Below are 54,543 nucleotides of genomic sequence, written 5' to 3' on the forward strand. Positions count from 1 at the left end.
CGCCCCCCGGCGCTGCGCTCCACCACAAAACTAAACACCTCGCCCCGGGCGCCGGCCGTTGGCTTCACTCCACTACACTCAATGCGCGCCGGGCGCGCGCTTCGCCCGGCCCCCCCCCCACGCCGGCTGATCACGGCATCGAGTGGAACGGTGCGGTGAGCTGTGCGGACAGCGGTCCCGGTTCGTCCCGAGTGGCCGGCCGGCGAGGCTCAACACCTGCCATACAGCGAGGAGAAACCCGCTGTTCGCTTACGGCCCTCAGCGGCGTCCGCTCACCTGGTCTCCGGGAGACCGAGCAGGGCGCTCAGCGCGGCGGCGCCTTCCAACAGGGCAGCGGAACGCGAGTCGATCCGGGCATCGCGCGCCGTCAGCACCGCCGCGAGATCGTCCCAGTGGCGCCGCCCGCGGAGCTCGGGGACCAGTTTCCGCAGAGGTTCGATTCCGTAGCCGGCCAGGCGGAGCTGGTGCACCAGCCGCGCGGCCCGTACGTCGTCGGGTGTGTAGACGCGGGCTTCCCGGGTGCCGGAGCGGCGCGGCACCACCAAACCAGCGGCGTCCCAGTGCCGCAGCGTCGAAGGGCGCACCCCCAGCGCACGGGCGAGTTCGGAAATACTCATGGCGTCGGCGGGGCGGATATCGGTGAGCGGTTCGTCCGCGATGGCCCGGGCCGCCGTACGCGCAGCGTCCAGGTCCCGGCGTTCGCGGTCGAGCCGGGCGTGCGCGGTATCGAGCAGCGCGAACACCCGCGGGCGATCTCGGTTGTGCACCGCGCGCAGGATCGTTTTCGCCGTCGCAGGATCGGTGCCGGCGGCCAGGGCGCGATACGCGTGGGCCGACCGGACATGGACATCGCTGTACACCCGGTACCCGGTGGCCGTCCGGGTCGCCGGGGGCAGCGCACCGTCACGCTCCAGGTTGCGCACCTGTTGAACGGAGTACCCGGTGCGGCGTGCGACCTCCGCGGTCCGCAAACCTACCGAGTTGCGAGTTTGCACGTCACCACCTGTCGATATTCAGAGAAAGTCTCCACAAGCACTTCAATGTAACGCTTGAGCTCATGACCATCGATGAAATCACCGGATACCTCACCGCGCTCGGCGGCGTCCTGACGCTACGGCCGGCCCCCGGTGACGGCTCCCCCGAACTCGCCTGGGGCGATACGTTCTTCTACTACGCACCGGACGGCGAGGTCCCGGCCCGGACTCAGCCGTTCGCCACCATCGTGACCAAGAACTATCCGGACGACGACCGATCGCGGCTCGACCGCCCGGGCAGCTTTCGCCTGAATATCGCCGCCGGCCCGGAAGCCTTTCGCGAGTGGACAGGCCACCACCCCCGGGACGCGAAATCCGTCGACGACGACCCGAGTGCGCGCGACACTGTGATCGCCCACCCCGTGTACGGGAGTGCGGGCTGGCTGGCGATCGTCGAACCCGGCCCGCGCACCACACAGGCGGCCCGGGACCTGCTCCGGATCGCGTACGACCGTGCTCGCTCGCGCGCGGAGAAGAGCCGGTAGGAACCCGCGGCGGGCCACTGGTCTCCGCGCCGGAATACCTTCGACCGGCGGCACATCCGGCCGCAGGGCAAACCCGTACCGCGGCCGGACGAGATGTTTCCCGGACCGAGGGCGGCCGGCGCATTCGCACCGGCCGCCGTCCGGGGCCGGCCGTGGCGCGGCAAACGACCGGAGCCGGGGCTGCCCCAAACCGTCGAAATCGCAGAGCCTGCACCGGAAATCCCACGAATCTCAGCCTGCGGCGGCCATGGGAAGGCCGCGAAACCGCCGACCCCCCAGGCGGAACCCGGCCGGTTCACGCATTCACTCCACCGTCCACCGTGACGAAGGAACCGGTGATGCTGCGCCCGGCCGGACCGGCCAGGAACGCGACCGTGGCGGCGATATCTTCCGCGGCTCCGTACCGCCCGAGCGCGATGCGCCCGATTTGGTCCGCCGCATGCGCGCCGGTCGCCGGGTTCATATCGGTGTCGGTGGGGCCGGGTTGTACGAGGTTGACCGTGATACCGCGGGGGCCGAGTTCTCGGGCGAGGGCCTTCGTATAACCGTTCAGCGCCGACTTGCTCATGTTGTAGAGGCTCAACCCACCGAAAGGAGCGTGGTCGGTGAGATTGCTGCCGATGCTGATGATCCGCCCGTCCTCGCCCATATGGTCCAGTGCGGCCTGGCCGGCTACGAATGCGGCGCGTGCGTGCACGTTCAGGGCCCGGTCCACCTCCTCGAGCGTGAACTCGCGGTAGGGCTTGCTGGGGAAGATACCCGCGTTGTTGACGAGGATGTCCAGTCCACCCAGTTCGGCGGCGGCCCGATGGACCGCGGCGACCACGGCGGCGGCATCGGCGCTGTCGGCGGGAACTGCGATCGCACGCCGCCCCAGCGATTCGATCTCCGCGACCACGGCCCCGGCCCGGTCCCGCGTATGCCGATAGGTAACCGCCACGTCCGCGCCCTCGGCCGCCAAGCGCCGCGCGATGGCGGCACCGATTCCACGGCTACCTCCGGTCACCAGCGCTACCGAGCCAGTCAGATCCGGCATTTCGTCTCCTATTTTTGTGTTGATCGATACATAAATAGGAAAGCCGACGGTGACACCCTTCGTCAAGAGGTATATTTAACGACCGATACAGAAAGGACGGACATGGCCGACCGCGGACGCCCACGGGCCTTCGACCGCGACCTCGCGTTGCGCCGCGCCATGGAGGTCTTCTGGGAGCACGGATACGAAGGCACGTCCATCACCGATCTCACCGCCGCCATGGGGATAAACTCCCCCAGCCTGTACGCGGCATTCGGCGGCAAAGAAGCGCTCTTCCGGGAGGCGGTCGAACTCTACGGACGCCTCGAGGGCAGCTACACCGGCCGCGCGCTGAGCGACCAACCCACGGCCCGCACCGCGATCGAAACGATGCTGCGCGACAACATCCGCGCGTACACCGCCGCGGACCAGCCACACGGTTGCATGGTCGTCCTCGCCGGGTCGACGTACACAATGCGCACGGAGAGCGTCCGCGACCTCCTCGCGGACAAACGCCGCGAAACCCACACCCGGGTGCACGCCCGGCTCGACCGCGGCGTCGCCGAGGGTGACCTGCCGGCCGACACCGATACCGCGGAACTCGCCGAGTTCTACACGACGATCCTCTACGGACTGTCCATCCGCGCCCGCGACGGCGCCGGCCACGACGAACTCACCCGGGCCGTCGACCGCGCCATGACCGCGTGGCCGACCCACTGACCGGCGGGATACGGCACCAGCGGGTCACATACGACGTAGGGCGGAAATACGTTCGCTCAATTGGTCCGCTGTAGCGAGGGCCGTGGGCGGGCCGCCGCACTGGCGGCGCAGTTCGCCGTGGATGACCCCGTGTGGTTTACCCGTGCGGTGGTGGTGCATGGCGACCAGGCTGTTCAGCTCGCGGCGGAGTTCCCCCAGTTTGTCGGCGGTCGCCACTCGCTCGGCGGCGTTGCCGGCGGGGACGGAGGACGGTGCGGTGGGCGCCGGTTCGGGCTTGGAGCGTTCGGCGACCTGGCGCGCCTGGCGTTCCCGCAGGAGAGCTCGCATCTGCTCGGCATCGAGCAGGCCCGGAATGCCCAGATAATCCGCTTCCTCGGCGCTACCGGAGAACGTTGCGGTACCGAACGAGGACCCGTCGTAGATCACCTGGTCGAGTTCGGCGTCGGCAGCCAGCGGTACGAACCGTTTCTCTTCCTCACCCGGTTCGTCCCGCTGTTTGTTCGCCTCGGTCAGCAGCTCGTCGTCGAGACCGTCCTTCTCGCGGTGCGGTTTACCGATCACATGGTCGCGCTGCAGTTCGAGCTGCGCGGCCAGGTCGAGCAGAACAGGGACCGAGGGCAGGAACACACTGGCCGTCTCGCCCCGCCGCCGGGCACGCACGAAGCGGCCGATGGCCTGTGCGAAGTACAGCGGGGTGGAGGCGCTGGTGGCATAAACCCCGACCGCCAGCCGCGGAACGTCCACACCTTCGGACACCATGCGCACCGCGACCATCCACGGCTGGTTGCCGGCGGCGAATTCACCGATCCGGGCCGAGGACGTCGGATCGTCGGACAGCACCAGCACGGGCTTGTTTCCCGTGAGATGTTCCAGGAGTTCGGCATACAACCGGGCGCGTTCCTGGTCGGAGGCGATCACCAGCCCGCCGGCGTCGGACATACCGCCTTCGCGAAGCTGCGCGAGCCGCATATCCGCGGCGCGCAGTACGGCGTAGATCCAGTCGCCCGCGGGGTCGAGCGCGGTACGCCAGGCCCGGGCGGTCTGCTCGGCGTTCAGTGGTTCACCGAGCCGGGCCGTGTACTCCTCACCCGCACTGTCCCGCCAGTGCGCCTCACCCGAATACGCGAGGAAGACGACCGGGCGCACGACACCGTCGGCCAGCGCCTCGGCATAGCCGTAGGAATGATCCGCCCGCGACCGCGGCAGCCCGGCCTCGTCGGGTTCGTAGGTGACGAACGGGATCTGGCTGTCGTCGCTGCGGAACGGGGTACCGGTGAGTGCCAGCCGCCGAGTGGCGTCGCCGAATGCCTCGGCCACCGCGTCACCCCAGCTCTTGGCGTCACCGGCGTGATGGATCTCGTCCAGGATCACCAGAGTGCGACGGTTCTCCGTCCGCACCCGATGCTTGAACGGATGCGCCGCCACCTGGGCGTAGGTGACGACCACGCCGTGATAGTCACCCGAAGTGCCACCGGTCGTATTGGAGAAGTTCGAATCCAGCGCGATGCCCGACCGCGCCGCCGAGGCAGCCCACTGGTGTTTCAGATGCTCGGTGGGCGCGACCACGGTGATCTGATCCACCGTTCGATCGGCCAGCAGTTCGGCGGCCACCCGCAGCGCGAACGTGGTCTTACCGGCGCCCGGGGTGGCGACGGCAAGGAAATCACGGGGTTTGGTGGCCAGATAACGGGTCAGGGCGCGCCGCTGCCAGGCGCGCAGGGATGCGCCCGGAACTTCCGTCGCCGTGGCGCCGCTCGCATCGGTCACGGAGACAAACACTAGCGGCCGCCGCCACGATGGTGCCAAACCGGCGCGGCCGCCGCGACCGGTGTCACATACGTCGGTGACGCCGCGCCGGGTAACCGGTGATTCACCTGCCGACCGCCGACACGTCCGCCGTGCGCCACACCACGGGGTGTACGGGTAGGAGATGCTGGACTGATCATGCACAGCTACGGAAACGAACCCGGGAGCCCGCGCCGGGATACCTCGTGGCTGCGGCATGCCCTGGTCCAGACCCGGCGGCTGGTCGTCCGGGTCGCGGTGAAGTCCTGGAACGATTCGATCTTCGCCAAATCCGCCGCCGCGGCGTTCTGGCAGACGTTGTCGCTGGTACCGCTGCTGTTCGGATTATTGGGCGGTCTGGGGTACGTCAGTGGCCTGTTCGGGCCCGACACCGTCGAGATCGTCGAATCGAAAATTCTGACCTTCAGCCGTGATCTCTTCAACCCCAGCGTTGTCACCGATCTCATCGAACCGACCGTCCGCGATGTCCTCGGCCAGGGCCGCGCGGCCTTCGTTTCGGTGGGCTTCGTGCTTTCGCTCTGGGCGGGCTCGTCGGCCATGGCGACCTTTGTCGACGCAATCGTCGAAGCACACGGCCAGCAGGACGCGCGCCACCCGGTCTGGCAGCGGATCTTCGCTCTGCTGCTGTACGTGCAGTTCCTGGTCGCGGCGGTGTTCATCCTGCCGCTCATCGCGCTGGGACCGGTACTGATCGGCCGGATCCTGCCCGATGCGTGGCGCGAACCCGGGCTGCGGCTGATCGATTCCTTCTACTACCCCGCGGTGGGATTACTGCTCATCGTCGGCCTGGCCACGCTCTACAAATTCGCCCTGCACAGTTCACTGCCGTACCACCGGCTGTTCTGGGGCGCGCTGCTCGCGGGAGTGTTCTTCATGGCGGCCAGCGATGTGCTGCGCCGATACCTGGCGCTGGTCACCCGCACCGGAGTCACCTACGGCGCACTGGCCACCCCGATCGCGTTCCTGCTGTTCACGTTCTTCCTCGGTTTCGCGGTGATCCTCGGCGCCGAGTTCAATGCCGCCGTACAAGAGTTCTGGCCGGCGCGGGCAACCCGGATCGAACAGTTCAGGGCCTGGCTGGCCAAACGCCGCGATACACCACCGGGCGAGGACCGGGAGCCGCCCGAACCGGGTGCGCACCGGATCCCGCCGCATCGCCGCGGGCACGCCGGCGCACGGGACAGCGGCACCGGTGGCACACCGGCGTCGTCGACCCTGCGCTGAAAGAGCGCTCAGTCGCCCTTACGCAGCTGCTCGTAGACCTTCTTGCACTCCGGGCACACGGGCGAGCCGGGCTTCGGCGAGCGCGTCACCGGGAACACTTCACCGCACAGCGCCACCACCATCGTGCCCATCACGGCACTCTCGGCGATCCGGTCCTTCTTCACATAGTGGAAGAACTTCGGGGTGTCGTCACCGGTGGTTTCGTCGGTGGTCGTATCGGGGCGAACCAGAGTATCGGTACTCACGCACTCCATGATGCCGTACCGCACCGCCGTCCTCACGCACCGCCGGGTACCCACCGGGGTTACGCCCACGCCGCGGTAGTGCAAGACTCGAAGGTATGCAGCAGCACGGCGAAGACTCCGGGCGCGGCCCGGAGCACATCGACGCCGGTGCGAGCGGTCTCGGTGAAGACATCGGCGCACCGCGGCCGGCCCGTCCCCCCCGTTCGTCCGGATACTTTCCCGGTGACGACGCGAAACACGCGGCACTGATCACCGAGGCGGCACCTTCCTTCCAGGACCAGCATCGCGCCCGGGTACGCCGCTACACGATCATCATGGCGTTCCGGATTCCCGCGCTGATCCTGGCCGGTATCTCCTACTCCGTCTTCGGGAACGCCCTGATCGCGATTCTGATCATGGCGGCATCTGTACCTCTGCCATGGGTCGCGGTACTCATCGCCAACGATCGCCCACCCCGGGACAAGAACGAACCCAGCCGCTGGGACCGCCCGCGCACCGCGCTCGAAGAACGCCGCCACGACGCGATCGACGGATAACAGCTATCGGCGCCGGGCGCCGGTGGCACCGCACGCGAGTGGCAGAGTACGCCTGTGCCCATACACGGATCGACCGCCGCCTCGCCCCTCACCGCACTGTGCCCGGACCTGCGCGCGGCCCTGACTCGCGTGGGCTACGAGGCCGACACGCTCCTGGAGGTTCTGGGCCCCGAGGTGCACAGCGCCCTGGGACGTGGTGAACCGGTCCCCGTGCGGCGCGCCGCCCGTACCGCGGGCGAATTGGGCACGCTGGTGCGGCTGCTGCTCCTCGGCGATGCGGTCCCCGAGGGGGAGGTTGCGGCGGCACTGGCACCGGTCGCGGTGGCCGACGCCGTCGCGGCCGGACTCCTGTCCACCGAGGGCGACCTCGTGCGCGCGGCCCTCGACCTGCGCCCGATCGATACCGGCGCGGGTAATCGCTGGGTGCTGTCCGATCTCGACGATTCGATGCACCGCCGGACACTGACCGAGGACCATGTACTCGGTGTCGGCCATGCATCGCTGTCGTTGTTGCGGGCGACCCCGGCGGCCCCTGTCGGTTCGGTGCTGGATCTCGGCACCGGCTGCGGTGTCCAGGCAGTGCATGCCGCCGGCTACGCCCGTTCCGTGACCGCCACCGATATCAATACGCGCGCCCTGCGGCTGGCCGAGGCCACCGCCGCACTGAACGAGCTCGATATCGAACTGCTCCCCGGATCGTGGTTCGAGCCGGTCGCCGGACGCCGATTCGATCAGGTGGTCGCCAATCCACCGTTCGTCGTCGGTCCCGCCCGGGTCGAGCACACCTACCGGGATTCCGGGCTCGCCCTCGACGGGGCGAGCGAACTGGTGATCTCCCGCCTTCCGGATCTGCTCGCGCCCGGCGGGACGGCGGCTGTACTGGCTGCCTGGGTCCACACCGAGGACGAGGACTGGCGGCAGCGCGTTTCGGGTTGGTTGCCCGCATACGGCATCGACGCATGGGTCGTACAGCGCGATATCGCCGATCCGGCGCTGTACGTCGGCACCTGGCTGCGCGACGCCGGTCTGGACCCGCGCAGCCCGGCGGCCCAGGAGCGGGCCGAGGAGTGGCTGGCCGCCCTGGAGAGAGCGGAGGTCACCGGAATCGGCTTCGGGTTCGTCTACCTGCGTGCCTTCGACGGCCCCACCGAGGTCCTGGCCGAGGACCTGACCCACGGCTTCGAGGACCCGCTCGGCGCGGAGGCGCTCGCCCATTTCGAACGGTCGGCCTGGTTGCGGGCGGTGGCCGCCGACCCGGCGACCGCCTGGAACTGCCGCTACCGGGTCGATCCGGCCACCGCGCTGGAACGGGTCTACCTGCCCGGCGAGGACGGCTGGAATCAGCGGGTGGCACGCCTGCACCGCGGAGACGGGCCCCGCTGGCAGCACGAGGTCGACGAGACCACCGTCTCCCTGCTGGCGGGAATGCGATCCGACGGCCTGCCGTTGTATGAACTGATCGAACTGCTGGCACTGTCCCAGGGATCCGACGAGGTGGACCCGGAATTCGCCACGGCGGCGCTGGGGGTGGTCACCGGCTTGGTGCGGCACGGACTGGTGCACCCGGTCTAGACGTTCACCTCCGCGGTGGCTGTTCTTCGCGTCCCGGCCCGTTCCGTTCTCAGGAACTTCTCAGAACGTAACCCTGAAAACCGCAGTTCAGAGCGGTTTATCCGCGCCCGGCGAGGGAACTTTCCCTATGTCGGGTCCGTTGTTCGGAGTGAGACACCACCGACAGGAGGCAAGTCATGACAAGCCCCGCCACCACTCGTGTGCGCCCCAGTGATACGGACCTCGACGCCCAGAGCCCTGCCGCCGACCTGGTACGCGTGTACCTGAACGGGATCGGACGGACCGCGCTGCTCACCGCCGCCGACGAAGTGGAACTGGCCAAGCGCATCGAGGCGGGTCTCTATGCCCAGCACCTGCTGGAGACCGGCAAGCGTTTGTCGGCGACCCGCAAGCGTGATCTGGCGATCGTCGTCCGGGAGGGCCAAGCCGCACGGTCGCACCTGCTGGAAGCCAATCTGAGGCTGGTCGTCTCGCTCGCGAAGCGGTACACGGGTCGCGGGATGCCCCTACTGGACCTGATCCAGGAGGGCAACCTCGGCCTGATCCGCGCGATGGAGAAATTCGACTACGCCAAAGGCTTCAAGTTCTCCACCTACGCCACCTGGTGGATCCGCCAGGCCATCACCCGCGGTATGGCCGATCAGAGCCGCACCATCCGGCTTCCGGTCCATCTCGTGGAGCAGGTCAACAAGCTCGCCCGGATCAAGCGTGAACTGCATCAACAGCTCGGCCGGGAAGCCACCGATGCGGAACTGGCTGCCGAATCGGGTATCGCGGTGGAGAAGATCGCCGATCTTCTCGACCACAGCCGCGACCCGGTGAGCCTGGATATGCCGGTCGGTAACGACGAAGAAGCCCCGCTGGGCGATTTCATCGAGGATTCCGAGGCGACATCGGCCGAAAGCGCCGTGATCGCCGGCCTGCTGCACCACGATGTCCGCAGCGTGCTGAACACCCTCGACGAACGCGAACAGCAGGTTATCCGGTTGCGTTTCGGCCTGGACGACGGGCAGCCGCGCACCCTCGATCAGATCGGCAAACTGTTCGGTCTGTCCCGGGAGCGGGTCCGCCAGATCGAGCGCGAGGTCATGTCGAAGCTCCGCAAGGGCGAACGAGCCGACCGGCTGCGTGCCTACGCCAGCTGACCGTCGACAACCCCACACGAATCCACGATGACCGGCCTCCTCGGCCGGTCATCGGCGACTTCTGGGACGATCGGTCGCCTCCGGATCGGGTCGTGGGGAACACATGCCACGCCCGCGCTGCACACCAGCTTCTCGCCAACCGGGCCCGCCCGCTCTCGCACAACCCCGCGGCGCTGAGCAGCCGCGCAGGACCGGCCGCTCAGCGAGGTATCCGCGGATTTCGCGCCGGCCGCCGACTTCGAGCCGGAGCGACCGAGGCACCGGTTGTCACCGTGCGACCCGACCACGCGGAAATCCGGGATGTGAATCTGCTTCAGCCGAGGCGTCGCGGGCCGGTATCGAAACGACTCGGCTGCGGTCCGATCCGGGCACGGGCATACAGGATCGCGGCCGATTCCGGGCTGGCAAGTACCGGCTCGCAGGACAGTTCCCGCATTTCGGGGAGGTCGTCGAACAGGGCCGATATCCGCCGGGTCAGGTCGATCAAGGCGGCCTTGTCGACCCGCGGGCTGGCCGGTGTGCCGTTCAGCAGCGGCGCGGCCCGCGGGGCGTCGATCAAGGCGGCGGCCTCGTCCGCGGAGAGTGGTAGCGCGCGATAGGCCCGGTCACCCAGCAACTCGATAATCGGTCCCGACAGACCGAATTCGATAACCGAACCGAACGCTGGATCGTCCTGCACCCGCAGCACGCAACCGACGCCCTTGGGCGCCATCCGCTGAATATGCAGGAGCGGATCGCCGCACAAGTCCACGAGATCACGGTAGGCCTGGCGTACCGCTTCGGGCCGCCACAGGTCCAAGCGCACCCAGCTCATATCGGGCCGCCGCCGCCAGCTCTCGTTGGTCGCCTTCGCAGCCACCGGATAGCCGAGTTCTTCGGCTGCGGCCACCGCCGATTCGACATCACGGACCGCACGGAAATCGACGACCGAAATTCCATAGCAGGCAAGTAGCGCAACCGTCTCGTCGTCGGCCAGCCTGCGGCCGCCACCCGAATCACGCATCCATCCGGCCATCAATGCGACCGCGCGTTCGCTGTCGATCCCGGCCGGACGGGCCGAATCGGTATCGGGCCGGGTGGTGGTCGCCGGGTCCGGCCCGACGGGTCGATCGCGCCAACGGGCGTAGCGCTGTACCCGCGCCAGTGCCCGCACGGCACGCGCCGGGTCCGGGAAGGACGGGATGGAACCGCGGATCGCTGCGGCTCCCGCCCCACGCACCGCAAGTAGATCCGGGATACCGTCCCCGCTGGCGAAGGTGGTGAGTACCGGCTTGTCGCCGGATACGGTGGCCACGGCGGTACGGATCGCTTCCGCATACCCGTTCTGCGGCAACGGGATCGGCGGCGCGAAAATGACGATCACCGCGTCGGTATCGTCCGCGCGCAGGGCCGCGGTCACGGCGGTGAGGTAATCGTCGGGCGTTGCCTGCGGTCCGAGATCCACCGGTTCCGCGGCGCTGAGCCCCTCGCTGCGGGCGGCGTCGGCGGTGAGCCAGTTGAGAGCCGTACTGTTTCCCACGATCGCCGGACGAGGACCGCGAGGTAGCGGCTGGTAACCCAGCAGCGCCGCGCAGTCGAACATCTCCGAGATCGATTCCGCCTGAACGACACCGGACTGGGCGAACAGATCGCGGACGATAGCGCGATCCAGTTCCCCGCCCGAATCCCCGCGCGCCGCCAGCCGGCTCGGGCTCACCGCCACGATCGGTTTGTTCCGTGCGACCCGGCGCGCGATCCGGGAGAACTTCCGCGGGTTACCGAAACTCTCCAGGTACAGCAGGATCACATCGGTGTCGGCATCGGTATCCCAGTACTGCAGTAGGTCGTTACCGGAGACATCGGCGCGGTTACCAGCGGATACGAAGGTGGACAAGCCCAGATTCCGGGTGGCCGCCTCGGCCAGGATCGCCACGCCCAAAGGCCCCGACTGACAGAAGAACCCGATTCGCCCGCGGCCGGGCAGCACCGTGGCCAGGGTCGCATTGAGCCCGACGGCCGGATCGGTATTGGCGATACCGAGGGCGCTCGGCCCCACGACTCGCATGCCGTGGCCGCGGGCGGCCGCGACCAGTTCCGCTTCGGCAGCGCGACCCTGTTCCCCGGTTTCACTGAAGCCCGCCGACAACACCAGCAGACCCTTGACCCCCTTGGCCATACAGTCGTCGAGTACCGAACCGATCTCGGCGGCCGGCACCGCCACCACCGCCAGATCGACCTCTTCGGGGATATCACGCACCGTGGGATAGGCGTGCACTCCCCGGACCGAACGGCGCCCGGGATTCACCGGATACACCGCACCGTGGTACGAGCCGTCGAGCAGATTCGCCAAGACCACCCCACCGACCCGTCCGGTACTGGGGGTGGCACCGATGATCGCCACCGAGCGCGGCGCGAGCAGATTGCCGACGCTGCGGGCCTCCGAGGCCCGCTCGCGCGCATCCCGGACCGAACGTAACGCCTCGGTGGGATCGATGGCGAACTCGAGGTGCAGCACCGACCCGTCGCGGCTGCGTTCGACCTGGTAACCCGCCTCCCGGAATACCGTGACCATCACCGTGTTCTCCGCCAGTACCTCCGCGACGAAGGTTTCGATCCCGTTCTCCGCCGCCGCGCCCGCCAGATGCTCGAGCAGGATCGAACCGAGGCCGCGGCCCTGGTGACCGTCCGCCACGACGAAAGCGACCTCCGCGGAGCGCTTGCCCGATCGGTCGAGCAGTTCGTACCGGCCCACGGCGATGATCGAATCCCCGAGCACGACGACCAGACCGACCCGATCGCGATAGTCGACATGCGTGGTGCGGTACAGATCCTTCGGTGAGATCCGCGGGTAGGGCCCGAAGTAGCGCAGATACCGGGTGCGTTCGGAGAGCGCGGTGTGGAATCGCTGTAGTTCGTCGGCGTCCGCGGGGGTGATCGGGCGCAACCGCACCACACCTCCGTCGGAGGCCAGGACATCGGCGTGCCAGTGCTGCGGTGCCGGGGCCGGGTCGTCGGGTACAGTTTCGGCCGGTTCAGTCACGCGGGTCCTCCGGGTCCAGGCCGAGCGGGCCGAAGCACGCACGGCGGGTGGCGAGGACGGCGGTATCGACCGCGCGCTGCGCGCGGTCGATCCGGGCGTCCCCGGTTTCCGCGGTCCCCCCCGGGCCGTCCCAGCGCTGGAACGCGATATCCACACCGTCGCCCATCGTGCGGGGCGGCGATATCCGCGGCCTTTCGGTTTGCACGAGATCGATCCAATCCTGCGGTATTGCGGTCGCCGGGTCCACCGGGCGGTCCAGGGCGAGGGCGAGAAGATGGGTCCAGGCGCGCGGCACCACCCGGACCAGGCCGTACCCGCCACCCCCGACCGCCAGCCATCGCCCCTCGGCGTACCGGTCGGCCAGATCACGCATGGCGGCGAAGGCGGCCGTCTGGCCCTCGACACCGAGTTCGAGATCGGCCAGCGGATCCTCCCGGTGGGTGTCGACACCGCATTGACTGATGATCAGCTGCGGCCGGAACGCCGCGACCGCGCCGGGTACGACCGCATGGAACGCGCGCAACCATTGCGGGTCCCGGGTACCCGGTAGCAGCGGCAGGTTGATCGCGGTGCCGTCACCCGAACCGCTACCCGTCTCCTCCGGCCAGCCCGTGTTCGGCCACAACGTCGCGGGGTGCTGGTGGATCGAGAGTGTGAGTACGCGCGGATCCCGGTAGAACGCGTGCTGTACGCCGTCCCCGTGGTGGACGTCCACGTCGATGTAGGCGATCCGGTCGAAACCGTGGTCGAGCAGCCACGAGATGGCCACCGCGACGTCGTTGTACACACAGAAGCCGGCCGCACGCCCCGGCATGGCATGGTGCATCCCGCCGCCGATGCTCACCGCCCGCCGGGTGGATCCCGCCGCGATCTCCCGAGCCGCGGCCAGTGTGCCGCCCACGATCACCGACGAGGCCTCGTGCATCCGGGGGAAGACCGGGTTGTCGGACGAGCCGAGGCCGTAGGGCGGGTCCACCTGTTCCTCGCCGGGCACCGCCCGGCGTACCGCCTCGATGTAGTCCCCGGTGTGTACGCGAAGCAACTCACCGGTATCGGCCGCGGCCGGCTCCAGCGTTTCGATACCGTCCAGCACGCCGAGCGCGCGCGCCAGTGCCATGGTGTACCGCAGCCGGGCCGGTTTCATCGGGTGGTCGGGGGTCCACGAGTACTCGAGAAACCGGTCGCTCCACACGACTGTCGCCGCATGCGGGTCGCCGCATTCTGCCTGCGGTGCTGAAGTGGCCATGATCGCAACCGTATCGGGAAGGGCGGAACCCCATCCGACGTTGTCATGCAGTAGAAATACATGTATGTGCGACAGCGGCGCCGAACCGCGCGCCGCCGGTATTCCCATCGCGTCACGCGACCCGCTCCGTCCGACCGGGGTCGCTGGTGCGCAGGTAGAATTCGTGCCGACGAAGGGGCAACAGTGAAGGATCTGGTCGACACCACGGAGATGTATCTCCGTACCATCTACGACCTCGAGGAGGAGGGCGTAGTACCCCTGCGCGCCCGGATCGCGGAGCGCCTCGAGCAGAGCGGGCCGACGGTGAGTCAGACCGTGGCACGGATGGAACGCGACGGGCTGCTCTTGGTCGCGGGTGACCGGCATCTCGAGCTGACCGACAAGGGGCGCAGCATGGCGGTGGCCGTGATGCGCAAACACCGGCTGGCGGAGCGGCTGCTCGTCGATATCATCGGCCTGGACTGGCAGAACGTCCACGCCGAGGCCTGTCGCTGGGAACATGTGATGAGCGAGGACGTCGAGCGGCGGCTGGTCGAGGTGCTCAACCACCCCACCACCTCGCCCTACGGCAACCCCATCCCCGGCTTGGACGAACTCGGTATCAATGCCGCCGATCTGCACGAGGAGCCGCTGAAACGGCTTTCCGAGCTGCCGCAGGGCCGGACGCACGCCGTGGTGGTGCGGCGGCTGGCCGAACATATCCAGACCGATCCGGAGGTGATCGGCCGGTTGCGGGAGGCCGGCGTGGTGCCCGATGCCCGCGTGACGGTCGAGAGCAAACCGGGAGCCGTGGTGATCACCGTTCCGGGGCACGGGGGTTTCGAGCTTCCCGACGAAATGGCCCACGCCGTCCAGGTAAAGCTGGTCTGACCCATGGAACTCCTGGTCACCGGCGGTGCCGGTTATGTGGGTGGGGTATGCGCGCTCGTCCTGCGGGAGCAGGGACACGATGTGGTCGTCGTGGACGATCTGTCGACCGGTAATGCAGACGGAGTGCCGGCGGGTGTCGAATTCGTCGAAGGCGATGTGGCCGAGGTCGCGCCGGATCTGCTGCGCGCCCGTCGGTTCGACGGTGTTCTGCATTTCGCGGCGCAGTCGTTGGTCGGTGAATCGGTACAGCAGCCGGGAAAGTACTGGCACGGCAACGTGGTGAAAACGCTTGCGCTGCTCGAGGCCATCCGGGAGACCGGAACTCCGCGGCTGGTGTTCTCCTCGACCGCGGCGGTGTACGGCGAACCGGAGCAGGTTCCGATCACCGAGGATGCGCCCGCCCGGCCCACCAATCCCTACGGTGCGTCCAAACTGGCCATCGATCATGCGATCACGTCCTATTCGGTGGCGCACGGATTGGCCGCCACCAGTCTGCGCTATTTCAACGTGGCAGGCGCCTACGGCGGCCTGGGCGAGAACCGGGTGGTGGAAACCCATCTGATCCCGCTGGTGTTGCAGGTCGCGGCGGGCCATCGGGATTCCATCGCAGTGTTCGGTACCGATTGGCCGACACCGGACGGGACCGCGGTGCGCGACTACATCCACATCCTGGATCTGGCGCAGGCGCATCTGCTGGCCCTGGAATCCGCTACCGAAGGCACCCATCGGGTGTTCAATCTCGGTAGCGGCACCGGGTTCTCGGTGCGCGAGGTGATTTCGGCGTGCCGGCGGGTCACCGGCCATCCGATCACCGCGGTCGACGCGCCCCGACGCGCGGGCGATCCGGCGGTGCTCATCGCCTCCAGCCGCCGGGCAGTCGACGAACTCGGCTGGAAGCCCGAGCACAACGATCTCGACGAGATCGTTTCCACCGCATGGGCCTATCTGCAGAGTCTCGGCCCCCGCGCGCACAGCGCCCGCTGACTCAGGTGGATCGTTCACCACTGCGTGGCGTCCATATCCACGCCGAGGGTGGCGGCACAGTCCCTGCCGCACCGCGCCAGGTCGCGGAGGCGCTCCGGGCGCATCCCGGCCTCGAGTGCGGTGTGCAGCAGGGTGGCCATCGAATGATGCGGGTCCGCATCGAGGGCGGCGTCCAGGGCGATCCCGGCGAACGGGCCGTCGCCGCGGACGTAGGCGAAATAGCCCAGCAGCATGGCCGTTTCGGCCCGGTCGGCACCCTCCAGCGCACGCGCCAGTCGTGACCACACCTGCTCGGCCGCCTCGGCATGCATGGTCGCGGCCAGCGCGAACATGCAGTCCCGCAATTCCCGGTCGCGCAGTGCCACGGCGATATCGGCGAGTTCACGGGCGTCGAGGTCGGCACCGGATTCGGTGTTCGAGATCAACCAGAGCATGGTGACGAGTTCCCCGCGCAGGAAACCGATCGGGTCCTCGCGCCGGGCCGCGGCGGCGTACCGGTCCTTGGCGCGGGCCTGCGCCGCGCCCAGCTCGGCCGAAACCTGAGCACACAATGCGGGATCCGGCGCGATCAGCGCGGTCAGTTCGTCTCGGCAGCGGCGGATCGGCCGGCCGTCCAGGACTCGATTCAGCGTCACCCGAGAGGCGACCGGGTCGGCGATGAGACCGCGCCGGCCCGGATCGGTGACACTCCACCAGGGGTGGCCCTCGCAGATCGAGTGGGCCGCCCAAACGGCGCGGACCGGCACAGCGGCGGCCGCCAACCGGTGCTCCAGTGCGGCGAGGACCGGAATCGGTTGCAATGACGGCCCTTCCGGATCCGGCAATCCCTCGTCGACGAGTACGACGAGCACCCCCACCACGCCCGGCCGGGCGCAGACTCGCGATGCCGCCGCGGCGACGGTCCCGTCGTCGAACGGCCGCCCGTCGGCGGGCGGCCGCAGATCGAACCGGACGACGAGATCGATGACCGCGCTGTCCGGGGCGTCGGGCGCGGCACAGAGCACGGCCAGCACCAACGAACGTTCGGGACGGAATCCGAGCATGGCGGGAATCGCTGCGATCAGGTCCCCCGGATCGTCGAGCCGCGCCGGACCGGGCCGGGTGAGCCGGTCGTATTCGCCCGTCGCTCCCTCGGCGCAGCGGAGCAGTGCCGAGCCGGCCGGTTTGTCGCCGGCCTGGGCGGGTAGCACGCCGGAGCGGGCAGTGGTCGCCCCGGGTGTCCGGGTGCCGAGTGCCCGGGCGGTCGGGCATCGGCCGCCGGCGCCGGCGGCAGCTCGGCCACCGGGGGCGGGCGCCGGATGATCGGGTGCGCGGAGCGGGCCGGCAAGAGAATGTGGGACGGAGGTCGCTGCGGGTGTCATGGACCGATCATGGGGCGCGGGTTCTCGCAGCTCGCCGTCGTGAGCTGCGAGGATGCCGGAAACAGGCAAGTCTGTGGATAACTTCGGGTTGTGTACGGATTCGCCGCCCGGAGGCCGGGTGCACGGCCTCGGGGAAGCATCGGAGCCGAAAGCGATACATCCGCGCGAGGGCTGTGCCACACTCCCTTCGTTCGGCGGCCGCGCACCACCCCCGATTCGGCATCGAGGCCGGTCGGCGCCGGGAATTCACCGGCGGCAGCCGCTGTTGTCACCGCAGAGAGCCGATGTACGGCCCCGTGTGGCCGTTCATCGTCATGGGGGACAATGAAGTGTGATTCGCGGCTCGCGGCGCGGCAGCGAACACCAGCAGTTGCTCTACCGGCCCCGCCGACGGATCGCGCAGGAAGGAGTACGCGATGGACTACGAGTCGCGAATGTACGAACTGGAGTTCCCCGCTCCGCAGCTGTCGTCCGACGACGGCTCGGGGCCGGTTCTGGTGCACGGCCTCGAGGGTTACTCCGACGCCGGCCACGCCGTCCGGCTTGCCACGACCCACCTGCGGGAAAGCCTGGAAAGTGAGCTGGTCGCGTCGTTCGATGTCGACGAGCTGCTGGACTACCGGTCGCGGCGGCCGTTGATGACCTTCAAAACGGATCATTTCGCCGACTACGCCGAACCCGAACTGAATCTGTGGGCGGTACGTGATACCGCGGGCACGCCGTTCCTCCTCCTTGCCGGGATGGAACCCGACCTGCGCTGGGAGAAGTTCACCACCGCGGTGCGGCTGCTCGCCGAACAGCTCGGAGTTCGCCGCACCATCGGCCTCAGCGCCATCCCGATGGCGATTCCACATACCCGCCCGCTGGGCGTGACGGCGCATTCCTCGAACCGCGATCTGATCCCGGACAACCAGCGCTGGCCCGGTGAACTGCAGGTTCCGGCCAGCGCCTCCACCCTCCTGGAATATCGGATGGCCCAGCACGGCCACGAATCGCTGGGTTTCTCGGTGCACGTTCCGCACTACCTGGCGCAGACGTCCTACCCGGAGGCCGCGCAGACGCTGCTCGAACATCTCGGCGAGAACTCCGGCCTGCAATTCCCGCTGGGGGCTCTCGGTGAGGCCGCGGCGCGGGTCCGCGAGCAGGTCAACGAGCATATCGCCGGAAATGCCGAGGTGGAGACAGTGGTGCAGGCGCTGGAGCGCCAGTACGACACGTTCGTCACCGCCCAGGAGCGCCAGTCCAGTCTGCTGGTCGGCGAGGGTGAGCTGCCGAGCGGCGAGGAGCTGGGTGCCGAGTTCGAACGCTTCCTGGCCGAACAGGGTGGCTACTCCGACGACGAACAGAACTGAGCGAGGTGATCACCGGCACACGGACACCGTGCCGGTGATCGGCACCGGGCACGACGTAGGGTGTCCCGGGTGGATCTGACCGAACTGCTGGAGATACCGGGAACCGACGCCGACGCGTTGTACGAGTCGTTCGCGATATGGGCAGCCGATCAGGGGACACCGCTGTATCCAGCGCAGGACGAGGCGCTGATGGAACTGGCCTCCGGATCCCATGTCATCCTCTCCACCCCGACCGGCTCGGGGAAATCTCTGGTCGCGGTCGGCGCGCATCTGTTCGCCTTGACGGCAGGCCGGCGTACGTATTACACCGCCCCCATCAAGGCGCTGGTGAGCGAGAAGTTCTTCGCGCTGTGCGAGGTGTTCGGTGCCGAACGGGTCGGTATGGTGACCGGCGACGCTGCCGTCAACCCGACCGCGCCGATCATCTGCGCCACCGCCGAAATCCTGGCCAACCTCGCGCTGCGCGAGGGCGCGAACGCCGATATCGGCCAGGTGGTGATGGACGAATTCCACTTCTACGCCGACCCCGATCGGGGCTGGGCCTGGCAGGTTCCGCTGCTGGAACTGCCGAACGCCCAGTTCTTGCTGATGTCCGCGACACTCGGCGAGGTCGATTTCTTCGCCGCCGACCTCGAGCGGCGCACCGGCCGCAGTGCCGCGGTGGTGGCCGGCACCGAACGCCCGGTCCCGCTGAACTTCTCCTACGCCCGGACACCGATCACCGAAACCCTCACCGAGTTGGTGACGACCCACCAGGCACCGGTCTATGTCGTCCATTTCACCCAGGCCGCAGCGCTGGAGCGCGCACAGGCGCTGACCAGCGCGAACTTCGCCAGCCGGGCCGAGAAGGACGCGATCGCCGAGGCACTGGGCGAGTTCCGGTTCTCTTCCGGTTTCGGCCGGACGCTGTCGCGGCTGATCCGGCACGGAATCGGTGTGCATCATGCGGGAATGCTGCCCAAGTACCGGCGGCTGGTCGAACGCCTCGCCCAGGACGGCCTGCTGAAAGTCGTCTGCGGTACCGACACTCTCGGTGTGGGCATCAACGTGCCCATCCGCACGGTATTGCTGACCGGGCTCACCAAGTTCGACGGGGTCCGTACCCGGCGGCTCAAGGCTCGCGAATTCCATCAGATCGCCGGCCGCGCCGGGCGGGCGGGTTTCGACACGATGGGCACTGTGGTGGTGCAGGCACCCGAGCACGAGGTCGAGAACGCCCGGATGCTGGCGAAGGCGGGCAACGACCCGAAGAAGATGCGCAAGGTGCAGCGCCGCAAACCGCCCGAAGGTTTTGTGTCGTGGAGCGAGGAAACCTTCCAGCGTCTGGTTGCCGCCGCGCCCGAGCCGATGGTGTCGCGGTTCGCGGTGACCAACGCCATGCTGCTGAACGTGATCGCGCGCCCGGGCAACTGTTTCGAGGCCATGCGCCATCTGCTGGAGGACAATCACGAGCCGCGGCCGGCGCAGCGGCGGCATATTCTGCGGGCCGTGCGGTTGTATCGGGCCCTACGTGATGCCGGGGTCGTGCAACAGCTACCGGAACCCGACGCGCAGGGCCGTTACGCCCGTCTCACCGTGGACCTGCAGCGCGACTTCGCCTTGGACCAGCCCCTGTCGCCGTTCGCCCTGGCGGCATTCGAACTACTGGACCGGGATTCGCCCGATTACGCGCTGGACATGGTGTCGCTGGTCGAGGCCACACTGGAGGATCCGCGCCAGCTGCTGATGGCTCAACAGCACAAGGCCCGCGGCGAGGCGGTGGCCGAGATGAAGGCCGAGGGGATCGAATACGACGAGCGGATGGAACTGCTCGAGGAGATCACCTGGCCGAAACCGCTGGCCGAACTGATCGAGGCAGCCTACGAGACCTATCGGGCCGGACACCCGTGGCTGTCGGAGTTCGCACCGTCGCCGAAATCGGTGGTCCGCGATATGGTCGAGCGGGCGATGACCTTCACCGAGCTGATCTCGTATTACGAGTTGGCCCGTTCGGAAGGCGTTGTCCTGCGGTATCTCGCCGATGCCTACCGGGCGCTACGGCGCACCGTGCCGGAGGCTGCCCGGACCGAGGAGTTGGACGATCTCACCGAGTGGCTGGGTGAGCTGGTGCGCCAGGTGGATTCGAGCCTGCTCGACGAATGGGAGCAGCTGACGGGGGCGGGCGCCGAAACCGATGCCGAACAGCTCGCGTTCGGTGCCGAAACCGTCCGTCCTGTCACTGCCAATGAGCGCGCCTTCAAGGTGATGGTGCGCAATGCGATGTTCCGCCGGGTCGAACTGGCATCCCGCCGCCGGTGGGCCGAGCTGACGGATCTGTCCCCGGGTCCGGACTGGGCGGCCGATCTCGAACCCTATTTCGCCGAGTACGACGGTATCGGCACCGGCCCGGACGCCCGGGGCCCACAGCTTTTCCGGATCGAGACACGCCCCGGCTTCTGGCAGGTCCGGCAGGTCATCGACGACCCGGCCGGCGATCACGGCTGGGCGATTCTCGCCACCGTGGATCTGGCCGAATCCGATGCCGCGGGCGATGTGGTGTTCGACGAGGTCACGGTGGTATCCGGGTGACCGCCGACGGCGAATGAGTGAGGTCGAGGGGTCGTGACGGCGGAGTTCACCGGCCGGCATGTGCTGGCCGAGTTCGGTGGGGTCGACAGTGCGCTGTGCGACGACCGGGATCGGCTCACGGCCGCCCTGCACGCTGCGCTGACCACCGCGGGGGTCACCATCTGCGAAATGGTGAGCAAGCAGTTCGAGCCGTACGGGGTCACCGTGCTGGCGCTGCTCGCCGAGTCACACGCTTCCCTGCACACGTACCCGGAGACCGGTGACATCTTCGTCGATGTCTTCACCTGTGGCGCCTCCGCCGAGAGCGCCGAGGCCGTCGCCGACCACCTGCGCGCCGCATTGGCACCGCGCCGGGTGCGGATCTCGACGGTGCGGCGCGGCCGGGCACCGGCGCCCGGCAGGGACGGAGCCGAGGTCGGCGGCGGATGACTCGCCGGCCGCTCCAGCTGTCCCGCCCACATGCACCATCGCTCCCGCTGGACCGGCGGCCCGGGCGGGGCCGGGAGGTGTCGGCTCAGCCGAAGGCGGCGGTGGCCAGCATATAGGCCATTCCGAGGTCCATGATCACGTGCGGTAGCACCCCGAGCGGGATACCACGGCCCGGTGTGGCCGGATGCGCCGCCCACCACAGCCGGCCCCCGCGCAGCGCGGTCACCGCTACCGCGACCGCATCGGCCAGGAACAACAGCGCGAGGACGGTCACCGGCACCGCCCCCGGCCCACCACCGTGTCCGTCGGCGGAGTGTCCCGACATGGTCGCCAGCATCACACCGGCCGCGATGAGGTGATAACCGAGCGCCCCGGCGCGCCCCGCACCGGCCGACCGGTTCCGCACGAGCCGGGCAGCCGACAGCAGACCGAAGACCAGCGTCATCGCGAGCAGCACACCGTGCAACGCGTGGGCGTGCACCTGAGTGGGAAACAGCACCATGACCGACATCACGGCGCACATCAACAAATGCGCCGCGTCCGATTCGTGGTCGCCGGCCACATTTCCACAGCCCGCACCGGCCAGGCCCTGTTGCCCCGCCCGCACCGGGCGCGGCGTCACCCGGGCCAGCACAATCGCCGCCGCGACGGCGAAGGCGAGCGCGGCGCAAACCCGTACCGCCGTCTGATCGATCCCGAATTCGCCCATGCCGCATTGCCTTTCGATGAGGGAAGCGCCATCGAACATGGTCGCACGGCAACCCCGACGAGGGCACGGCTTCGACCGGAACGGACCCGGTCCGCGTATCGGAGTTCGCTCGGCCACCGCGGTATCCGGTGTGCCCCGGTTCCCGCGTTTTCGCGGTGGCGCACCCCGCCCGGCCGCCGATCCTGCGTGACCGCCGCCGGTGGCCACCCGAGGTTTCGTTACGCTGGTTGTCGCAATGACCAGGACTGCAGTCACTCACCGGGAGCTTCGTACCCGGTTGACCTCCCTCACCCTCCGCGACGAACACCGGCTGCGCAAACAGCTCGACCGGGTACGCGGCGGCGATCTCGCCCGGATCGAATCCGAGATCGGTGCCGCCGAACAACGCGTCGCGGCGCGGCGCGCGGCGCTGCCCACGATCACGTACCCGGAGCAACTACCGGTGACGGCGCGGCGCGACGATATCGCCGCCGCCATCGCCGCGAACCAGGTGGTGGTCGTCGCCGGGGAGACCGGGTCCGGTAAGACCACGCAGATCCCCAAGATCTGTCTCGAGCTGGGTCGGGGTATCCGGGGCGCGATCGGGCACACCCAGCCGCGCCGGCTGGCCGCCCGGACGGTCGCGGAGCGGATCGCCACGGAGCTGGATACCGAACTGGGTGACGCGGTCGGCTACACGGTGCGTTTCACCGATCAGGCGGCCGAGCACACACTGGTCAAACTGATGACCGACGGAATCCTGCTCGCGGAGATACAACGCGACCGTATGTTGCGGGCCTACGACACGATCATCATCGACGAGGCCCACGAACGCAGTCTCAATATCGACTTCCTGCTCGGTTACCTGAAGCAGCTGCTGCCGCGGCGGCCGGACCTGAAGATCATCATCACCTCGGCCACCATCGACCCGGAGTTGTTCGCCCGGCATTTCGCGGACGAGGCGGGTGAGCCGGCTCCGATCGTCGAGGTATCGGGCCGCTCGTATCCCGTCGAGGTCCGCTACCGCCCGCTGGCACTGCCCGTCGTGGCGGATACCGAGGACGACGAGAACGGCGCGGTGGATCGCGACCCGGTCGACGCCATCTGCGATGCCGTGGTCGAACTGTTCGCCGAGGGCGACGGCGATGTGCTGGTCTTCCTGTCCGGCGAACGGGAGATCCGCGATACCGCCGACGCGCTCACCGATCTGAAACTCGCCCGGACCGAGATCCTGCCGCTGTACGCGCGACTGTCGGCGGCCGAACAGCATCGTGTCTTCGCACCGCACACCGGGCGCCGTGTGGTCCTGTCCACCAATGTCGCCGAGACCTCGCTGACGGTTCCCGGGATCCGCTACGTCGTCGACCCCGGAACCGCGCGGATCTCCCGGTATTCGATGCGGACCAAGGTACAGCGGCTACCGATCGAACCGATATCCCAGGCCTCGGCGCGGCAGCGGTCGGGTCGCTGCGGCCGGGTGGCCGACGGTATCTGCATCCGCCTGTACTCCGAGGAGGATTTCGACGCGCGACCGGCGTTCACGGACCCGGAGATCCTGCGGACCAATCTCGCCGCGGTCATCCTGCAGATGACCTCGCTCGGACTGGGCGGTATCGAACGATTCCCGTTCGTCGAGGCACCGGACAGCAGGGCCGTCCGCGATGGTGTCGCGCTGCTCGAGGAACTCGGTGCCCTGGTCCGCCGGGCCACGGAACCGGGAGCCGCCGGACCGGCCGGACTTGCGGACTCTCCTATCGGAGACGGGTCGGGCTCCACGGAAACGCAGACTCGGAACTCCGCCGACAACGCGGACACCGATTCCCAGCCCGTCGCGTCACAGGAGAAACCGGCCGGAGCCCCGGAGGCGGATTCCGCAGGATCCCGTCCGGGCCGGCGCCCCGCACGCCCGGGTGCGGCATCGGGACATACGCTCACCGCGACCGGACGGGAGATGGCCCGGTTGCCGGTGGATCCCCGGATGGGCCGCATGCTCGTCGAGGCGCACCGCACCGGCTGCTTGGCCGATGTGCTGGTGATCGTGGCCGCGCTGTCGATCCAGGACGTACGTGAACGGCCCGCCTCTCAGCAGCAGGCCGCCGATACCGCACACGCCCGGTTCAGTGTGCCGAACTCGGATTTCCTGTCGTACCTGCGGCTCTGGGAGTACCTCAACGGTCAGCGGCGCGCCCTGTCGGCCAACCGGTTCCGCCGGATGTGCCGGGAGGAGTTCCTGCACTATCTGCGGATCCGGGAATGGCAGGATCTCTACGGCCAGTTGCGCACCATCACCAAGGGCATGGGCTGGTCGCTGCACGACGGCTCGGCCGAATCCGGCCCATCGCAGCGCAGCGCCGCCGGAGAAACCTCCGACGCGGGCCCGGTGTCCCGGCAGCGTGGCCGCAACACCCGTAAACCGGAGCGCAGGGCAGGCGGCCGCGACACCGGGGCCGCCTCTCCTCATCCGTCCGGTCCGCGCCCGCTCGACGAGATGACACCCGATACCGACCCGTGGGATTCCACGGCGATCCATCAGGCGCTGCTGTCGGGCATGCTGTCGCATATCGGTGTCCGCGAGGCCGAGTCCCGGGAGTTCCTGGGTGCGCGCAATGCCAAATTCATGATCTTCCCGGGCTCCGGGCTGGCCAAGAAACCGCCGCGCTGGGTGATGGCCGCGGAACTGGTGGAGACGTCGCGGTTGTGGGGCCGGATGGCGGCCCGGATCGAACCCGAGTGGGCCGAGCGGCTCGCCGGGGACCTCGTGAAACGCAACTACTCCGAACCGCACTGGTCGTCTCGGCGTGGTACCGCCCGTGCCTACGAACGAGTAACGCTCTACGGGGTTCCGCTGGTCACCGGCCGGCTCGTCGACTACGGCCGCATCGATCCCCGAACCACCCGGGAACTGTTCCTGCGCCACGCCCTCGTCCAGGGCGAATGGCAGACCCGGCACGAGTTCTTCCACCGCAACCGCGCCCTGCTCGACGATATCGCCGATCTGGAGCACCGGGCCCGGCGCCGCGACATCCTGGTCGACGACGAGGTGCTGTTCGACTTCTACGATCAGCGGATACCGGCCGATATCGTCTCGGTGCGGCATTTCGACACCTGGTGGAAAACCGCCCGGCGCAGCGATCCGCACCAACTCGATTTCACGACCGACGCCGTGGTCAACGAGGACGCCGCCCGGCTCGATCCGGCGGCTTTCCCGGATACCTGGCGGCAGGGCGAGCTGTCATTCCCGCTCACCTACCAGTTCGAGCCGGGGCAGGCCGACGACGGTGTGACGGTGCGGATTCCGGTCGCGCAACTCGCCCATGTCCGGGCGGTCGGATTCGATTGGCTGGTACCCGGGATGCGGGCGGAACTGGCCGCGGCACTCATCAAGACCCTGCCGAAGCAACTGCGGCGCACAGTGGTGCCGGCCCCGGATTTCGCCACCGCCGCGCTCGCCGCGCTCACTGCCCGCGCCGAACCGTTACGCACCGGGCTGGCCCGCGAACTCACCCGGCTGGCGGGTATCCCCATCGCCGCGGCCGATCTGAACCCCGCCGCGCTCCCCGACCACCTTCGGATGACCTTCGCCGCCGTCGACACCGACGGCCGGACCCTCGCAACCAGCAAGAGTCTGGCCGACCTCAGAACCCGGCTGTCCGATCAGGTTTCGGCGTCGGTGGCCGCGGCGACGGCCGGAGCCGAACGGGCCGCCGCCACCGTGTGGACATCGGAATCGCTGGGCACACTGCCGCCCACGGTGCGCCGGGAGGTCGGCGGGCAGCCGATCACCGGCTATCCAGCGCTGGTGCCGGAGGCCGACGGGGTAGCGGTCCGGGTGCTCAAGACACCTGGCGAACAGGCGCGGGCCATGCGCGCCGGAACGCGGGCATTGGTACTCGCCGCGATCCCGACCTCGGTCCGGGCGGTGACCGCCGGTCTGTCCCCGGCAGACCGGTTGGTGCTGAGCCAGAATCCGTACGGATCGGTGGAGGCGCTGGTCGAGGATTGCCGCGCAGCGGCCGCCGATCAGCTCATCACCGCTGCCGGTGGACCGGTACGCGATCCGGATCGGTTCGATCGGCTCGTGGCGGCGATCAGGCCGAAGTTCAACGACGTGGTGACCCGGATAGTCCGCTTGGTGGTACCGGTACTCGCTGCGGCGCACGAGGTTTCGGCCGCGCTGCCGGGGGTCCGGGAATCCGATATCGCCGCCGATGTGCGAGATCAGCTGGCGGAACTGGTATTCGACGGTTTCGTATCGGAGTGGGGTCCGGCCCGGCTGCGGGAACTCCCCCGGTATCTCCGGGGGGCTGCCGCCCGGCTCGCGGCCCTGCCCGGTTCGGCCGACCGCGACCGCCGGGCCATGGCGGAGCTCGATGCGGCGGCAGCGGTCTACGATCGCCTGATCACCGGTTCTCCGGAATCGCGTCGACGCGCACCAGAGGTCATCGAGATCTGGTGGATGATCCAGGAACTGCGGGTGAGCCTGTTCGCACAGAAGCTCGGCACGCCGTATCCGGTATCGGTGAAGCGGATCCAGAAAGCGGCCGACGCCATCCGGCGCTGAAGGCGACGACCACCGCACCCGAAACGACGGCACGCATCGTCCGGGGGTCGGTGTGCGACCTCCGCGCACGGCACGCCGCCCTCGATCGACGTGGCCCCGTTTCCGCGTCCACGGTATGCGGTGGTCACCGGCCACCCGGCGACGCCCGATCAGTCGCTCGCGGCGACCGCCGCGCGCGCCCGGCGTATCTCCCGGATCTCGCGTTCGAAATCCTCGGCCGAAGTGAACGATCGATACACCGAGGCGAAGCGCAGATACGCCACCTCGTCCAGTTCGCGTAGCGGCCCGAGTATCGCCAGGCCGACCTCATGGCTCGGCACCTCGGGCGACCCTTTGGCCCGGACCGCGTCCTCCACCTGCTGAGCCAGCAGGTTCAGTGCGTCGTCGTCGACCTCGCGGCCCTGACAGGCACGGCGTACCCCGCGAATAACCTTTTCGCGGCTGAAGGGTTCGGTGACCCCGCTGCGTTTGACCACGGAGAGAATCGCCGTTTCCACGGTGGTGAAACGGCGGCCGCATTCCGGGCATGCGCGTCTGCGGCGAATGGCGGCGCCCTCGTCGGCCAGTCGCGAGTCGACGACCCGGGAGTCGGGGTGTCGGCAGTACGGGCAATGCATCCGGGGTCCTTCGTCGCTGCGAACGCTCGCGGCCGAACCGGCGGCGGTCGCGGGTCCGGCGAGCGCTGGCACCGGGTGGCTGCCCGGTACCGGGTGGGCCGGTAACTGGCACCGGCTCATCTGCATAACACATCGAGGATACCGGCATGGGGTGTGCCGTGCTTGCGCTCACCCCGGGGCGGCGCGCGGGCGGGTGCACGACCTACCGGGCTCCGGCCGGGCCACCGGGCGCAGCGGGCACCGCCACGGCCGGAATTCCGGGCATTTCCGGGGCCGGCGGCGGCTCGGGGGCACGGAGATGCGCGAGCGCGAGGAAACCGGCCACCACCGCGGCGGTGAGTACGGCCGTCACCGCCGTCGCCGCGAAGCCGGCGCGGGCACGCTGGACGAGTTCGGCCGGTTCGGGCGCGACGGCCCAGCCCCGGCCGGGCGGGTCCGTCCGCAGGGCGGTGGACGAACGACCGGCGGGGCGCAGTCCCGGCCGCGCGCCCCCCGGGGCCGGGCGGGGCGCGCGGCGGCACGACGGCGGACCCGGCGAACCGGTACGTCGGCCGCCGCGGGTTCGGCCTCGACCTCCGCGACCGGCACCGACGGCTGCTCATCGGCCGCCAGCACGAAGACCGCACCGGCGCTGTCGGCCACCGGAGCGGCCGTGGATCGAGCGACGCGACGCCGGCGGGTCCGGGCCTCCGAAGCGCTGTCGGCGGTCCCTCCACCCACCGGCGGCGCTCCTCCACCGGCGGATTCCGGCTGCGTCGCACCAGCCGTGGCCGACGACGCAGCAGTGCCGTTCGGCGCAGCCGCAGGGGCAGCGGTGCCATTCGGTGCGGATACCGGTTCGCCCGGCGTTCCGGCCGCGTGACCGGAATCGGCAGGCGGCCGACCCTGTTCCGCAACCGCACTCACCGGTACAGCGGTCACCTCCGGCTCGACGGGCGAGGTGTCGCCCGCATCCGCGGCATCGGTCGATCCGGTGACACCGTGGGCGCCGGCTGTGGCCGGTTCATCGGCCTCCGGCTGGGTGACCGGATCGCCGGTGAGGGCTGCGCCGGCACCCTCAGCGACGACCGTTTCGGTGGCAGCGACATCCGCCGTCTCCGCGGCAGCGGCTTCGTGAGCGTCTGCGGCAGCGGGCTCAGGAACATCCGCGGCAGCCTCGGGAGCGCCCGCGGCAACGGGCGGCGAGGTATCCGCGGCAGCCGCTTCGGGCACCGCGCGGGCACCGCTACCGTTGGCCTCGGCGGCCGGACGATCACCGGACGACGCGGCGCCCGCCGACCGCCGGACCCGGGTGCGGCGGCGCCGGGGCTCCGCGGGAGCACCGCTGTCCGGACGACTCTCGTTGCCGGTCGCGGCTGCCGGTTCACCGGCCGCGCCCTGATCCGCGGCTGTCGCCGCTTCGTCCGCCGCGTCTTCCGACTGGTGCGCGGCCATGGCCAACGCCACCGGATGGGCCCGTTTGACCGCCGCGTCCTCCTCGGTGATCTCGGGCACCGGAGCCGGTGCGGCCGCGGCGGGCGCGGCCTTGTCGCGGTTGCGGCGCCGTTTCGAACCCGATTCGCGGCCCCGGCCCGCCCCCTCGTCGCCGCCGCCCGTTTCCACCGGGTAGCTGTGCACCAGGATCCCGCGGCCGTGGCAGTGCTCGCAGGTGGTGGAGAAGGCCTCCACCAGGCCCGTGCCGAGCTTCTTGCGGGTCATCTGCACCAGGCCGAGCGAGGTGACCTCGGAGACCTGATGGCGGGTGCGATCGCGGCCCAACGCCTCGGTGAGCCGGCGCAGCACCAGGTCGCGGTTGGATTCGAGGACCATATCGATGAAATCGACCACGATCATGCCGCCGATATCGCGCAACCGCATCTGCCGCACGATCTCCTCGGCGGCTTCGAGGTTGTTACGGGTGACGGTTTCCTCGAGATTCCCGCCACCGGATCCGGTGAACTTACCGGTGTTCACATCGACCACGGTCATGGCCTCGGTCCGGTCGATCACCAGGGTGCCGCCGGACGGCAGCCACACCTTGCGGTCCAGCGCCTTGGCCAGCTGTTCGTCGATCCGGTAGGCCTCGAAAACATCGACCCCGTTGTTCTCGTGCCGGGAAACCCGCGCGAGCAGATCCGGAGCGACGGTGCCGATATATTTCTCGACCGTGTTCCAGGAGCGTTCGCCCTCGATCACCAGTTTCGAGAAATCCTCGTTGAACAGGTCGCGAACCACCTTCACCAGCAGGTCCGGCTCTTCGTAGAGGGTTTTGGGGGCATTCGATTCGCCCTCGGCAGCGGCGGCGATCTTGCGCCACGCGGACTGCAACCGCTCGACATCGCGGGTCAGTTCCGCCTCGCTGACACCTTCGGAGGCGGTCCTGATGATCACCCCGGCATCGGCGGGCACGATCTCGCGCAGGATCTCCTTGAGACGTTTGCGCTCGGTATCGGGCAGTTTGCGACTGATCCCGGTGGAGGTGCCGCCCGGCACGTACACCAGGAAACGGCCGGCGAGACTGATCTGGGTGGTCAACCGGGCACCCTTGTGCCCGACCGGATCCTTGCTGACCTGCACCAGCACCTGATCGCCTGGTTTGAGCGCCTGCTCGATCTTGCGTTCCTTACCGCCGAGCCCGGCCGCCTCCCAGTTCACCTCACCGGCGTAGAGCACACCGTTGCGGCCCCGGCCGATATCGACGAACGCGGCCTCCATACTCGGCAGCACGTTCTGCACCTTGCCCAGGTACACATTGCCCACCATGGACGCCGAGCCGGTGCTGGTGACGAAATGTTCGACGAGGATGTTGTCCTCGAGCACCGCGACCTGGGTGGCCGACGGATGTCCGGGGAACTCCTTCTCCCGGACCACCATCACCCGGTCGACCGATTCGCGGCGCGCCAGAAATTCCGATTCGGTGAGGATCGGCGGGCGGCGCCGCCCGGCCTCGCGGCCGTCCCGCCGGCGCTGCCGTTTGGCCTCGAGCCGGGTGGAGCCGGTAATGCCCTGGACCTCGTCCACGGTGGCGCGGGCCCTGGTCTTGTTCCGCGGTTCGCGTTCATGGACGACCGTATTCGGCGGATCGTCCTCGGCGGAGTCGGCCGTCTCGCCGGACTCCCCGGATACCTTCCGGCGACGGCGGCGACGCCTGCGACGGCTCGAGCCACCCTCGGATTCCTCGCCGGTATCGCCGGCGTCCTGGTCGGCGATATCCTCGTCGGCCGCGGATTTGTCCTCGGTCTCTGCGGACGCTTCCGCCGTTTCGGCGGACTCGCCGTCCTCGGCATCGTTGTCGTCGCCCTCGGACTGCTGTTCCCCGCGACCGCGGCCCCTGCCCCGGCGGCCCCGGCGACGGCGGCGCGGCTGATCGTCGGAATCGCCGCCCTGTTCGTCCCCGGTTTCGTCATCGGATTCGCTGTCCGCGGACGGCTCCACCTCGGCGTGCCGTTCGGGCTTCTGCTCGACCTGCCGTTCGGGCTTCTGCTCGACCTGCTGCTCCGCCTGCTGTTCGGCCTTGCGGCGGCGGCGCAGATCCTCGGCGGCGGCCGCGTCCGGAGAGAGGAACAGCGGGGCCGCGACGACCGCGCTTTCGAAAACGACCGGTTCGGCCGCGGTGGGTTCCTCGCGTACCGGGCTCGCGAACAGGTTCGCCGCGGCGGTGAACGCGGGCGGCGGTGTGGACGGAGAGGTCGGTGCATTCGTGGAGACGGTGGCGGAGACAGATACCGCCGCGGGACCGGACGGTTCCGCGGCACCCTCGGTCCCGGTAGCCGGACCGGCTTGTGCGCCGCGATCGCGCTGCGCCGGCTCCCCGGTTCCGGTTTTGTCGCCGCGCGCGGTAGCTTCCGCCGGTTCAGTGGTTCCGGTGGACGCACCGATATCGGCGGTGCCGGTCGGCGCGGGGACCGCGGACGCACTGCCCGGCGCCGTGGGTTGCCCGCTACCGGAATCGGCCGCACCCGATTCGGCCGTGCCCTGCTCACCGGTGGTGGAGGAGGCCGCCGCGGCGGATCCGGCGGGAGCGGTTCCGGTGGCGGGTTCCGGAGCGAGCCCGGTACCGGCGGCCACCACATCGGGCGCGGTCGGTTCCTCCGGTTCCCACACGCCCGCGCCCGCGGCCACGGTTTCGGTCGCGATGCCCGGGATTTGCCCGGAACCGCCATCCGGCGCCGGAGCGGGACTCGCCGCCTGCTCCGACCCGGTGACGGCGGTCTCGGCATCCGTAGCGGAGGTGCCGGCCTCGTCTGCAGCAGTGGGCTCGTTCGCAGCCCCCTCCTGCCCGGCCGGGCCCGTTTCCGAGCCGGCCGCGGCCGGCTCGAACAGGCCCGGATCGGCGAGCGCCAAGTTGGGGGTGGTCAACGATTCGCGGACCGATTCCGCGACTGCCCGGTCCACACTCGACTGCGGACTGCGGACCTCGGTCCCCAGTTCGCTGAGTTTGGCCAGGATGCGTTTGCTGGTCACGCCCAAGCGCTTGGCAAGGGCGTGCACTCGGATTCGCTCCGGCAAGTGATCGTCGTCCTGTGATGTTGTGTCCAGCGGCTCTTGATCGGCCACGAAGTCTCCTCGGGCCCCCGGGCGCGTTCCTCTACGAGTGACGCGGCCGTCGCGGGGACGCTTTCCGTCCGCCTCGCGCGGTTGGCGCGAGGTCAATGGTCTCGCCCCGCGTGCCCGGTTATCTCCACTATCGAACGTCGGTCGGGCTAACTGGCCACGCGGCGCCTGGCATATGGCTGAACGCCGCGGTCCGAGCACTCGTCCAGCGCGCCGGGCAGACGCAGCCGAGATCTCCGGCTTCTACGTCCGCGGCAGCGATGGCGGCATCGTTCCGCAGTGTGTCATCCGGTCGCACCCAGTGTCGGGCGCAACCAAGTACCAGTATCCCACACCGTGCGCCAGGTGTTCGCCATGGCGCTGCGCAAGGCACTCGCACGGATCCGGAAAGCCCGTTACCGGGCAGTGTTCAGAGCGGGAATTCGGGGAACCAGAGGGAGATCTCGCGTTTGGCGGACTCGGGCGAGTCCGATCCGTGCACCAGGTTCGACTGGGTCTCGAGACCCAGATCGCCGCGGATACTGCCGGGGGCGGCTTTCTCCACCGGATCGGTGCCGCCGGCCAGTTGCCGGAAGGCGGCAATGGCGCGCGGACCCTCCAGGACTGCCGCGACCACGGGGCCCGAAGTGATGAACTCGATCAGCGAGCCGAAGAACGGTTTATCGGCGTGCTCGGCGTAGTGCTCACCGGCCAGTTCCTCGCTCACCTGCTTGAGCTCGAGGGCGGCGATCTTCAGGCCCTTGCGCTCGACCCGGCTCAGTACCTCGCCGACACAACCGCGGGCCACGCCGTCCGGTTTGATCAGAATGAACGTCTGCTCTGTCACGCGGCCAGCCTAATGGGCACGGTCGAGCCCGCCTCGACCGCAGTCCGCACACGGCCTCGAGTAGCCGATCCGGTGGTCACCGGAGCGCGCGGCACGCAGCCTTACCGAGGACTGCCGCCCATCCGTTGACTGGGCAGGGTCCCCGCCTCCATCCGGCGTTTGACATCGGACCGCAGCACCAGGATGAACCCCCAGACGATGAGGAAAACAATGCCGATGATCGCGATGGAGATATGGAAGATGCCACCGATCAGCACCAGCGCCTGCAACCCCAGATTGAACGGTATGGCCCAGGACCGCCGCTGCAGACCGGCACCGGCGATCATGACCAGCGCGAGCACCACCAGGTAGGTCCCCGAGACCCAGGTGACCCCCCCGGCGATATCGGCGACCACCGGCAGAGCGAGCAGCACCGTGATCGCCTCGAGCACCAGCGCCCCCGCCATCACTCCGCGTAGTCCCTTCCACGGATCGGGTGCGGTAGGAACCGGCTCGGGCCCCTTGGGTTCGCTCTCACTCATCATGCGTCCTTATCGTTGGCGCCGGCATCGCCGATGCTGGGCCCGGCTGCGAGCGACGTACCCGGCGTCACGCCGGGTCCTTGCCGAACAGTGCGCGGGCAGCGCCGGCGGTGACCACCGAACCCGTGACGACCACGCCCGCGCCGGACACCATCTCCCCGCTCTCCCCGGCTTCCTCGGCCAGGGCTACAGCGGTTTCCAGGGCATCGGGCAGGCTCTGCGCGGCGACCACGCGTTCGTCACCGAAGCGCTGCACGGCCAGATCGGCGAGCCGATCGACCGGCAGGGCGCGCGGCGATCCGTTGGTGGTGACGACTATCTCGTCGAATACGGGTTCGAGCGCGGCGAGGATCCCGGCCGCGTCCTTGTCACCGAGAACCGCCACGACCCCGACCAATTTGCGGAAATCGAATTCCGCGGTGAGCGTCGCGGCCAGCGCGGCGGCGCCGGCGGGGTTGTGCGCGGCGTCGATGAACAAGGTGGGCGCGTTGCGCATGCGTTCCAGCCGACCCGGGCTGGTGGCCTCGGCGAAGCCCGCGCGAATCGCATCGATATCGAGCTGGCGCTGCGCACCCGCCCCGAAGAACGCCTCCACCGCGGCGAGCGCGAGAGCGGCATTGTGGGCCTGGTGTTCGCCGTGCAGCGGCAGGAAGATCTCGTCGTATACGCCGCCGAGCCCCTGGAGTTCGAGTTGCTGACCGCCGATGGCGATCCGGCGGTTCAATACCTGGAACTCGGCACCGGCCCGCGCCACGGCCGCGTCCACCTCGACGGCGCGGCGCAGCAGCACATCCATGGCTTCCGGATCCTGCTCGGCGATGATCGCGACATTGTCGACGGGCACCAGCGCTTCGGGGGCGGCTTTGATGATCCCGGCCTTCTCCTTGGCGATGGAGGCCAGGTCGGGACCCAGATAGTCGGTGTGGTCGAGGCCGATGGGGGTGATCACCGCGATCTGGCCGTCGATCACATTGGTGGCGTCCCAGCTGCCGCCCATCCCGGTTTCCACCACCGCCACATCGACCGGCGCCTCGGCGAACGCCGCGTAGGCCATGGCGGTGAGTACCTCGAATTTGCTCATCGGCGGGCCGCCCGCGGAGGCCGACTGTGCGTCGATCATTTCGATATAGGGCTGCAGTTCGCGATACAGCTCCACGTAGTGCGCCGGAGAGATCGGCCGGTTGTCGATTCCGATCCGCTCGGTGGCCAGCTGCAGATGTGGGCTGGTGAGCCGCCCGGTGCGCCGGTGCAGTGCGGTGAGCAGTGAGTCGATCATCCGGGTCACCGAGGTTTTGCCGTTGGTTCCGGCGATATGGATCGCGGGGTAGCCGCGCTGGGGCGAACCCAGCACATCCATCAGCGCCGAGATCCGGGTGAGCGAGGGCTCGATTCTGGTTTCCGGCCAGCGCCGGTCGAGTTCGGCCTCGACCAGCGCCATCTCCGCCAGCTCCACCGGCGACGGCCCGGTGCCGAGCCGGGCGCCGCCGTGCTGGGGCTCCGGTTCCGGGTTCGGTTCGTGATCGTTCACTTGCCGCTCAGCTCGGCCAGCCGGACCCCGATCCGTTCCACCTCGGCCGCGGCGATATCGCGCCGCGACCGGATCTTGTCCACCACCTGTTCCGGCGCTTTGGCCAGGAAGGATTCGTTGCCGAGTTTGGCTTCGGTGCCGGCGAGTTCCTTCTGCGCGGCGGCCAGGTCCTTCTCCAGGCGGCGACGTTCGGCCACCAGGTCCACACTGCCGGAGGTGTCCACCTCGACGGTGACCGTGGTGGTGCTCAGCCGCACCTCCACCGAGGCCGTCGCGGCGAAGGCCTCGCCCGGTTCGGTGAGCCGGCCCAGGCTCGCGACCTCGGGATGCAGATGGGTCAGTCCGGCGGCGTCGAGGCCCAACACCCGCGCGGCGACCTTCTGCTTGTCGTTGAGTCCCTGATCGCTGCGGAACCGGCGGATCTCGGTGACCAGCCGCTGCAGATCGGCGATCCGCTGCGCGGAGCCGCCATCGGCCGGGACCCCGGTGGTCCGCGGCCACTGGGCGATCACCACCGATTCGCCACCGGTCAGCGCCTGCCACAGCGATTCGGTGACGAACGGGATCACCGGGTGCAGCAGCCGCAACACCGAATCCAGGACGGTGCCGAGCACCACGCGAGTGGATTCGGCACGCGCCTCGCTTTCGGTGAACTGGACCTTGGACAGCTCCAGGTACCAGTCGCAGAGTTCGTCCCAGGCGAAGTGGTAGAGCGCCTCGCAGGCCTTACCGAACTCGTAGGCGTCGAACGCGGTATCGACCTCGGTCAGCACCGCGTCCAGTCGGTCGATGATCCAGCGATCGGCGTCGGTGAGCGCTTCGCGAGCCGCGAGGTCACCGGTGCGGGCGCCGTTCATGAGAGCGAACTTGGTGGCGTTGAAGAGTTTGGTGACGAAGCTGCGCGAGGCCAGCGCGTGTGGTTCGCCGACCGACAGGTCGCCACCGGGCTGGGCGCCGCGGGCCAGGGTGAATCGCAGGGCGTCGGCGCCGTAGTCGCGGATCCAGTCCAGTGGGTCGATGCCGTTACCGCGCGATTTCGACATCTTCTTGCCGTACTGATCGCGGATCAGGCCGTGCAGGAACACGTCCTTGAACGGCACCTGGTACTCCGTGCCCTTACCGGCGGTGATCGCGGCGTCGTCGGCGACGAAGGTACCGAACATCATCATCCGAGCGACCCAGAAGAACAGGATGTCGTAGCCGGTGACCAGCACGCTGGTCGGATAGAACTTGGCCAGTTCCGGAGTCGCGTCCGGCCAGCCCATGGTGGAGAAGGGCCACAGTCCGGAGGAGAACCAGGTGTCGAGGACATCGGGATCCTGCACCCAGCCCTCGGGAGCCTCTTCGTCGGGGCCGACACAGACGACTTCGCCTTCGGGTCCGTACCAGATGGGGATGCGGTGGCCCCACCACAGCTGGCGCGAGATGCACCAGTCGTGCATATCGTCGACCCAGTCGAACCAGCGCGGTTCCTGACTTGCCGGGTGGATCACGGTATCCCCGTTGCGCACGGCATCGCCGGCGGCCTTCGCCAGCGCCTCGACCTTCACCCACCACTGCATGGACAGCCGCGGTTCGATCGGTTCGCCGCTGCGCTCGGAATGGCCGACACTGTGCAGGTAGGGGCGTTTCTCCGCGACGACCCGGCCCTCGGAGGCCAGCCGTTCGCGCACCTTCACCCGGGCCTCGAAGCGGTCCATTCCGTCGAATTCGGTTCCGGTACCGGCGATCCTGCCGCGCTCGTCCATGATCGTGGGCATGGGCAGGTTGTGCCGCAGACCCATCTCGAAGTCGTTCGGGTCGTGCGCCGGAGTGATCTTCACCGCGCCGGAACCGAACTCCGGATCGACATAGGAGTCGGCGACGACCGGGATCTGCCGGCCGGTGATGGGGTGTTCGAGCGTGGTGCCGATCAGATCCTGGTACCGCGGATCGTCGGGATGCACTGCGACCGCGGTATCACCGAGCATCGTCTCGACCCGGGTGGTCGCGACGATGACATGCGGTTCGGCATCCTCGAGCGACCCGTAGCGCAGCGACACCAGTTCGCCGGCGACCTCGTCGTATTTGACCTCGATATCGGAGATGGCGGTACGCAGTTCCGGCGACCAGTTCACCAGCCGTTCGGCCCGGTAGATCAGGCCGGCGTCGTAGAGCCGCTTGAAGATGGTCTGCACGGCCCGCGACAGGCCTTCGTCCATGGTGAACCGGTCGCGCGACCAGTCGACACCGTCGCCGAGGGCCCGCATCTGACCCTGGATCGCGCCGCCGGATTCGCGCTTCCAGTCCCAGACCTTCTGCACGAACAAGTCGCGCCCGAAATCCTCTTTGGTTTTTCCGTCGGCCGCGAGTTGCTTCTCGACCACCGACTGGGTCGCGATACCGGCATGGTCCATCCCCGGCAACCACAGCACCTCGTACCCCTGCATCCGCTTCCGGCGCGCAAGGGTGTCCATCAGGGTGTGGTCCAGGGCGTGCCCCATGTGCAGAGTGCCGGTGACATTCGGCGGCGGCAGCACGATCGAGTAGCCGGGCGCGGAACTCTGCGGGTCGGCGGTGAAGTAACCGGCGGCTACCCAGCGTTCGTACAGGTCGGCCTCCACCTCGCCGGGATTCCAGCTCTTGGGGAGGGCATCGGCACGATTACGCGTGTTGTCAGGGGCTGCGCTGGTCACGCGCCGATTCTAGTGTTCGAGGAGAAATGGTTTTCGCAGGGTGCGCGATAAGGTGCCGTCCTCGGCGTGACCACGGGCCCATCGGGACCGAACCCGGAAAAGGCCGAAGGCGGAGCCTTCGGTGGATGAGGGACACCGAAGACTCCGCCTACACCGATCAGACTACCGCCGATCCCCGGCCGCGCCCCGAATCCACAACCAATTCTCAGCTTGAGCACCGGAATTCTCAGATCCGTCACAAACCCGCTACCGGTGCACTCCGCCAGGGCATGTCAGGCGACTGGTTCGGTCCGTGGCTCCGGCCCCGCCGGAGCGGCACGGGCCGGGGTATCGGTATCCGCGGCGGCGGGTTTCTCCCGCGCCGCGGTGCGACGACCGGAGAATCGGCGCATCAGGGGGTCGTCGATCCAGTGATAGACGGCCGCCCCCGCCAGGATGGACACGACCAGACTGAGCCCGGCGAACCCCAGCCAGCCGAGCAGCCCGAACTGCTTTCCGCCGATCAAGAACCGGGTGATCAACGCCATCACCGGGAACTGGATCAGGTAGAAGGCAAAGGAGATATTGCCGAGCCAGACCATCCGCGGCGAGGCGGAGAACCCCCGGATACCCGCCAGGTCGCGCGCGGCCAGCGTGGCCACCAGTGCCACCATCGGCGCCAGCAGCAGCGCCGACATCTTGTAGTTCGGCGGCACCACCCAGGTCGCCGCATAGGCGATCATCAGCACGATCACCGGCGGCGCCAGCCGGGTGTTACGCCAGCGGCCCTCCAGGACCAGTCGCGCCGCCAGCACCCCGAGGAAGAACTCGGGCAACCGTGAGAGCGGGAAGTTGTAGCTGAGCCAGTACGACAGGGCCACCGGGATATCGGACTGCTCGAACCAGATGGGCGCGGCATGGAGTTCGAAGTACGGCGACACCTCACCCGGTATCAGCCGCGGCGCGAAGGTATTCGCGATCCCCTTGGGCCCGGGCGCCCACAGGTAATACGCGGTGTGCAGCAGCAGGATCGCCATCAGCAGCCCTGCCAGCGCCCACGGCACCCGATGGCTCCTGATCCGGCGAACCAGCGGCAGCACCAGCGGAAAACTCAGGTAGAACAGGATCTCCGCGGCAAGCGACCAGGACGGCACATTGAGTCCGCCGACCGTCGTCCACTTCGGCACCCAGGTGTGGATCAGCGCGAGGTTCGGAGCCCAGACCACCGGCCGTGTCAAGGGGACGCTCACCACCAGGATGAACGCGCCAGCCGCGACCAGATGGGTCGGGTAGATCTTCAACACCCGGCGCCAATAGAACCGCGGCACCGAGCTACCCGGCCGGAACGACCAATAAATGATGAACCCGGACAGGACGAAGAAGAAGGTCACCCCCGCGGCACCCAGCTGCATCGGCATGAGCTGATGGATCTGCCGGAACAACTCCGACTTCTGGAACGGATACACCGGCAGAAACACCAGGGCGTGCAACAGGAACACGGCGAACGCGGCCCACCACCGTGCCCCCGTCAGCGACGGCAGCGACGGCCGCACCGCCGCCGCATCGAGGAACTCCGATCCGGACTCGACCCGGGCCGGGCCCAGGTTCACCGGCTGATCGCTTCGTACACGGCGTCCGCGGTCACCGCATCGCCGTGTGCCGAGGGATGGAACGGCATCCCGGCCATATCGGCCGCGGGATCGAAGAAACCGTTCAACCAGGGATCTTCCGAGCACAGCCCGTGGCCCGCGGTCACCGAGCGGATATCGACGAACTCGAGTTTCAGCAGCTCCGCGGCTTCTCGTTGCGCGGTATTCAGGCGGTCCAGGTATTCGGTCACCGCGCGTCCCCGCGGCTGCACGACCTGTCCTGCGCCGAGTACGTTCACGCACACGTGTTCCTGCCCCGCCGGGAACAATTCCGGGTAACCGACGAGCATGATCCGTGCCTTCGGCGCGTAATAGCGCATATAGGTGATCACCTCACTGATGCGCTTGGCGTAGAGCTGGCCCGTGACGTTCCGGTATTCGGTGAACCGTCCCTGTTCGGCCGCCTCCAGCCCGCATCCGTCGACGAAGTTGAATACGCACGACTGCAGTGACGTGATCAGCGACGCCGAATTGGTTTTGGACCAGACGTCGTTCATCCCGGTCTGGATAGCGATGACCTCGGTCTCCGGCCCGAAAGCCTGCTGCTTCGCCGCCTCGGCGACCTCGTGCACCAGCCACCAGCCCTGCCCCGAAGCGATCGTGGACCCGCTACAGGACGCATCCACGAAGTCCGGCGTGCCCACGAGTCCCATTCGCTCGCTCAGCCGAGTCGGCCACGAGGTGGGCGCATGCAGGCACTCCTTGGTCCCCGAGAACACCTTCGGGTAGTTCGCGGTGAACGAATCACCGAGCACCACCAGAGACTTGCCCGCGGGGCGGTTGTCTTCGACCGGCGCCGCCACGGCCGGTGCGTACATCGTTGCCACGGTGAGTGCGGCCGCCACCACGGCACCGGCAATCCCACCACGACACCGAAAAAATCTGTGGATCACGAGTTTCCCGTCGCTCAGTAGCCGGCCTGCGGATCGAAATCGGGCAGGGTGAGTGTCGGCTCCGCGGCTTCGGGCTGCGCGGGCGCCGGCTGCGGCGCGGGAGGCTGCGGCGCCGGCTCCTCGGCCGGCGGTTCCGCGGCGGGCGGGGGTTCGACGGCCGGCGGGGGTTCGACAGCGGGCGGCGGGGCCGGGGCCGGGCTCTGCGGGACCGGGGTGGTCGATGCGACGCTCGACGGCGCCTCCGTGCTGGTCGCAATCGTGCTGGAAGTCGTTTCGTGATCGTCGTGCGATTCGGAGTCGTCGCCACACCCGCTTACACCGAGAATTACTGCGGTGCATGCAAACACGGTCACCAGGCAACGTTTCATGAAGCTTCCCAATCCTGCTGGCATTTCGGCATCGTTGAACCCCGCCCGTTCCGGGACGCGGAGTTGTCAGGAACGACATCGCGGGGTCCGCCGAACCCGTTACACTCCGGGTTCCCTCGGGTAGACCAGAAGACTTCACGGCGCTCGGCCAGGCTGAAGCATAGCCCCCGCACCACCTGATGGAGGACCACAGCATTCGCTCCCGCCGAACGTCACACCTCGCTGCGCCGAGCCCGGCCGCCGGAATCGGCCGACGGTGCCCGACTCGGACCGGGCTCACCGTCCGGTTCGCCTTCCCGACCCGCGCGGCGCCGGAGGCGGCGCCGTGGGCACAGTTGCCGAAATCGGTCGCACTGGGGACCCTGGACGACGTGAACCCCCCGCTCGACTCGGTCCCGTTGTATCCACCCGAATCCGTCTTCCCCGACTCGGATTCGCTTGTCCTGAACCCGCGGGGAGTCGTGGACCTACGTGGACGCCGTACCGGGGAGTTGCGGTATCCGCCCACGTCCACAGTGATTTTCGCGGGCATCCCGGGCGCGGGTAAGAGCACCGCGTTGCGCAAGCTGTTCGGCTCCGAGCCCGAAGCCGAAACCGCGCCGGTGGGTCCCGGCGGTGCGCTGGTACTCGATTCGATCCAGGCCCGTAACTCGTGGCGGCACCGGCTGGCCTGGTTGCCCTACCCGCTGTGGCGGCCGGTGGTACATCTGGTGCATTTCCGTCGGATCTGGATCGCCCTGCGCGACCATACCGGTCCGGTGGTGGTCCACGATTGCGGTACCGTCGCGTTCACCCGGCGCATGCTGACCCACTGGGCCGCGCGACACGGTCGCGAGCTGCATATGGTGCTGCTCGATGTCCCCGCCGCGATCGCCCGGGACGGGCAGTACGCCCGCGGGCGACGGGTCGGCCGGGCCTCCTTCAACTGGCATGTACGACGCTGGAGACGCCTGCTGGAACGGGTGGAGAGCGGGACGGGTCCGCAGCCGCAACCGGAATCGATTGTCGTCCTGGACCGCTCCGGGATCGACCACCTGCAAGAAATCCGGTTCGCCGCCTGACCCGGCAGCAGGCATGGTGCCGGCGGCCGGCACGGAACGGAGACCGCACGCGCGGCGTGGCCGGAACGCGGACCCTCGCCTCGTCCGATCCCGCAGCGGCCGGACTCAACACAACACTGTGAGTGCACGGGGTGCGATCCGCAGCGTGACCGGGAGACGCCCGGCGGGTTCACCGTCGGCGGTGGCGGGGGCATCCGGCGCCGACAATCGCACCGATTCGACCCGGTACTGGCTCACCGCGGGATGCTCGATCCGTTTACCGGCCGACAGCGCCGGAAGAATACGCAGCATCTCGAGATGCGACACCTTCCCTACAACGGTCACATCGAGTAGCCCGTCGTCGCAGACGGCGTCGGGGCAGATCCGCATCCCACCCCCGTAGGTAGTGGTGTTACCCACCGCGACCAGCAACGCCTCGGTCTCGACCACCGGATCCGGAGGGTCTCCGCCCAGTTCGATGCGATACGGCACGCTGGTGCCGTGGGCGATCTCGGCGACCGCGGCTAAGGTGTAGCGCAGCCGGCCGCGCGGCCGGCGCATCCGGTTGGCACGCAGAGTGACCCGGGCGTCGTAACCGGTACAGGCAACCGTCGCGAACCACATCGGTTCGTGTGCGCTGGGTTCGAGCCGGCCCAGGTCGATCGTGCGCACGCTTCCCCGGCGGACCAGGTCGGCGGCGGCGAGCGGGTCGTCGCCGATACCCAGTTCGCGGGCGAGATCGTTCCCGGTGCCCACCGGCAGCAGGGCGAGCGGGACCGCCGTATGGGCGAGCGGATCGAGGATTGTGGAGACCAGTCCGTCACCGCCGACACAAACGACCGCGTCGGGCGATCCGGCGGCCAGGCACGCCCGCAACTGTTCCCGTGTTCCGGCGGCCGAAGGGGCGTGGATCTCGATGATCTCGATACCGTCGCGTGACAGCGCGTCCACGATCGCGCGCGCCGCATCGCGAGCCCGGCCCTGCCCTGCGGACGGGTTGGTCACCACGGCGACCGCTCGCATATCGCGGAGATCGGCTCCGCGGCCACCGGCCTCGGTCATGGCAGCAGTGTGCCAGGGTTGAGGATCCCGGCCGGGTCGATTTCGCGTTTCACCGCACGCAACACCCGCACCCCCAGCTCGCCGATCTCGTCCGGTAGCCACCGGCGATGGTCGGCGCCGACGGCGTGATGGTGGGTGATGGTGGCACCGGCGGCGGCGATGGCGTCTCCGGCGGCCTGTTTCGCGGCCTGCCACTGCGTGATCGGATCGTCGAGAAGTTTCGCGACGACGGTGAAGTACAACGACGCGCCGGTCGGGTAGGTATGCGAGATATGGCACATGACCAGCGCGGGCGTGCCCTGGGCGGACAGCGCCTCGGTGAGCGCGGTGGTGACCCGGGTCTTGAGTTCACCGAGGCGGTTCCACGTGGTCGCGGTTTCCAGGGTTTCGCACAGCACCCCGGCGTCCAGCAGCGCGTCGCGCAGGTAGGGTGCCGAGAACCGGCCGTGTTCCCAGGCTCGCGCGGGATCGGGACCCAGTTCGGTACCGCCGGCCGCGCGCAGGAGTTCGGCCGCCTCGGCGCTGCGCGCGGCGACATGGGCAGCGCTGCCCTCGAAGGTCGTCACCGCCAGGCATCCGGAAGCCGGCGCACCGCCGATATCCTTGGAGCGGGCCAGATTCAACCCGGTTTCCGCCTCGTCCGACAGCCGCAAAACGGTCGGGGCGGCGCCCGCCTGCACCACCGCGCGCAACGCGGTGGCACCGGTGGCGAAATCCGGAAACGACCAGGCCATATGGTCCGTGGTCGCGGGGACGGGATGCACCCGCACGGTGACCTCGGTGATCACCCCGAGCGCCCCTTCGGAACCCACGAAGAGCTCACGCAGATCCGGTCCGGCGGCCGAGGCCGGTGCCCGGCCGAGTTCCACCGTCCCGGTGGGTGTGGCCACCCGCAGCCGCTGGACCATATCGTCGAATCGGCCGTATCCCGCGGATGCCTGCCCCGACGATCGGGTCGCGGCGAAACCGCCGATACTGGCGAATTCGAAGCTCTGCGGGAAATGTCCGAGCGAGAGCCCGTGCGCGGCGAGCAACTCTTCGGCGCGCGGCCCGGTGACCCCGGCGCCGAAGGTGGCGGTACCGGAGATCGGGTCGCAGTCCAGCAAGGCGTCGAGGCGGCGCAGGTCCAGGGCGATCACCGTCTCGAAACGGCCGCGCACCGGGTCCAGCCCGCCGACCACACTGGTTCCGCCGCCGAACGGAACGACGGCGATCTCCTGTCCGGAACAGTAGGTGAGAACGTCGGCCACCTGCGAGTGATCGGCCGGATAGACCACGGCATCGGGGGCGTCCTGGGGGCCGGTGGCGCGCCGCCGCAGCAGGTCGAGAGTGCTCTTACCGCCGGCATGCCGCAACCTGGCGACGTGCCCGGTGGATATCTGCTCCTCCCCCACGAGCCGCGCGAGTCCGGCCCGCCGGTCCGCGGACAGGACCGGCGGCCGCAGCGGCACATCGCCCTCATCACGACGTGTCGCCGGTTCCCCGGAGATACCGAACACCTGGCCGAGCAGACCGCGGATCTGCTCCGGCAACGGTGTGTGCCCGGCGGGAACTCCCCAGGCGTCCCACACCATATCGGGTCGTGCTGCTGTCGCGGACGGTTCTTCGGGGGTGTCGCCCTGGCCGGTGGTCATGCGTTACAGTTTGACATGTTCTGTCAAGCAGTAACGAACCGAGACGAGGTCACCGCCCGTGCCCACTGCCGCAGTCCCCGAGGATGCCGGTTCCGTGGACCGGCTCATCCTGGATGCCGCACGTGACTGCGTCGCGGAATTCGGGGTCCGGCGGACCACGCTCGCGGAGGTCGCCCGCCGCGCGCGGGTGAGCCGCCCTACGGTCTACAGGCGCTGGTCCGACAGCCGCGCTCTCATCGGCGAACTGCTGGTGCGGGAACTCCGCGCGATCATCACGGCGGCCGTGCCGGAATCGGGCGACGCACGTACCCGCCTGGTCGCGAGCATCGTGGGCGGCGCGGCGCAGGTGCGATCGAACCCGCTGTTCGGCAAGATCTTCCGCACCGACACCGATCTCATGCTCACCTATGTCTTCGGCCGGCTGGGCCGCAACCAACGCGAACTGCTCGACCTGTTCGGCACCGGTATCCGCGAAGGGCAGGCCGACGGATCGGTACGCCACGGTGACCCGGCGCAGCTGGCCGCGATGCTGCTGTTGATCGCGCAGTCGGCGGTTCAATCGGCGGCCACGGTCGCCGAACTGCTCGACGGACCGGCAATGGACACCGAACTCCGGCACGCCCTGGACGCGTACCTCGCGCCCGAAGCCCCCTCGCCCAGGAAGGAGTAGCGCACGGCCCGATCGGGACGCACTTTGCGGACCACGGCCCGCACGAGCGGGCGGCCGTGCCACGAAACCATGGTCACCAACCCTTCCGGCACCGTCGGCGCCGCGCTCGACGCCGGCCGGCGCACTCGCGAAATCACCGCCCTCGGCGACGACCCGACCATCGACCTACTCGTCATCGGTGGCGGAGTGACGGGCGCAGGTGTAGCACTCGACGCCGCCGCCCGCGGCTTGCGCACACTTCTGGTGGAGAAACACGATCTGGCACACGGCACCAGCCGCTGGAGTTCCAAACTGGTCCACGGCGGCCTGCGCTACCTGGCGAGCGGGCGGGTCGGGATCGCTTACGAGAGCGCCGTGGAACGCGGGATCCTGCTGCGCCGCAACGCACCCCACCTGGTACGGCCGCTACCCCAGCTGGTACCGCTGCTGCCCGATATCGGCCTGCCCTCCCGTGCCCTGATCCGCACCGGTTTCCTGGCCGGCGACCTGTTGCGCGCCGGCGCGCGCACACCGGGTTCGCTGCTACCGCGGTCGCGCCGGGTGACCCGCGCCGAAGTACTGCGCCTGGCCCCGACCGTGCGCCGGGACGGTCTACGCGGCGGACTCCAGGCCTGGGACGGGCAACTGGTCGACGATGCCCGCCTGGTGGTGGCACTGGCCCGGACCGCGGCCGCCCATGGCGCGACCGTCCTCACTCGCGTTGCCGCCGAATCCGTCACCGGCGACGGGGCCACCCTTCGCGACCTCCGCACCGGGGAAACGCTGACCGTGCGCGCCGGCGCGGTGGTGAACGCCACCGGGGTCTGGGCCGACGAGGTCGATCCCAGTATCGAACTGCGGCCCAGCCGCGGCACCCATCTGGTGTTCGATGCCGCGGCCTTCGGCGGCCTCACGGCCGCGCTCACCATCCCGGTCCCGGGTTCGGTCGGCCGCTTCGTGTTCGCCCTGCCCGCACCGCACGGCCGCGTCTATCTCGGTTTGACCGATGAGGACGCACCGGGCCCGGTTCCGGACGAACCCCGCCCCACCCCCGCCGAAGTCGATTTCCTGCTCGACACGGTGAACACGGTGGTGCGCATACCGCTCACCCACAGCGATATCCGCGGTTCCTACGCCGGGCTGCGTCCACTGCTGCGCGCCGGGGGCGACAGCACCGCCGATATCTCGCGCGAACACGCGGTCCTCGTTTCCCCATCCGGTGTGATCACAGTGGTCGGCGGCAAACTCACCACCTACCGGAAAATGGCGCAGGACGCCCTCGACACCGCGATAGCGCACGCCCGCCTGACCGCGGGACCGTGCCGGACAACCGATCTACCGCTGGCCGGCGCAGTCGCCGGAGCAGCCCGCGATCACCTGCTCGCCCCGCAATTGCTGATCGAACGCTACGGCGCCGAAGCACCCGCCGTGGCAGCACTCGCCGCGTCCGACCCCGAACTCGCGGTACCCGTGGCACCGGGAGCCGATGTGCTGGCGGCGGAGTTCGCCTGGTCGATCACCCAGGAAGGCGCCCTGGACGCCGGCGATCTCCTGGATCGCCGCACCCGGATCGGCCTGGTACCGGACGACCGCGCCGCGGCGCGCGCCACCGCCGAGGCGATGGTGGCCGCCTATTCGAAGTGAGCCGCAGCGTAATCCCACTCCGGCACGGACGCGGTCATACAGGCGCGCGGCCAGCGGTCCAGCCCGTGCGCGATCTCCGCGGCCCGCACCGCCCGCAGACCGGGCGTCTCGTCGGCGGCATCGAGGTAGCGGAATCCCAGCCGCGCGTAATAGGGCCCGTTCCACGCGACCTCGGTGAACGTGGTCAGCGTTATCGCCGGCAGCCCGCGCTCCGCGGCCCAGCGGACCGCCCGGTCGATGAGCCGCCGCCCGATCCGCTGTCCCCGGTATCCGGGGAGCACCGACACCTGGTCGATATGAGCGTTCCCGTCCACGACGCTCACGATCAGATACCCCACCGGCACCCCGCCGTGCACCCACACCCACGCCCGGCCGTCGAGCACGAACGCACCGAGGACCTCCGCGGACAGCGGTTCGTCCCCGGCCACCGCGTCCATCCCCACCGCGGCGAACGGTTCCCCCGCCCGCACCTCGATCTCCTGCAGCCGGGGTATATCCGTGGCGATTGCCTCGCGGATCATGAGCACTCCTCGTTCGGTGGCGGCCGACCCACGAACGGTACCCGCGGACGACGTCAGCGGTTTTCCGGAACCCGGCCGGATTCAGCACTGCCCACGGGGCACTTTCGGCGCAAGCCGGTTCCTCCAGGTACTGCTTCGACTCGGTCCCGACGCCGAGCACCGACGCATCGGAGCGATGCCGAACGATCGAGGCACTAGGCGAACGATGCAGCCGGCGAAGGTCGGATTGTGTGCATCGCACCGGGCTCGCCCTGCGAAGTGAAATGAGCCGGTGTCCCTCGGCACGGGTCGGCCGACGCATTTTCTGGAGGGGACACGACTTCGGTGCCGAGACCAGCGAGGCCCTCGAAGTGTTGAGGCCGCGTCGTGCTTCGGTCCTCGATGCGAGGCGGCGCAATCACGAGTGTCGAGGGCTGAAGCACGACGCCTGGGAGGCCTCGCCTCCGCGGCGACGCAGGCGCCGCAAGAAAACACAGCTCGCATCTATGCTGGTGCGGTGGTCTGAGGAAGGAGCCGGGAGTGCGTGTCGATACGTCCACCATCGGTATCGCGCCGGGTGAGGGCCTGGTCGCGCGCTTCGGTGATGTCGTGATCTACCTCGTGGGTGCCAATGCTTCCACCGAGCGGATACTCGGCGCCGTCGAGGCGGTGGCGGATGCGGAGCATCCCGGTGCGGCGATCGCTCAGCGGCTCGCGGCGGTGGTCTTCGGAACCGGTTCGGAACCGCCCCCGTTCGGGTTGGTCGCCCCCACCGCCGACGGCACCCTGGTCCTGCTGCGGGGCCCGGTATCGGCGTTGATCTCCGGCGCGGAAGGGTCCCGGCGGCTGGTCGGTGCGCGTGCTTTCACCTGGGTCGACGAGATCGTGCGCGATCCGGTCCGCACCCTGTCGGTGGGGCCGGGCGCGGACGCCCAGGTGACCCCGTACCCCCGGACCGACCTACGCGCGGGTGTGGTACCCGGCGGTGGCTTCGTGATCCACGCCGCGGTACGCCGGAGCAAGAAGCCCGGCCGGCCCGCTGCGGCGGTCGCGGCGAAACGGGTCGCCGGCGGGGAACCGCCGGCCACGGCGCCGGCCGGGCTGGTCGCCGCCGATCCGGAACCGGTGGCCGATTCCGGGCCACGTACGGGTCTCGCGGCCGCCCGCCCGGCGGAACCGTTACCCGGCACCCGGGCCTGGTCCGCGGCACCCGCGCGGCCCGCGGCGGATCCCATCCGGCTGCGGAAGGAACCGGCGACACCACGAGCGCACGCCGAGCGCAACGGCGCGGACAACCGCAACGGTGCGGACAACGGGGAGAAGACCGCAGCCGTACTGGTCGCCGAGGACGGTACGAGTTACCCGCTGGACCGCGCGTACGTGATCGGCCGCGGCCCCTCGGTGGACGAATCGGTGCGCCGCAAAACCGCCGCCCCGCTGGTACTGCAGCGCGACCGCCATATCTCCCGGGTGCACGCCTACCTCTCGGTGGACGCCGGCAAGGTGTACCTGCGCGACGCCGGCACCGCGGCAGGCACCTTCGTCTCGACTCCCGGCGAACCGCGCTGGACCCGCATCGGGCAATCCCCGACCGAACTACCGCCCGGCGGCCGGATCCGCATCAGCGAACAGGTCCTCACCTACCAGGCGGAATCCACGCACGGAGGTTGAGCGGTGTGCCCGGACCACGCGTCCGCAACGCACAGCGCACAATGGCGGTATGCACCGCAACGGCCCGACCGAGGACATCGACGAATCCGCGCTCACCGTCACACCACCGAAGGCGCAGGCGGCGGGGGTCCGGGCGGTCGGGGTCGCGCTGAAGCGGGCGGTTGCCGATATGGGGGTGGTCCGCACCGCACGCACGCTGGCGCGGGTGAACCAGGTGAACGGATTCGACTGTCCGGGGTGCGCGTGGCCGGAACCCAGCGGGCACCGCCGTCCCGCCGAGTTCTGCGAGAACGGAGCGAAAGCGGTCGCCGAGGAGGCGACCCTGAACACCGTGGGCCCGGAGTTCTTCGCCGAACATTCGATCGCCGATCTCGCCGGGAAGTCCGGGTACTGGCTGGGCCGTCAGGGGCGGCTGACCCACCCCATGGTGCTGCGGCCGGGCGATACCCACTACCGCCCGATCGCGTGGGACGACGCCTACCGCCTCGTCGCCGACCGGTTACGGGCCCTGGATTCCCCGGACGAGGCCGTGTTCTACACCTCCGGCCGCACCGCGAACGAAACCGCATTCCTCTACCAGCTGATGGTCCGCAGTTTCGGTACCAGCAACCTGCCCGACTGCAGCAATATGTGCCACGAATCGTCGGGCACCGCACTCACCGGTTCCATCGGAATCGGCAAGGGCTCGGTGACCATCGACGATTTCGCCGCTGCCGATCTCATCCTGATCGCCGGCCAGAACCCGGGCACCAACCATCCGCGTATGTTGAGCGCGCTCGCCGACGCGAAGAAAGCCGGCGCCGAGATCGTCGCGATCAATCCGCTGCCCGAAACCGGTCTGATCGGTTTCCGCGATCCGCAGACCGTGCGCGGGCTCACCACCGGCGTCGATATCGCCGACGATTTCCTGCAGATCCGCCTCGGCGGCGATATGGCCCTGTTCCAGGGTCTGGCGAAACTGCTGTTCGAGGCCGAGGACCGGGCACCCGGCACCGTACTGGACCGCGCCTTCATCGAAGCCCATACCGCCGGATTCGCCGACTACGAACGCCATATCCGAGCGGTCGACCTGGATACGGTCTACGAGGCGAGCGGACTCACCCCTGATGAACTCGCCCGCACGGCCGACCGGCTGGCCCGGTCCCGCAATACGATCGTCTGCTGGGCGATGGGGCTCACCCAGCACAAGAACGCGGTCGCCACCATCGAGGAAGCCACCAATCTGCTGCTGGCACGGGGGATGATCGGCAAGCCGGGGGCGGGTGTCTGCCCGGTGCGCGGCCATTCCAATGTGCAGGGCGACCGCACCATGGGTATCTGGGAACGGATGCCCGAGCCGTTCCTCGCCGCGCTGGACCACGAGTTCGGGATCAGCAGTCCCCGCACCCACGGTTACGACACCGTCGACGCCATCCGCGCATTGCGCGACGGGCGCGCCCGGGTGTTCTTCGGGATGGGCGGCAATTTCGTCGCCGCCACCCCGGATACCACCGTCACCGAGGCAGCTCTGCGCAACTGCGCACTCACGGTGCAGGTGTCGACCAAACTCAACCGCAGTCATATCGTCCACGGCGCCACCGCGCTGATCCTGCCGACCCTGGGCCGCACCGATCTGGATATCCAGAACGGCCGGCGCCAGCAGGTGTCGGTGGAGGATTCGATGTCGATGGTGCATCTGTCCACCGGCCGGCTCGACCCGGTGAGCGACGAACTGCGCAGCGAGGTCGCGATCGTCTGTGAACTCGCCAGGGAGCTGCTGGGTCCGGAACACCCCGTGCCCTGGGAGCGTTTCCGCGGCGACTACGACCGGATCCGCGATGCCATCGCCCGCGTGGTACCCGGGTGCGCCGATTACAACAGCCGGGTCCGGCAGCGCAACGGTTTCGTCCTCCCCCACCCGCCACGCGATACCCGTGAATTCCGCACCGCCACCGGAAAAGCCAATTTCGCGGTGAACGAGCTGAGCTGGGTGCCGGTGCCGCCCGGCCGCCTCGTCCTGCAGACCCTGCGCAGTCACGACCAGTACAACACCACGATCTACGGCCTCGACGATCGCTACCGCGGCGTCCACCACGGCCGCCGCGTGGTGCTGGTGAACGCCGGCGATATCGCCGAATTGGGGTTCCGCGACGGTGACCTCGTCGACCTGGTGGCGGAATGGACCGACGGTGTCGAACGCCGGGTGACCGGTTTCCGGCTGGTCGAGTACTCCACGCCCCGCGGGAACGCCGCCGCCTACTACCCCGAAACGAACCCGCTGGTCCCGCTCGACCATGTCGCGGAACGGTCGAATACACCCGTATCGAAGGCCGTTGTCATTCGGCTCGAACCTCATATCCACCAGCGCAGCCCCGAATGAGCAGAGTCACCGCGCGACGCCGGATGCGACGTATCACCCCGGCCGGCGAGATCACCCGTCCCGATACCCTGGCCGTCGAAGAACCCCTGGAGATCCGGGTGCGCGGGGAATCGCTCACCGTCACCATGCGCACGCCGGGCAACGATATCGACCTGGTGCACGGTTTCCTGTTCGCCGAATCGCTGATCACCGAGGCCGCCGATATCCGCACTGCCCGCTATTGCGCCGGCACCGACGACGAGGGTCGCAACACCTACAACGTCCTCGATATCGACCCCGCCGGCACCATTGCCCCGCCGAACCGCCCGTTCCTGACCACCGGTGCCTGCGGTCTGTGCGGGAAAACGGCCCTCGACGAGATCCGGCAGCGCAGCCGACACCCGCTCCCACCCCCGCAGCCATTGGTCGAGGCGGCGGTCCTGGCCCGTCTACCGGAGGCCCTGCGCCGGCAGCAGACGGTTTTCGACGCTACCGGGGGCTTGCACGGTGCGGGTCTGTTCACCGCCGACGGTGACGCCGTGGCCGTCCGGGAGGATATCGGCCGGCACAACGCGGTCGACAAGGTCATCGGCTGGGCACTGCGGGAGGGCCGGATTCCGGCATCGGATCTCGTACTGGTCGTGAGTGGCCGGGCCTCCTTCGAGCTCGCACAGAAGGCCGTCCTCGCCGGTATCCCGGTCCTCGCGGCCGTATCGGCCCCGAGTTCGCTGGCCGTGGACCTCGCCGCCGAATCCGGGCTCACCCTGGCAGGTTTCGTCCGCGGCGACACGATGAACATCTACACCGGCGCGGAACGGGTCGCGGGGTCCCTCCCCGGCACCTGACCCGAGCAGCCGCCCGGACCCGCGGTCTGCGCACGGCGGATCAACGCGGTTCCCGCACCGGGTAGCCCGAGAGATCCAGATCGTCCTTCGCGTCCCCGGCGAACTTGTCCATCAGACCGAACCAGCGCGACCCCAGGAACCAATCGCGCAGCCGCAGACCGTACGCGGTTTTCGGTGCCAGGAAGGGGCCTGGGCTGCTGCCCAGCCCCACCTTCGCGTATCGGCGCATGATCCGGTCGTAACGGGCGAAGGCCACGGTATGGTCGCCTTCCGCGGCAGCCAGTTCCCCGGCGAGCACATAGGCACCCACTACCGCCAGACCGGTACCGAACCCGGCCAGGGTGTTCCCATAGGCGCTGTCGCCGACCAGCGCCACCCGCCCCGCCACATAACTCGGCATCCGCACCCGGGCCAGTGCGTCGAGGTAGAAATCGCCGAGTTCCGGTAGTTCGGCGAGCATTTCGGGTACCTGCCATCCCATCCCGGTGAATCTCTCGATCAGCATGCGACGCTTGTCCGCTTCGTCCGCGAAGGTCATTTCGGGTGCCGCGAACAGGTACATCTGCTGCGCCTTCGGACCGCCCCGAACCGCGAGCCGGCCCGCGTCGCTGTGGGCATACGATTCGCGCCGCCGGGGCCCGTCGGACCCATCACGGGTGGGTGGTTCCCCGGCGATGGCGTAGTAGTAGCCGCGATGTTGGACGAACTGCTCTTCCGGGCCGAAAACCAGGCGGCGAACCCGGGAGTGGATACCGTCGGCACCGAAAACCAGATCGAAGCGCCCTGCCGGACCGTTCTCGAATTCGACCTCGACTCCGCCCTCGGTTTCACGCAATGCACTGATCGAATCGCCGAACCGGTAGGTGCAGTGCCGGGCACCGGCCTCGTACAGAATCTCGGCCAGGTCGCCCCGCAGGATCTCGACGTCGCCGCCGGTGAAATCGCCGGATATCCGCACTCGTTCGCGCCCCTGGGCGTCGACGATGACCATATCGGTGGCGCCGGTACTCCGGCGACAGATCTCGTCGTAGACGCCCGTCCGCTCCAGCACCGTGCGGTGCACAACCCCCTTGAAGTCGACAGCCTGGCCGCCGGGCCGCAGCGCGGCGGCACGTTCGACGACCGTGACGTCGAATCCGTAGCGAGCGAGCCAATAGGCGAGAGTTGGGCCGGCGATGCTCGCGCCGGAGACGAGGACGCTGCGGTTCTTCATGATGAACTCCATCCAGAATATGCGTCCACCGGATACTGTTTCCGTCGGACGCAGTGCAGCGTATGGTAGACACAATTCCACGTCAACCGAATTTCGAAAGGCATCCGATGGCGACCCCGACCGTCCTGGAAATACTCTGGGGTACCGATCGGCGGCCGACCCGGGGACCAAAACCCACCCTGACCCGCGCCGCGATCGTGGCGGCCGCGATCGAATTGGCCGATGCCGAAGGTTTGACCGCGGTATCCATGCAGCGGCTCGCCGATCGGCTGGGCTACACCAAGATGTCGCTGTATCGGCATGTGCCGGGCAAAGCCGAACTCACCGCGCTGATGACAGAAGCGGCCCTGGCCGACCTACCGGAACCGGACACCTCGGGCACGCCACCGTGGCGAGCCGGACTGCGGTCCTGGGCCCTGCTGAGTTTCGAACGATACCGGCGCCATCCGTGGATGATGGAACTTCTGGCCGGCACCCGGCCCGTGGGCCCCAACGAGCTCGGCTGGACCGAGGCAGCCCTCGACGCGATGGCGGGTATCGCACTGACCGGCCCGGAACAGCTGGATACGCTCGTCGTGCTGAACGGGCACGTCCGCGCCCTGGCGCAACAGTTGATGGGCCCTGGATCCGGTGAGCAAGAATTCACCGCGACGATGGCCGAGGCCTTGGAATTGGCGGGCGACCGCTTTCCGCGGCTGATCGCTGCCATATCGGATCACCCCGGCACGCCGCAGCCGGGCGAGCAGCCACCCAGGCGCGATAACGCCCTCGAATTCGGCATCGAGCGGATTCTGGACGGAGTGGCAGCCCTGTTGGCTCAGCGCACCGCCCCATGAACCCTTTTCGCGCCGGTACCCGGGCTCGTGGACAACGCCCGCAGGTCACATACCCGGTAGCCGAATCCCCCGGTCCGCCGCCACACGGGCCAATTTCTCCGCCTCGTCGATGGCGACGGCGACGTACGTACGCCAGCCCTCGTCGTCGCGGCGCAGCAGATATTCGTAATCACTGTCGGTGAGCAACGCATCGTCGCCGTCGTAGAAATGCCAGCGCACCCGGACGCGCACCAGCACGGAAGTCAGCTCGGCGATCTCCAGCAGAGTGTGATCGACCCGGGCGAGCCCGAGCATCTGGTACATGGGATGTGCCTGCGCCAGACCCCGCGCCATCTCCTCCCGGGAATGCAGCGCCCCCACGAATTCGTCACCGACCACAGTGCCCGGCGTCCCCCACAATGCGGCCGTACGCTCGGCGTCGAAGGCGCTCAGCGTCGACTGGTACTCGTCGAGGAATGATTCGATTTCGTCGCGTGTCGACATAGGTCAGCAGCCGGCCCCCCGGGGCCAGCCCGGGGTTTAGGGCGCCCACCGGCGCGGCCGGACTGAACGGTGCACTGATGCTGGCGCGCTCCCGGCGCACAGTGGCGGTGATCGACGCGGGCACACCCCGCAATGCCCCCGCCGAAGGAGTGCACGGGCTGCTGGCCCGCGACGGAATG

At 68.8% G+C, this 54,543-nt stretch carries 42 protein-coding genes and 1 pseudogene; 20 read left to right on the forward strand and 23 right to left on the reverse strand.

Annotation, left to right across the window (positions count from 1 at the left end; translation table 11 throughout):
* Positions 1 to 272 precede the first annotated feature (272 nt).
* Complete coding sequence (locus QH195_RS27685) at positions 273 to 995, reverse strand: MerR family transcriptional regulator (RefSeq protein ID WP_280437562.1); 723 nt, start codon at positions 993 to 995, stop codon at positions 273 to 275.
* A 62-nt stretch (positions 996 to 1,057) separates the two neighbouring features.
* Here QH195_RS27685 and QH195_RS27690 point away from each other — a divergent pair, with 62 nt between their 5' ends.
* Positions 1,058 to 1,519: a DUF6194 family protein gene (locus QH195_RS27690; RefSeq protein WP_280437563.1), complete on the forward strand. Its 462-nt coding sequence runs from the start codon at positions 1,058 to 1,060 to the stop codon at positions 1,517 to 1,519.
* 295 nt (positions 1,520 to 1,814) lie between these two features.
* Here the strand turns inward: QH195_RS27690 and QH195_RS27695 are convergent, their stop codons facing one another.
* The gene (locus tag QH195_RS27695; RefSeq protein WP_280420439.1) at positions 1,815 to 2,555 is read right to left on the reverse strand and encodes an SDR family NAD(P)-dependent oxidoreductase; all 741 of its coding nucleotides are present in this window, start codon (positions 2,553 to 2,555) and stop codon (positions 1,815 to 1,817) included.
* Between the two features lie 102 nt (positions 2,556 to 2,657).
* Here QH195_RS27695 and QH195_RS27700 point away from each other — a divergent pair, with 102 nt between their 5' ends.
* Positions 2,658 to 3,254, forward strand: coding sequence for a TetR/AcrR family transcriptional regulator (locus tag QH195_RS27700; protein ID WP_280420438.1), 597 nt, complete (start codon positions 2,658 to 2,660; stop codon positions 3,252 to 3,254).
* A 24-nt stretch (positions 3,255 to 3,278) separates the two neighbouring features.
* Here the strand turns inward: QH195_RS27700 and QH195_RS27705 are convergent, their stop codons facing one another.
* Positions 3,279 to 5,021, reverse strand: a complete 1,743-nt coding sequence (locus tag QH195_RS27705; protein WP_280420437.1) for a DEAD/DEAH box helicase — start codon at positions 5,019 to 5,021, stop codon at positions 3,279 to 3,281.
* 177 nt (positions 5,022 to 5,198) lie between these two features.
* Between QH195_RS27705 and QH195_RS27710 the strand changes: the two genes are divergently transcribed.
* The gene (locus QH195_RS27710) at positions 5,199 to 6,284 is read left to right on the forward strand and encodes a YihY/virulence factor BrkB family protein (protein WP_280420436.1); all 1,086 of its coding nucleotides are present in this window, start codon (positions 5,199 to 5,201) and stop codon (positions 6,282 to 6,284) included.
* Between the two features lie 8 nt (positions 6,285 to 6,292).
* Here QH195_RS27710 and QH195_RS27715 read toward each other — a convergent pair whose 3' ends face one another.
* Entirely contained in the window at positions 6,293 to 6,529 is a 237-nt protein-coding gene (locus tag QH195_RS27715) for a DUF3039 domain-containing protein (RefSeq protein WP_195054589.1), read from the reverse strand.
* A 95-nt stretch (positions 6,530 to 6,624) separates the two neighbouring features.
* Here QH195_RS27715 and QH195_RS27720 point away from each other — a divergent pair, with 95 nt between their 5' ends.
* The 3 genes from QH195_RS27720 to QH195_RS27730 all read left to right on the forward strand — a co-directional run bounded on the left by QH195_RS27720 (position 6,625) and on the right by QH195_RS27730 (position 9,782).
* A complete protein-coding gene (locus QH195_RS27720) occupies positions 6,625 to 7,065 on the forward strand; it encodes a DUF3099 domain-containing protein (RefSeq protein WP_348536894.1) in 441 nt (146 codons plus the stop codon).
* A gap of 54 nt (positions 7,066 to 7,119) precedes the next feature.
* Positions 7,120 to 8,637, forward strand: coding sequence for a DUF7059 domain-containing protein (locus QH195_RS27725; RefSeq protein WP_280437564.1), 1,518 nt, complete (start codon positions 7,120 to 7,122; stop codon positions 8,635 to 8,637).
* Between the two features lie 176 nt (positions 8,638 to 8,813).
* Positions 8,814 to 9,782: a sigma-70 family RNA polymerase sigma factor gene (locus QH195_RS27730; protein ID WP_280420434.1), complete on the forward strand. Its 969-nt coding sequence runs from the start codon at positions 8,814 to 8,816 to the stop codon at positions 9,780 to 9,782.
* A gap of 313 nt (positions 9,783 to 10,095) precedes the next feature.
* Here the strand turns inward: QH195_RS27730 and QH195_RS27735 are convergent, their stop codons facing one another.
* Both QH195_RS27735 and QH195_RS27740 read right to left on the reverse strand, forming a co-directional pair.
* Positions 10,096 to 12,801: a bifunctional GNAT family N-acetyltransferase/acetate--CoA ligase family protein gene (locus QH195_RS27735; protein ID WP_280437565.1), complete on the reverse strand. Its 2,706-nt coding sequence runs from the start codon at positions 12,799 to 12,801 to the stop codon at positions 10,096 to 10,098.
* Entirely contained in the window at positions 12,794 to 14,047 is a 1,254-nt protein-coding gene (locus QH195_RS27740; RefSeq protein ID WP_280420432.1) for an acetoin utilization protein AcuC, read from the reverse strand. The genes QH195_RS27735 and QH195_RS27740 overlap by 8 nt, the downstream gene beginning before the upstream one ends.
* A gap of 183 nt (positions 14,048 to 14,230) precedes the next feature.
* Here QH195_RS27740 and QH195_RS27745 point away from each other — a divergent pair, with 183 nt between their 5' ends.
* Together QH195_RS27745 and galE are read left to right on the forward strand one after the other, a co-directional pair.
* Complete coding sequence (locus QH195_RS27745; RefSeq protein WP_280420431.1) at positions 14,231 to 14,917, forward strand: metal-dependent transcriptional regulator; 687 nt, start codon at positions 14,231 to 14,233, stop codon at positions 14,915 to 14,917.
* Positions 14,918 to 14,920: 3 nt separating this feature from the next.
* Complete coding sequence (gene galE / locus QH195_RS27750; RefSeq protein ID WP_280420430.1) at positions 14,921 to 15,901, forward strand: UDP-glucose 4-epimerase GalE; 981 nt, start codon at positions 14,921 to 14,923, stop codon at positions 15,899 to 15,901.
* Positions 15,902 to 15,915: 14 nt separating this feature from the next.
* Here the strand turns inward: galE and QH195_RS27755 are convergent, their stop codons facing one another.
* Positions 15,916 to 17,262 carry a DUF4192 domain-containing protein gene (locus QH195_RS27755; RefSeq protein ID WP_280437566.1) on the reverse strand — a complete coding sequence of 449 codons (1,347 nt, stop codon included), beginning with the start codon at positions 17,260 to 17,262 and terminating at the stop codon, positions 15,916 to 15,918.
* A gap of 416 nt (positions 17,263 to 17,678) precedes the next feature.
* Between QH195_RS27755 and QH195_RS27760 the strand changes: the two genes are divergently transcribed.
* From QH195_RS27760 to speD, 3 genes are all read left to right on the forward strand, one after another.
* A complete protein-coding gene (locus QH195_RS27760; RefSeq protein WP_280420428.1) occupies positions 17,679 to 18,614 on the forward strand; it encodes a PAC2 family protein in 936 nt (311 codons plus the stop codon).
* A gap of 93 nt (positions 18,615 to 18,707) precedes the next feature.
* The gene (locus QH195_RS27765; RefSeq protein WP_432278514.1) at positions 18,708 to 21,182 is read left to right on the forward strand and encodes a DEAD/DEAH box helicase; all 2,475 of its coding nucleotides are present in this window, start codon (positions 18,708 to 18,710) and stop codon (positions 21,180 to 21,182) included.
* A gap of 33 nt (positions 21,183 to 21,215) precedes the next feature.
* Positions 21,216 to 21,611 carry an adenosylmethionine decarboxylase gene (speD, locus tag QH195_RS27770; protein ID WP_280437568.1) on the forward strand — a complete coding sequence of 132 codons (396 nt, stop codon included), beginning with the start codon at positions 21,216 to 21,218 and terminating at the stop codon, positions 21,609 to 21,611.
* Positions 21,612 to 21,696: 85 nt separating this feature from the next.
* Here speD and QH195_RS27775 read toward each other — a convergent pair whose 3' ends face one another.
* Positions 21,697 to 22,359, reverse strand: a complete 663-nt coding sequence (locus tag QH195_RS27775) for a DUF5134 domain-containing protein (RefSeq protein ID WP_280437569.1) — start codon at positions 22,357 to 22,359, stop codon at positions 21,697 to 21,699.
* Positions 22,360 to 22,555: 196 nt separating this feature from the next.
* Here QH195_RS27775 and hrpA point away from each other — a divergent pair, with 196 nt between their 5' ends.
* A complete protein-coding gene (gene hrpA / locus QH195_RS27780; RefSeq protein WP_280437570.1) occupies positions 22,556 to 26,860 on the forward strand; it encodes an ATP-dependent RNA helicase HrpA in 4,305 nt (1,434 codons plus the stop codon).
* Between the two features lie 149 nt (positions 26,861 to 27,009).
* Here the strand turns inward: hrpA and nrdR are convergent, their stop codons facing one another.
* From nrdR to QH195_RS27830, 10 genes are all read right to left on the reverse strand, one after another.
* The gene (gene nrdR, locus QH195_RS27785) at positions 27,010 to 27,477 is read right to left on the reverse strand and encodes a transcriptional regulator NrdR (protein WP_068037741.1); all 468 of its coding nucleotides are present in this window, start codon (positions 27,475 to 27,477) and stop codon (positions 27,010 to 27,012) included.
* Between the two features lie 202 nt (positions 27,478 to 27,679).
* A complete protein-coding gene (locus QH195_RS27790; protein ID WP_280437571.1) occupies positions 27,680 to 27,829 on the reverse strand; it encodes a hypothetical protein in 150 nt (49 codons plus the stop codon).
* Positions 27,826 to 32,013, reverse strand: a complete 4,188-nt coding sequence (locus tag QH195_RS27795; protein ID WP_280437572.1) for a translation initiation factor IF-2 N-terminal domain-containing protein — start codon at positions 32,011 to 32,013, stop codon at positions 27,826 to 27,828. The genes QH195_RS27790 and QH195_RS27795 overlap by 4 nt, the downstream gene beginning before the upstream one ends.
* A 406-nt stretch (positions 32,014 to 32,419) precedes the next feature.
* Positions 32,420 to 32,836 carry a nucleoside-diphosphate kinase gene (ndk, locus tag QH195_RS27800; RefSeq protein ID WP_280423052.1) on the reverse strand — a complete coding sequence of 139 codons (417 nt, stop codon included), beginning with the start codon at positions 32,834 to 32,836 and terminating at the stop codon, positions 32,420 to 32,422.
* Between the two features lie 101 nt (positions 32,837 to 32,937).
* Positions 32,938 to 33,357: a DUF4233 domain-containing protein gene (locus QH195_RS27805; protein ID WP_280437573.1), complete on the reverse strand. Its 420-nt coding sequence runs from the start codon at positions 33,355 to 33,357 to the stop codon at positions 32,938 to 32,940.
* A 67-nt stretch (positions 33,358 to 33,424) separates the two neighbouring features.
* Positions 33,425 to 34,810, reverse strand: a complete 1,386-nt coding sequence (folC, locus tag QH195_RS27810) for a bifunctional tetrahydrofolate synthase/dihydrofolate synthase (protein WP_432278284.1) — start codon at positions 34,808 to 34,810, stop codon at positions 33,425 to 33,427.
* A 71-nt stretch (positions 34,811 to 34,881) separates the two neighbouring features.
* Positions 34,882 to 37,560: a valine--tRNA ligase gene (locus QH195_RS27815; protein ID WP_280437574.1), complete on the reverse strand. Its 2,679-nt coding sequence runs from the start codon at positions 37,558 to 37,560 to the stop codon at positions 34,882 to 34,884.
* 272 nt (positions 37,561 to 37,832) lie between these two features.
* Positions 37,833 to 39,149: an acyltransferase family protein gene (locus tag QH195_RS27820; RefSeq protein WP_280437575.1), complete on the reverse strand. Its 1,317-nt coding sequence runs from the start codon at positions 39,147 to 39,149 to the stop codon at positions 37,833 to 37,835.
* Positions 39,146 to 40,006, reverse strand: coding sequence for an SGNH/GDSL hydrolase family protein (locus QH195_RS27825; protein ID WP_280423056.1), 861 nt, complete (start codon positions 40,004 to 40,006; stop codon positions 39,146 to 39,148). The genes QH195_RS27820 and QH195_RS27825 overlap by 4 nt, the downstream gene beginning before the upstream one ends.
* Positions 40,007 to 40,095: 89 nt before the next feature.
* Positions 40,096 to 40,434 carry a hypothetical protein gene (locus QH195_RS27830; protein WP_280437576.1) on the reverse strand — a complete coding sequence of 113 codons (339 nt, stop codon included), beginning with the start codon at positions 40,432 to 40,434 and terminating at the stop codon, positions 40,096 to 40,098.
* Between the two features lie 386 nt (positions 40,435 to 40,820).
* Here QH195_RS27830 and QH195_RS27835 point away from each other — a divergent pair, with 386 nt between their 5' ends.
* Entirely contained in the window at positions 40,821 to 41,510 is a 690-nt protein-coding gene (locus tag QH195_RS27835) for an AAA family ATPase (protein ID WP_280437577.1), read from the forward strand.
* Between the two features lie 105 nt (positions 41,511 to 41,615).
* Here QH195_RS27835 and QH195_RS27840 read toward each other — a convergent pair whose 3' ends face one another.
* Positions 41,616 to 42,551 carry a diacylglycerol/lipid kinase family protein gene (locus QH195_RS27840; protein WP_280437578.1) on the reverse strand — a complete coding sequence of 312 codons (936 nt, stop codon included), beginning with the start codon at positions 42,549 to 42,551 and terminating at the stop codon, positions 41,616 to 41,618.
* On the reverse strand, positions 42,548 to 44,125 hold the full coding sequence (locus QH195_RS27845) for an FAD-binding oxidoreductase (protein WP_280437586.1): 1,578 nt from the start codon (positions 44,123 to 44,125) through the stop codon (positions 42,548 to 42,550). Before QH195_RS27845 ends, QH195_RS27840 begins: the two co-directional genes overlap by 4 nt.
* Before the next feature lie 118 nt (positions 44,126 to 44,243).
* Between QH195_RS27845 and QH195_RS27850 the strand changes: the two genes are divergently transcribed.
* Both QH195_RS27850 and QH195_RS27855 read left to right on the forward strand, forming a co-directional pair.
* Positions 44,244 to 44,855: a TetR/AcrR family transcriptional regulator gene (locus QH195_RS27850; protein WP_280437579.1), complete on the forward strand. Its 612-nt coding sequence runs from the start codon at positions 44,244 to 44,246 to the stop codon at positions 44,853 to 44,855.
* 69 nt (positions 44,856 to 44,924) lie between these two features.
* On the forward strand, positions 44,925 to 46,478 hold the full coding sequence (locus tag QH195_RS27855; RefSeq protein ID WP_280437580.1) for a glycerol-3-phosphate dehydrogenase/oxidase: 1,554 nt from the start codon (positions 44,925 to 44,927) through the stop codon (positions 46,476 to 46,478).
* Here QH195_RS27855 and QH195_RS27860 read toward each other — a convergent pair.
* Complete coding sequence (locus QH195_RS27860; RefSeq protein WP_280437581.1) at positions 46,466 to 46,999, reverse strand: GNAT family N-acetyltransferase; 534 nt, start codon at positions 46,997 to 46,999, stop codon at positions 46,466 to 46,468. The genes QH195_RS27855 and QH195_RS27860 overlap by 13 nt on opposite strands.
* A gap of 519 nt (positions 47,000 to 47,518) precedes the next feature.
* Between QH195_RS27860 and QH195_RS27865 the strand changes: the two genes are divergently transcribed.
* From QH195_RS27865 to fdhD, 3 genes are read left to right on the forward strand one after another with little or no spacing between them, the layout of a single operon-like run.
* Positions 47,519 to 48,649 carry an FHA domain-containing protein gene (locus QH195_RS27865; RefSeq protein ID WP_280423063.1) on the forward strand — a complete coding sequence of 377 codons (1,131 nt, stop codon included), beginning with the start codon at positions 47,519 to 47,521 and terminating at the stop codon, positions 48,647 to 48,649.
* 49 nt (positions 48,650 to 48,698) lie between these two features.
* Complete coding sequence (locus QH195_RS27870) at positions 48,699 to 51,008, forward strand: FdhF/YdeP family oxidoreductase (RefSeq protein WP_280437582.1); 2,310 nt, start codon at positions 48,699 to 48,701, stop codon at positions 51,006 to 51,008.
* Positions 51,005 to 51,832 (forward strand): formate dehydrogenase accessory sulfurtransferase FdhD, encoded by an 828-nt coding sequence (gene fdhD, locus QH195_RS27875; RefSeq protein WP_280437583.1) that lies wholly within the window; start codon positions 51,005 to 51,007, stop codon positions 51,830 to 51,832. Before QH195_RS27870 ends, fdhD begins: the two co-directional genes overlap by 4 nt.
* Positions 51,833 to 51,872: 40 nt before the next feature.
* Here the strand turns inward: fdhD and QH195_RS27880 are convergent, their stop codons facing one another.
* Positions 51,873 to 53,045 (reverse strand): FAD-dependent monooxygenase, encoded by a 1,173-nt coding sequence (locus QH195_RS27880; protein ID WP_280437584.1) that lies wholly within the window; start codon positions 53,043 to 53,045, stop codon positions 51,873 to 51,875.
* Positions 53,046 to 53,152: 107 nt separating this feature from the next.
* On the opposite strand from QH195_RS27880, the gene QH195_RS27885 reads away from it, so the two are divergent.
* On the forward strand, positions 53,153 to 53,881 hold the full coding sequence (locus QH195_RS27885; protein WP_280423067.1) for a TetR/AcrR family transcriptional regulator: 729 nt from the start codon (positions 53,153 to 53,155) through the stop codon (positions 53,879 to 53,881).
* Positions 53,882 to 53,926: 45 nt separating this feature from the next.
* Here QH195_RS27885 and QH195_RS27890 read toward each other — a convergent pair whose 3' ends face one another.
* Positions 53,927 to 54,364, reverse strand: coding sequence for a nuclear transport factor 2 family protein (locus QH195_RS27890; RefSeq protein ID WP_280423068.1), 438 nt, complete (start codon positions 54,362 to 54,364; stop codon positions 53,927 to 53,929).
* A 62-nt stretch (positions 54,365 to 54,426) separates the two neighbouring features.
* Between QH195_RS27890 and QH195_RS27895 the strand changes: the two are divergent.
* Positions 54,427 to 54,543 (forward strand): annotated as a pseudogene (locus QH195_RS27895) (thioredoxin reductase); the annotation flags it as partial.

The organism is Nocardia carnea, assembly GCF_029868855.1.
GTDB classification, from domain to species: Bacteria; Actinomycetota; Actinomycetes; order Mycobacteriales; family Mycobacteriaceae; genus Nocardia; species Nocardia carnea_A.

Excerpts from the sequence above, each read along its gene's own strand:
- QH195_RS27690 (WP_280437563.1), top strand. The coding sequence starts at position 1,058 with ATGACCATCGATGAAATCACCGGATACCTCACCGCGCTCGGCGGCGTC.
- QH195_RS27695 (WP_280420439.1), bottom strand. The coding sequence starts at position 2,555 with ATGCCGGATCTGACTGGCTCGGTAGCGCTGGTGACCGGAGGTAGCCGT.
- QH195_RS27700 (WP_280420438.1), top strand. The coding sequence starts at position 2,658 with ATGGCCGACCGCGGACGCCCACGGGCCTTCGACCGCGACCTCGCGTTG.
- QH195_RS27710 (WP_280420436.1), top strand. The coding sequence starts at position 5,199 with ATGCACAGCTACGGAAACGAACCCGGGAGCCCGCGCCGGGATACCTCG.
- QH195_RS27720 (WP_348536894.1), top strand. The coding sequence starts at position 6,625 with ATGCAGCAGCACGGCGAAGACTCCGGGCGCGGCCCGGAGCACATCGAC.
- QH195_RS27730 (WP_280420434.1), top strand. The coding sequence starts at position 8,814 with ATGACAAGCCCCGCCACCACTCGTGTGCGCCCCAGTGATACGGACCTC.
- QH195_RS27740 (WP_280420432.1), bottom strand. The coding sequence starts at position 14,047 with ATGGCCACTTCAGCACCGCAGGCAGAATGCGGCGACCCGCATGCGGCG.
- galE (WP_280420430.1), top strand. The coding sequence starts at position 14,921 with ATGGAACTCCTGGTCACCGGCGGTGCCGGTTATGTGGGTGGGGTATGC.
- QH195_RS27755 (WP_280437566.1), bottom strand. The coding sequence starts at position 17,262 with ATGACACCCGCAGCGACCTCCGTCCCACATTCTCTTGCCGGCCCGCTC.
- QH195_RS27760 (WP_280420428.1), top strand. The coding sequence starts at position 17,679 with ATGGACTACGAGTCGCGAATGTACGAACTGGAGTTCCCCGCTCCGCAG.
- QH195_RS27775 (WP_280437569.1), bottom strand. The coding sequence starts at position 22,359 with ATGTTCGATGGCGCTTCCCTCATCGAAAGGCAATGCGGCATGGGCGAA.
- hrpA (WP_280437570.1), top strand. The coding sequence starts at position 22,556 with ATGACCAGGACTGCAGTCACTCACCGGGAGCTTCGTACCCGGTTGACC.
- nrdR (WP_068037741.1), bottom strand. The coding sequence starts at position 27,477 with ATGCATTGCCCGTACTGCCGACACCCCGACTCCCGGGTCGTCGACTCG.
- QH195_RS27805 (WP_280437573.1), bottom strand. The coding sequence starts at position 33,357 with ATGAGTGAGAGCGAACCCAAGGGGCCCGAGCCGGTTCCTACCGCACCC.
- QH195_RS27825 (WP_280423056.1), bottom strand. The coding sequence starts at position 40,006 with ATGTACGCACCGGCCGTGGCGGCGCCGGTCGAAGACAACCGCCCCGCG.
- QH195_RS27840 (WP_280437578.1), bottom strand. The coding sequence starts at position 42,551 with ATGACCGAGGCCGGTGGCCGCGGAGCCGATCTCCGCGATATGCGAGCG.
- QH195_RS27845 (WP_280437586.1), bottom strand. The coding sequence starts at position 44,125 with ATGGTGTGGGACGCCTGGGGAGTTCCCGCCGGGCACACACCGTTGCCG.
- QH195_RS27855 (WP_280437580.1), top strand. The coding sequence starts at position 44,925 with ATGGTCACCAACCCTTCCGGCACCGTCGGCGCCGCGCTCGACGCCGGC.
- QH195_RS27860 (WP_280437581.1), bottom strand. The coding sequence starts at position 46,999 with ATGATCCGCGAGGCAATCGCCACGGATATACCCCGGCTGCAGGAGATC.
- QH195_RS27870 (WP_280437582.1), top strand. The coding sequence starts at position 48,699 with ATGCACCGCAACGGCCCGACCGAGGACATCGACGAATCCGCGCTCACC.
- fdhD (WP_280437583.1), top strand. The coding sequence starts at position 51,005 with ATGAGCAGAGTCACCGCGCGACGCCGGATGCGACGTATCACCCCGGCC.
- QH195_RS27880 (WP_280437584.1), bottom strand. The coding sequence starts at position 53,045 with ATGAAGAACCGCAGCGTCCTCGTCTCCGGCGCGAGCATCGCCGGCCCA.
- QH195_RS27885 (WP_280423067.1), top strand. The coding sequence starts at position 53,153 with ATGGCGACCCCGACCGTCCTGGAAATACTCTGGGGTACCGATCGGCGG.
- QH195_RS27890 (WP_280423068.1), bottom strand. The coding sequence starts at position 54,364 with ATGTCGACACGCGACGAAATCGAATCATTCCTCGACGAGTACCAGTCG.